Below are 55,718 nucleotides of genomic sequence, written 5' to 3'. Positions count from 1 at the left end.
GGCCGGCGTAGGGGTGCTGGCCGCTCGCGACCTTCGCCTGCTCGTCGCCTACCTGGTGCTGGTCTCGGTGGGCACCCTGCTGGCAGGCATCGGCATGCGCTCTCCCGAAGCCACCGCCGCCCTGCTCTACTACCTGGTGCACACCACCCTGGTCACCGGCGGGCTCTTCCTGCTCGCCGAGCTGATCGGCCTGCAGCGCGGCAAGGCCGGCACGCGCCTGGTCAGGGGCCGCCCGCTGCGGCAGGGCGGCTGGCTGGCCGGCCTGTTCTTCCTGGGCGCGGTGGCCGTGGCCGGCCTGCCGCCGCTCTCCGGGGCCATCGGCAAGGCACTCGTGCTCCAGGCCGCCGACGCCGGTCAGCGCCTCTGGCTGTGGCCGATCCTGCTGGCCACCGGCCTGTTCACGCTGATCGCCCTGTCACGGGCCGGCTCCACCCTGTTCTGGCGCAGCCGGGGAGAGCCCGGCGGTGAGCCACTGTCGCGGCGCCGCTGGTTCGGGGTCGCCTGGCTGCTGGGCGCCTCGCCGCTGCTGGTGGTCCTGGCCGGCCCGGTCAGCGACTATACCCGCGCCACCGCCGACCAGCTGGCCCGCCCGGCGATCCTCATCGACTCCCTTCTGTCCACTGCCGGAGACGCCCCATGATCCGCCCTCGTCGCTGGCTCCCGACCCCCCTGCTGTCGATCCTGCTGCTGGTCGTCTGGCTGCTGCTGGTGCGCAGCCTGGCCTTCGGCCATATCCTGCTGGGCACGGTGCTCGCGATCACCATCCCACTGGCCACCTCCCGCTTCTGGGACGCTCAGCCCCATGTCGCCAGGCCCTGGCTGCTGCTGCGCTTCGTGCTGCGGGTCCTGGGCGATATCATCATCGCCAACCTCGAGGTCGCCTGGCTGATCGTCAACCCCTGGCGACGCCTGCGCCCCCACTTCGTGGAGTACCCGCTGATGCTGGAAGACCGCTTCACGGTCACCCTGCTGGCCAACACCATCAGCCTGACCCCCGGCACGGTGTCGGCCAACCTGCGCATGGACGGCAAGACGCTGCTGATCCACGCCCTGAACGTGGAGGACGAGGAGGCACTCATCGCGCACATCCGCGAACGCTACGAGCGGCCGCTCAAGGAGATCTACGCATGCTAGACATCGCGCTGAAGATCAGCCTGGCCCTGGTGGTATTGGCCCTGCTGCTGAATGTCTATCGCCTCACCGTGGGACCGGACATGCCCGACCGCCTGCTGGCGCTGGACACCATGTACATCAACTCCATCGCGCTGATCGTGCTGATGGGGCTGTGGCTCAACACCAAGACCTACTTCGAGTCGGCGCTGCTGATCGCCATGCTCGGCTTCATCAGCACCGTAGCGGTCTGCAAGTACCTGCTGCGCGGCGACATCATCGAATAGTCGAGCCGGGGAGGAAGGAAAGATGACCCATTATGTGATTCTCGAGGGCGTGATCGCCTTCTTTCTGGTCGCCGGCGGAGCCTTCGCCTTCGTCGGTTCGCTGGGCATGGCCCACCTGCGCGACTTCTACATGCGCCTGCACGGCCCCACCAAGGCCACCACCCTGGGCATCGGCTGCATCCTGATCGCCTCGATGCTCTATTTCTGGGTCACCGAGGGCAAGCCCGACATCCAGGAGATGTTGATCACCCTGTTCCTGTTCATCACCGCCCCGGTCAGTGCCCACCTGCTGGCCAAGACCGGGCTGCACCTGCAACTCCGGCACATCGACATTACCGGCGGCCGCCCCCCGGAGCTGCGCCACGAGGAGATCGGCGAGAAACCGGTGCCCCACCCCGATCGGGGGCACGGCTGAGGCGCAGCGCCTGGCCGCCCCGCGCGTTCACGGCTCGACCCAGCCGGCCAGCTCGTTCCTGATGATCGCCTGCAGCGCGACGATATGGTCGTCGCGGTCGTTGAGGCAGGGAATGTAGGTGAAGCGTTCGCCGCCGGCCTCGAGGAAGCTCGCCTTGATCTCCTCGTTGATCTCCTCGAGGGTCTCCACGCAGTCGGCGGCGAAGGCCGGCGAGACCACTGCGATGTGCCGGCGGCCCTGGCGGGCCAGCTCGGCCACGTGCTCCACCGTGGCCGGCCCCACCCACTCCTCGGGTCCGAACTTCGACTGGAAGGTGGTGACGATGGCGTCATCGTCCCACCCCAGGCGCTCCTTGAGCAGCCGCGTGGTCTTCTGGCACTGGCAGTGATAGGGGTCGCCCTCCATCAGGTAGCGCTTGGGCACGCCATGGTAGGAGGCCACCAGCACCTCCGGGGGAGACACGGCCGCGTCATAGGCCTCGCGCACCGACGCCGCCAGGGCCTCGAGATAGGCCGGGTGGTCGAAGTAGGCCGGTACCGTGCGGAAGGCGGGCTGCCACTTGAGCCTCATCAACGTGCGGAAGGCCTGGTCGTTGGCCGTGGCGGTGGTCGGCGAGGCGTACTGGGGATAGAGCGGGAAGAAGAGGATCCTCTCGCAGCCCTGGGCCTGCATCCGGCGCAGCACGCTGTCGGTGGAGGGGTTGCCGTAGCGCATGCAGAAGTCGACCTTCACCCGGTCGCCGTACAGCCCGTGGAGTCCCTCGGCCACCTTGCGGGCCTGGTCACGGGTGATGGTCAACAGCGGGCTCTCGTCCTTCTCGCGGTTCCAGATCCCGCGATAGGCCTTGCCGGAACTGAAGGGACGGCGGGAGAGGATGATCAACTGCAGCAGTGGCTGCCACTTCCAGCCCGGGTAGTCGACGACCCGCTTGTCGGAGAGGAACTCGCTGAGGTAGCGGCGCATCGACCAGTAGTCGGTGGCATCCGGCGTGCCCAGGTTGGCCAGCAACACTCCGACCCTCTTCCCGGGCACCGGCGGGTGATCGGCCGGGGCCTGTGCCAGGCGTCCGCTGCCGGGCCTCTCCAGGCCGCACGGATCCTGCTCCAGTTGGCGAGTGGTCATGCGCTGCGCTCCTCCTGATCATTGGCTGACGGGCGTGACGACAGTCTATCAGGCGAGGCAACGGAAGGGCGGATGAAGCTGTACTATCGGCTCGATTTGTACAGCTTGAGGTGAGCTCTCGAAAGACCGCCGGGAGCCGGACACGGCGCGCCGCCGACACCGGGAATCCCGATGGGCGGCGATATCAGGCAGGATGGGAGTCAGAATACCAGGGGCATGCGCGAGGTAAGCGGGTCCCGGTAGTGGGCCTCGCGGCCGACCATCTCTTCATGGGGCACCTGCTGCACCAGGTAGGCACGGTGGATGCCGGCGCGCTTGAGCTCGAGATAGACATCCTCGAGGGTGCGAAACAGCACCGGCTTGCCGGTGCGAGTCAGCATGTGGCGAGCCCCCTCCACGTCCTCCAGCTCCACCTGATAGACGTGGCTGCCGGCATGACCGATCACGCGGATCTCGAAATTGTCGTGGCGATCCACGAAGGTCTTGAGGTCGTTGAATTCCATGGTTCCCTCCAACTTGTCTGACGACGTGCCCGGACGTCGTACTGCGGATGACGGATACAAATTGGGCACAGCATGGCTGCGCCCGATGACGGTGTCGTGTACCCGACGTTATCGTCTTGTGACACTGGCCGCGTCGACAGGTTCCAGGCTCACTGGTAATCGGAGGGATCGATGGCCTTGCCCAGGGAGTTGCGGTCGACCCACTTGCCGGCCTTGGTCTCCTTGTAGCGGAACACCACCCGGTCGCCGATCTGCACCGGCAGTTCGGCGTCCTCGGTCTGGTAGCTGTAGCTCTCGCCGTCCACCACGAGCTGGTAACGGTAGAGGTCGGGCATCCCCAGCCACTCCTTGAAGGGGCCTTCCCGCTCCAGCGACTGGAGCTCGCCGCGGGCCTCGAGTTTCGGGGTACGACGGCGATTGCCGCGTCGGAATCCGCCTGTCATGCTGCCTCCTTCGCTGTGATCAAGGGGTGGGGATTATACGGGGCCCGGGGCCGGACTCAAGGGCCCGCCTACTCGCCGAAGCCACCGCCGTAGCTGTCCGGCGCCAGGTCCTCGAAGCGCGTGTACTTGCCGATGAAGGCCATGTGCACGGTGCCGATGGGGCCGTTACGCTGCTTGCCGATGATCAGTTCGGCGAGCCCCTGGTTGTCCGGGTTATCTGGATTGTAGACCTCGTCACGGTAGACGAAGGCGATGATGTCGGCGTCCTGCTCGATGGCCCCCGACTCCCGCAGGTCCGACATCACCGGGCGCTTGTTGGGACGCTGCTCCAGCGAGCGGTTGAGCTGGGAGAGCGCGATCACCGGGCAGCCGAACTCCTTGGCCAGGCCCTTGAGCGAGCGGGAGATCTCGGAGATCTCGCCGGTACGGTTCTCGGAGAAGCCGGGAATCTGCATCAGCTGCAGGTAGTCGATCATGATCAGCGACATGTTGCCGTGCTCGCGGACCACCCGGCGGATCCGCGAACGCATCTCGTTGGGCGAGAGCGCCGCGGTGTCGTCGATGAACAGCTGCTTGTCCTTGAGCAGGTTCACCGCCGAGGTGAGCCGCGGCCAGTCCTCGTCCTCGAGCTGACCGGTCCGCACCCGCGTCTGGTCGATTCGCCCCAGCGACGAGAGCATCCGCAGCATCAGCGACTCGGCGGGCATCTCCATGGAGAACACCATCACCGGCTTCTCGCTGGCGATCACCGCATGCTCCACCAGGTTCATGGCGAAGGTGGTCTTGCCCATGGAGGGGCGCCCGGCAATGATCACCAGGTCCGAGGGCTGCAGCCCCGAGGTCATCTCGTCGAGGTCGCGGAAGCCGGTGGACAGCCCGGTCATCTCGCCCTGCATGTTGAACAGCTCGTCGATGCGGTCCACCGCCTTGGCCAGCAGCTCGCTCATGCCGATGGGGCCACCCGACTTGGGACGCTCCTCGCTGATCTGGAACACCAGGCGCTCGGCTTCGTCGACCAGTTCGTCGGCCGGCCGTCCCTGGGGGCTGAAGGCACCGTCGGCGATCTGGCTGGCGGCGCGGATCAGCTTGCGCAGGGTAGCCCGCTCGCGAACGATATCGGCGTAGGCGCGGATGTTGCTCGCCGAGGGCGTGTTGCGGGCCAGCTCGGCGAGATAGGCCAGCCCGCCCACGGTGTCGAGCTGATCACGCCCTTCCAGGGCCTCGGAGAGGGTCACCACGTCCATCGGCCGGGTGGCCTCGGCCAGCCCGACCATGACGTTGAAGATCAGGCGGTGCTCGTAGCGATGGAAGTCGTCCGCCACCAGCCGGTCGGCCACGCTGTCCCAGGCCTGGTTGTCGAGCATCAGGCCACCGAGCACCGACTGCTCGGCCTCCAGCGAGTGCGGCGGCACCTTCAGCGCAGCGGTTTCCTGATCGAACGCGACGGAGTCGTTCATGACGGCCAAGGTCCTCGGGGCAACACGGAAAGCGGGCTCATTCTACCCCAACAGCCAGCTGCACCCCATGCTCCGCGGCCACCCCGACATGAAAAACCCCGCGGGCGACGCCGCCCACGGGGAAAGATCGAAACAGTGAGCCGGCCGTCGCAACGCGCCCGGGTCGCCGTTACCTGCAAGTATGGTCGAATTTGGCCGATCGTCGCGAGAAATACGGATTTCGAGTCAAGCTCATCGATCCGATGAGGCGAATAGCGAGCTACTTGACGAATCAGACCGAATGAAAAGGGGCGCGGGGAAGATTTCCTCGCGCCCCTTCGGGTGCCTCCGGTGGCGGGACGAGCTTACTCGGCCACGACCACCACGCGCACGGTGGCGTCGACTTCGGCGTGCAGGTGCAGGTCGATGTCGTACTCGCCGGTCTGGCGGATCGGGCCTTCCGGCATGCGGACTTCGCTCTTGGCGACATCGATGCCGGCGGAGGCGATGGCCTCGGCCAGGTCACGCGGGCCGATGGAGCCGAACAGCTTGCCCTCGTCACCGGCCTTGGCCACCAGCGACAGCTCGATCTCGCTGAGCTGGGCGGCGCGAGCCTCGGCGACGGCCTTGCGCTCGGCGGCCTGGGCCTCGAGCTCGCTGCGCTGGACCTCGAAGGCCTGCACGTTGTCCTTGGTCGCCGGTACGGCCAAGCCGTAGGGCACCAGGTAGTTGCGGCCATAACCGGGCTTGACGGTGACCTTGTCACCCAGACCACCCAGCTTGCCAATCTTGTCGAGCAGAATGACTTCCATCTCGTTAACCTCTTGTCAGTCGCTTCTGGCCAGTCGCCCGCGAAAATCCGCGAACGTGTCGATGAAGGCCAGCAGCAGCACGATGAGAATCATGGGCCAGGTCGTGATCAGCAGCACATAGAAGGCTACCAGCCACAGCCCGTTCATTCCCTTCAATCCGATGAAACCGTGAACCAGCGCGATGCCTGTCACCAGCAGCGGCACCCAGGCCAGCAGGCCCAACGACGGGATCCCCAGCACCATGCCCACCACCCCGAGCACCACCAGCACGGCGAGCTCCCGGGGCACCAGACGCAGGGCGTGGAACTCCTCGCGAAAGCCGCCGGGATTGTAGAGCCCCGCCTGCCAGCCGCGTGCCAGCGCCAGGCAGGCCACGGCAGCCAGCAACACGATCAGGCCGGTGACCCCGCTGATCAGCAGCGACGCCAGTTGCTCGGTGTCGAGGCCCTGGGCGGCGAGCTCACGCAGCATGCCATCGATCTCGGCCGAGCCCTGGCGCAACTGCTCCAGCATGGGACCGGCACCGCCGGGCGGCAGGAAGACGCCCAACTGGATCATCGCCGCGCCGGCCAGAGCCCCGGTGATCAGCGCCTCGCTCCAGCGCATGCGCGAACGCAGCACCACCGCCATCAGCGTGACCAGCAGGATGCTGGCCAGCGGGATGGCGTCGCCCTGGGTCCACCACCAGCCGGCCGGGAGCGCCGCGGCAATGATCACCGGCAACGCCGGCGACAGGCCGCGACGCAGGGTCATTAGCGCGGCGATGGCGGCACCCAGCCAGAACAGCCAGGGGATGAGCGAAGCGAGGGCCGCCCCGCCAACGGCATGGGGCGTGCCCCGCATCATCCAGCGGGCGATCGGCAGCATCACGTCGGTTCTTACTGGTGGCTGTCGGTGTAGGGCAGCAGCGCCAGGTAGCGAGCCCGCTTGATGGCGGTGGACAGCTGGCGCTGGTAACGGGCCTTGGTCCCGGTGATACGGCTGGGAACGATCTTGCCGGTCTCGGTGATGTAGGCCTTGAGCGTGTCCAGGTCCTTGTAATCGATCTGCTTCACGCCTTCAGCGGTGAAACGGCAGAACTTGCGGCGACGGAAAAAGCGTGCCATGGAAAGACTCCTTCAAACGTGCGATGGGTGGGCTCAGGCGGTTTCGGCGCTGCGCGGCTTTTCGTCGCGACGGGCACGCTTCTCTTCCGCCGGCTTCATCATCGGCGAAGCCTCGGTGACAGCTTCCTTGCAACGCACCACCAGGCTGCGAATGATGGCATCGTTGAAGCGGAAGATGTTCTCGATCTCGTCGAGGGTCTCGCCGCGGCACTCGACGTTCATCAGCACGTAGTGAGCCTTGTGGATCTTGTTGATCGGGTAGGCCAGGTGGCGGCGCCCCCAATCCTCGAGGCGATGCACGGTACCGCCGTTCTCGGTGACGAGGCCGGTGTAGCGCTCGACCATCGCCGGTACCTGCTCGCTCTGGTCCGGGTGGACCATGAACACGATCTCGTAGTGACGCATGGGATCTCCTTGCGGTTTGACAGCTTCCTCATTGAGGACCTCGGTCGCTCAGGGGAAGCAAGGAGTGGTTGTCGAAGGTTCTCGACCACAGGGTGTCTGGCTCAAAAAGCCGACGCCCGCTCGGCAGACGAACGGGCGCAAACATTCTAAAGACTGGCGGCGAGGTTAGCAAGCGGGCAAGCGCAGTGCCAGAAGTCGCGGCTTTTCCGGCGACAGGCCTTCGAGGAGGCGCTGTGACCCCCTTCCCTATGGCGCTACCTCTGCCATCCGTGGCAGAGGACCTCCTCTACACGGCCTATCCCCAGCGCCGCTCACCAAGGCGGCGCCCCGAGCGTAGCCGTGGTGGGGTTTCTTCCAGCCGCGCAGCGGCATTCTTACAGCTTACGGCTCCTCGAAGGGGTCCGCTGACGCACCGCCTCGAACAGGCAGACCCCGGTGGCCACCGAGACATTGAGACTCGAGACGCTGCCGGCCATGGGCAGCTTGACCAGGGTGTCGCAGGCCTCGCGGGTCAGCCGGCGCATGCCCTTGCCCTCGGCGCCCATCACCAGGGCCACGGGGCCGGCGAAATCGGCCTCGTAAACACTCGACTCGGCCTCGCCGGCGGTACCGGTGACCCAGACGCCGAACTCCTTCATCCTCGCCAACGCCCGCGCCAGGTTGGTGACCTGGTAGACGGGCACGCTCTCGGCGGCGCCGCAGGCGACCTTGCGCACCGTGGCATTGAGCGGGGCGGCCCTGTCCTTCGGCACCACCACGCCATGGGCGCCGGCGGCATCGGCACTGCGCAGGCAGGCGCCGAAGTTGTGCACGTCGGTGATGCCGTCGAGGACCAGCAGCAGCGGCGGGGCCTCATGGGGCCAGGCCTCCAGCTTCAGCCACAGCGAGGCCTCACCCTCGGCGGCGAGCGGCGGGCAGAAGGCGGCGATGCCCTGATGGGCCGCGCCCTGGGCCAGGTGGTCGAGTTCGTCGCGGGGCTGCATCCGGACTCGGGCCCCGCAGGCACGGGCCTGGTCGACCAGCTCGGCCAGGCGCTGACCGGCCTCGCCCTCCTGAACCCAGAGCTCCCGCGGCGCTTCCCCCCGCTCGAACAGGGCGCGCACCGCGTGCACGCCGAACACGGCGTCGAGCCCCCCGGGCATCCCCGGGGGGCGACGTGAGGCCCCCTTCTTCATGTCGCGATGGCGCCCCTTGCGTGCCATTGCCATCAGCCGCGCGCACGGGGCTTGGGCTTGCGCGCCCCGCGACGACGCTTGCCGCCCTTGCCCCCCTGGTCGTCAGCCTTGCCACCCCCGGCGGTGGCCGCACCGGTAGTGCGGCGCTTGCGCGGCTGGCGCTTCGGACGCGGCTTGTCGTCGGCCAGCTCGAAGTCGATCTTGCGATCGTTCATGTCGACCCGCGCCACCTGGACGGTGACGCCATCGCCGAGCCGGTAGCTCATGCCGCTGCGTTCGCCCTTGAGGCGATGCTTCTCGGCCTCGTAGTGGTAGTAGTCGGAGGGCAGCGAGGTGACATGCACCAGCCCCTCGACATAGACCTCATCGAGGCGCACGAAGATGCCGAACTGGGTCACCGAGGCGATGGTGCCGTCATAGACCTCGCCCAGCTTGTCGGACATGAACTCACACTTGAGCCAGTCCTCGACGTCGCGGGTGGCGTCGTCGGCGCGCCGCTCGGTCATCGAGCAGTGCTCGCCGAGCTCGAGCATCTGCTCGAAGGTGTAGGGGCACCACTTGCTGGGCGGCTCCACCTTGGCCCCCTCGGCACGCAGCACGGTATTGGTCTGGCGCGGGCCGCGGATCACCGAGCGGATCGCCCGGTGCACCAGCAGGTCCGGGTAGCGACGGATCGGCGAAGTGAAGTGGGCATAGGCCGGGTAGGCCAGGCCGAAGTGCCCCTCGTTGTGGGGCGAGTAGACCGCCTGGCTCATGGAGCGCAGCATCACCGTCTGGATGATGTCGGCATCCGGACGTCCCTTGATGGCCTCGGCCAGGACCTGGTAGTCCTGGGGGGTCGGCTCGTCGCCCCCGCCTACCGACAGCCCCAGCTCGGCGAGGAACAGCCGCAGCTTGTCGAGGCGCTCCGGCGAGGGCCGCTCATGGATGCGATAGAGCGCCGGCAGGTCGTGCTTGTCGAGGAAGCGGGCGGTCGCCACGTTGGCCGCCAGCATGCACTCCTCGATGATCTTGTGGGCGTCGTTGCGCGAGCGCGGCACGATCTTCTCGATCTTGCGCTCGTCGTTGAAGACGATCGCCGTCTCGGTGGTCTCGAAGTCGATGGCGCCGCGGGCCACGCGCGCCTCGCGCAGCAGGGTATAGAGGGCATGCAGGTTGTGCAGCGAGGGCACCAGTTCGCGATGCTCCTCGCGCAGTGCCGCGCCCTCCTCGCCGTCATCATCGAGGATGGCGGCGACCTTGTTGTAGGTGAGGCGAGCGTGGGACTGGAACACCGCCTCGTAGAAGCGGTAGCGACTGATGGCGCCGGTCTGGGAGATGTTCATCTCGCAGACCAGGGCCAGGCGGTCGACAGCCGGGTTCAGCGAACAGAGCCCGTTGGAGAGCAGCTCGGGCAGCATCGGCACCACCTGCCCGGGGAAGTAGACGGAGTTGCCCCGGGTGATCGCCTCCTGATCGAGGGCACTGCCGGGCCGCACATAGTGGGAGACGTCGGCGATGGCCACCAGCAGCTTCCAGCTACCGGACTTGGTCTTCCAGGCGCAGACGGCATCGTCGAAGTCCTTGGCCGACTCGTCGTCGATGGTCACCAGCGGGACATCGCGCAGGTCGATGCGGTGCTGCTTGTCGCCCTCGGCGACCTCGGCGGACATGCCGGCGATCTGGTCGTGGACCTCCGGCGGGAACTCCGCGGGAATCTCGTAGCTGCGGATGGCGATGTCGATCTCCATCCCCGGGTCCATGCGCTCGCCGAGCACCTCGACCACCTCGCCCACCGGCTGCACCCGGGTCTCGGGCTGCCGGACGATCTTCGCCGAGATCACCTGGCCGTCCTTCGCGCCCCCGCAGGCGCTGTGGGGTATGATCACCTCCTGGGTGATGCGCGGATTCTCGGGAATCAGCACCCCGAACTCCGGGGTATTCTCGCGGTAGACCCCGACGATGGTCTGGGTGTTGTGCGAGAGCACCTCGGCGATGGTCGCCTCGTCGCGGCCGCGGCGATCACGACCGCTGATGCGCGCCAGCACGTAGTCGCCGTGGAAGACCCGACGCATCTGCCGCGGCGGCAACACCAGGTCGGGCTTCTTGCCATCCTCGCGCAGCAGGAAGCCGAAGCCGTCGCGGTGGCCCAGCACCTTGCCCTTGACCAGGTCGAGCTTGTCGATCAGCGCATAGGCGCCACGGCGGTTGCGCAGCACCTGGCCGTCGCGCTCCATGGCCGCCAGCCGCCGGCGTACCGCCTCCTGGAGGTCCTCGTCCTCGAGGCCCAGCAGGCGGCTCATGTTCTCGTGGGTGATCGGCTTGCCATACTCCTCCAGCCGCGCCAGCAGATATTCGCGGCTAGGGGCGGGGTTGTCGTACTTGTGGGCCTCGCGGCTGGCGTGGGGGTCGTCGCTGAGCGTCCAGTGGGTCATGCGTAAGGCATCCTTGACAGCATCGGGAGCAGCGTCCTCGAGAAGGCGCCGGAGAAGCGCCGCGGGCATAAGGTGTTGCGATTGAGGTCTATTGTCATGGCCGCAGTATAGCGCCGCCGGCGACACGACCCAACCTCGGCCGAGCATTCGGCCGCTGCCCGGCTCCCCATTATTTCATTCGTGGCGGGCCGGTCGCTATTGCATTGGCCGAGAAATTCGGTACCATACGCATCGCCTGCCCAGATGGCGGAATTGGTAGACGCGCTAGCTTCAGGTGCTAGTGTCCTTACGGACGTGGAGGTTCAAGTCCTCTTCTGGGCACCATCGATACCCTGCAGGGTATCCGGGAGTTCGCTCCCAGGCTCTTTGTCAGCTCGAGATCGCTCGTGTTCGCCCAGGTGGCGGAATTGGTAGACGCGCTAGCTTCAGGTGCTAGTGTCCTTATGGACGTGGAGGTTCAAGTCCTCTCCTGGGCACCATCACCCCGACCGCCGTGACGGCGAACGGTGATGGCCGCGAACACGACGAGATGCATGATGCGCCCAGGTGGCGGAATTGGTAGACGCGCTAGCTTCAGGTGCTAGTATCCTTACGGATGTGGAGGTTCAAGTCCTCTCCTGGGCACCACCCCTCAGTACCCGCGTCATGCAGAGCAACGAAGCCGCATCCCCAGCGGATGCAATGAGATGCAGCGAAGAGAACCGCGACTCGATCGCGGTTTTTTTGTGCCTGTCCGTCGGGCGGGATCGGCGCCTATTGAAACCTGCCCGGCAGCCTCGCCACCTCGTCGAGCCCCCACCCCTCGGTCACCACCTCGCCCTCCAGCACCTCTGCCACCCCCCCGGGCAAACGGGGAAAGAAGTCCAGGCCGGTGCGCGCCTCCACCTCGTCGATGCTCACCAGGTAATCGTCGAGCGGCTCGCCGCCGCTCACCTCCTGGGGCATGAGGAAGGCCAGTGCCCTGGGCTCCTCGGCCGGCACGACGATGATCTTGTAGAAGGCCTCGGGCACCTCCACCAGGCCCACCCGGTTGGTGACGTTGTCCAGCCAGCGCGGGGGAAACACCGGACCGGTGATCACCTGCACCACCCCGAAGCGCGGCACGAAGTGATCGATCACCACCTCCTCGAGACGCTGCCACAGGCGGCGGTTGAGGTCGGGACGCTGGGGCGACATGTTACTCATGGTGAAGGTGTCGCGCTGGGCCTCGCGACCATGCACCACCGCGATGGCATAGTTCGGCGCCAGGTGGCCACGATCATAGCCGCTGCCGAAGTAGCTGTCGGCGGCGATGGGCCAGAGGGTGCGCCAGTCGCGCCGGAAATCGGGGCGCGCCCCGGCCCGGGGCTCCTCCACCGCATGCAACAGATAGCTGACCCACAGCGGGCTGACCCGCACATCGGACCAGCCGACCAGAAAGCCCTGGTTGCGCAGGACGCGATGGAGGGTCAGCGGCGAGGGGGCCTCCCAGGTGGGCACCCCCATCCAGCTGAGCTGGTCGCGATAGTCACGCTCCTGGGCGTACCAGAGGCCGCTACCGACGACCACGAACAGCAGGCTGATGCCGAAACGCCGCGCCTGCCGGCGCCAGCGGGAACGAATGGGGATTCGGCGGCGAGTCATCCTTGAGCGCATCGCCTCCAGTCGGCGGGGGGCAGGCCCCAACCCCCGACATCGCCGCGGGGGTGGGGGCGCGGAACAACGACGCTACCAGCCCAGCGAGAACATGGTCTCGAGGTCGTGGCGCGAGTGCACCTGCATGGCATTGAGGGTCTCGGTGTCGCGGATGCCCTCGACGGCATTGAGGCGCTCGGTCACCAGTTCAGCAAGACTCTCGAAGTCACGGGTGCGGGCGATCGCCACCAGGTCGTAGCGTCCGCAGGTGGAATAGACCTCGCTGATTCCTTCGACATCGGCCAACCGCTCGGCCACCGCCTTGACCTGCCCCTTGTCGGTGTTGATCAGAATCACGGCATTCTGCATCGGGCACTCCCCTGCTCAAGAATGGCTTCCCGGCCGACCGAGACGTCACCGGAACTGGCGCGAGTATAGCAGGGCACCCGGTCGGGCGGCATCCGCCACCACTCATGCCACCCCCTCCAGGGTCAGCAACCGGCGCTTGAGGGCCGGGCCGCCACTGTAGCCACCGAGGCCATCGGCGGCCACCACCCGGTGACAGGGGATCAGCAGCGGCAGCGGATTGGCGCCACTAGCCGTCCCGATGGCGCGCGCCGCGCCCTCGCGACCGAGCCGGCGGGCCAGGTCGCCGTAGGTACGGGTCTCGCCATAGGGAATGCGCAGCAGCGCTGCCCACACCTGACGCTGAAACTCGCTACCGCCCGGCGCCAGGGTCAGGCTGAAGTGACGACGCCGGCCATCCAGATAGGCCAGCAGCTGTTTCCGGGCATCCAGGAGAGCGGCCTCGTCGCGGCGCGCCTCCGACGGATCGGGGGTTTCCTCGGCGGCCAGCACCAGGCGACGCAGGCCCTGGCCGTCGCCACACAGCAGGATCTCGCCGACGGAAGAGGCAAAGCGGGTGAAGATCATGGATGACTCCTCTGAGCGATCGGTCGGCGGCGCGACCGATTGCCGCACTGCCGGCGGTCGGGTTCGCGCCGGTTCGGGCACTCCACTACCATGAAGCAGCCGAACTCCACAGCGCAGCTTCTGTCGGAGTAAGGGTGATTCACGTAGAGGTGGGCTACCACCCGAAGAAGGACGAGGGCATCCCGACATGCCCCATCGTGACAAGACGCCACATACCGTGATGACAAGGAGATACCATGGCCAAGCAAAGCCGCCGTGATTTCATGCGCCACAGCCTGCTGGGCATCGCCGCCCTGCCGCTGGGCGCCGGGATCCTGTCCAAGTCCGCCTTCGCCCAGGACCTGCCACGCCTCGACCCGAGTTCCGACCAGGCCCAGGCCCTGAACTACGTCGAGGACGCCAGCGAAGCCAGCGACCACCCGGCCTACGAGGAGGGCGAGACCTGCAGTAACTGCATGTTCTTCCAGGCCGACAGCGAAGGTTGCCAGCTGTTCCCGCAGAACAGCGTCGAACCCGGCGGCTGGTGCCAGTCGTGGACCGCCCAGGGCTGAATCATCCCGGGGCTCCGCCCAGCCTGCCGACACGAGACCCGCGCCACGAGCGCGGGTCTCGTCGTTTCGGGCACCGATCCGGTGAGGCCTACTCCTGGCGCGCCTCGTCGGGCAAGGGCCACTGGTAGCGACGCACCACCTCGTCGCCCTCCACCGACTCCAGCTTCACCGGGAAGCCCCACAGCTGGTGCAGGTGGCGGATCACCGGGTAGACGCTGCGCGCCAGCGGCCGGCGACTGTCCTGGACATGGCGCAGGGTCAGCGAGCGGTCGCCACGGATGTCGGCCGAGTAGACCTGGATATTGGGCTCGCGCACCGAGAGCGCGTACTGGATGGCCAGGGACTCGCGAATGCGCCGATAGCCCCGCTCGTCATGGATCGCCGCCACTTCCAGCATCTCCTCCTGATCGTCATCCACCACCATGAACAGCTTGAGATCGCGGATCACCTTGGGCGAGAGGAACTGCTGGATGAAGGACTCGTCCTTGAAGTTGCGCATGGCGAAATCCAGGGTCTCACACCAGTCGCTGCCCGCGGTATCGGGAAACCACTCGCGGTCTTCGGCGGTCGGCGCCTCGCAGATACGCCTGAGGTCGGTGAAGATGGCAAAGCCCAGGGCATAGGGGTTGATGCCACTGAAATAGGGGCTGTCGAAGGCGGGCTGGCTGACCACCGCGGTGTGGGACTGCAGGAACTCCAGGATCAACCCCTCGTCCACCAGGCCCTCTTCATAGAGCCGGTTCATCAGGGTGTAATGCCAGAAGGTGGCCCAGCCCTCGTTCATCACCTGGGTCTGGCGCTGCGGGTAGAAGTACTGCGCCAGCTTGCGCACGATGCGCACCACCTCCCGCTGCCAGGGCGCCAGCAGCGGCGCATTCTTCTCGATGAAGTAGAGCAGATTTTCCTGGGGCTCGGCGGGATAGCGCCCCCCCTCGTGCAGCCCCAGGGGATCCTCCTCGTCGGCATCGCCGGGCAGCGACTCGAGCGATTCCCGCCCGGGAATGGTCCGCCACAAGGTGTTGACCTGGGCCTGCAGGTACTCCTCACGCTCCTTCTGGCGCTGCGCCTCCTCGGCGGGGGAGATCGGCGAAGGACGCTTGTAGCGATCGACCCCGTAGTTCTGCAGCGCATGGCAGGCGTCGAGCAGCTGCTCGACCGCGGTCACGCCATGACGCTCCTCGCACTCGGCGATGTACTTCCGTGCGAACACCAGGTAATCGATGATCGAGGAGGCATCGGTCCAGGTGCGGAACAGGTAGTTGCCCTTGAAGAAGGAGTTGTGGCCATAGCAGGCGTGGGCCATTACCAGCACCTGCATCATCAGGGTGTTCTCCTCCATCAGGTAGGCGATGCAGGGGTCGGAATTGATCACCAGCTCGTAGGCCAGCCCCATCTGGCCACGCCGGTAGGCCTGCTCCACCGCCAGGAACTGCTTGCCGAAGGACCAGTGGTGATAGCCCACCGGCATGCCCACGCTGGCATAGGCATCCATCATCTGCTCGGTGGTGATGATCTCGATCTGGTTCGGATAGGTGTCCAGGCGATACTCGTCGGCGAGACGCGCGATCTCGCGCTCGAAGTCGGTCAGGGTGTCGAAGCTCCAGTCGGAGCCGGTGGCGATCGGCTTGCGTCGGGTCATGGTGCCTCCTTGGCCGTCTCACTGCACGACACGGCGCCGAAACAGCTCGCGGAACACGGGGTAGATGTCGCCGGCCTCGACGATCTGTCGCATGGCGAAACGCTCGGGGAATTCGGCAGCCACGCTCTCGTACTCTTCCCACAGCGCCTGGTGGGCGTGGGGCGTGATCTCCACATAGGTAAAGTACTGCAGCCGCGGCATCAGGGTCTTCAGCAGCAGGTCACTGCAGGTGACCGAGTCGTCGTCCCAGTTGTCGCCATCCGAGGCCTGGGCCACATAGAGGTTCCACTGCCCCGGCGGGTAGCGCTTGGTGATGATCTCGTCGACCAGGGCCAGGGCACTGGAGACGATGGTGCCGCCGGTCTCGCGGGAGTAGAAGAACTCCTCCTCGTCCACCTCCTTGGCGGCGGTATGGTGGCGCACGAACACCAGTTCGACCTTCTCGTAGTTGCGCTCGAGGAACAGGTAGAGCAGCAGGAAGAAGCGCTTGGCGATGTCCTTGTGGGCCTGGGTCATCGAGCCCGAGACGTCCATCACGCAGAACATCACCGCCTTGCTCGAGGGCTGCGGCTGATTGATCAGGTTGTTGTAGCGCAGGTCATAGGTATCGATGAAGGGCACCGCTTCCAGGCGCTTCTCGAGGCGCTCGATCTCGGTCTTGAGCTCATTGATCCGTGCCGGGTTGCGCAGTACCGGATCCTTGGTCTCCTCCTCTTCCAGCGCCTCCCGGGCCTCGCGCAGGGCACGACGGATGGGCGCGCGCATGGCGATGCGCCGGGCATGCGCCTCGCGCATGGAGCGCACGATATTGATCCGTGCCGGCACCCCCTCCTTGGAGACCCCGGCACGCACCGGCCGCACCTCGTCGATATCCACCAGCGACTTGCGCTCCAGATGCGGCAACTCGAGGCCGTCGAAGACGAAGTCGAGAAACTCCTCGCGGGAGAGGGTGAAGGCGAACTCGTCCATGCCTTCGCCCTGGTTCGAAGCGCCCCCCTCGCCGGCGCCGCCACCCCCGCCGCCGCCACTGGGGCGCCGCAGCCGGTCACCCTCGACGAACTCCTTGTTCCCGGGCGCGACGATGGTGCGCTTGCCCCCCGGTCCGTGCTGGAACACCGGCTCGGAGATATCCCGGCTGGGAATCGACACCTTCTCGCCACGCTCCATGTCGGTGATCGAGCGGCGGTTCACCGCCTCCTCGACCGACCGCTTGATATGGGTGCGATAGCGATCGAGGAAGCGCTGGCGGTTGACCGCACTCTTGTTCTTGGCATTGGCACGGCGATCGATGAAATAGGTCATGTGACCTCCCGGCCTGTGGCCGTCACCCCGTCATTGCGACTTGCGCACCCGCAGGTACCACTCGGAGAGCAGGCGGACCTGCTTCTCGGTGTAACCGCGGTCGACCATGCGCGCCACGAAATCCTCGTGCTTCTTCTGATCCGCCGTCGATGCCTTGGCGTTGAAGGAGATCACCGGCAGCAGCTCCTCGGTGTTGGCGAACATCTTCTGCTCGATCACCCCCTTGAGCTTCTCGTAGGACTGCCAGCTGGGGTTCATGCCGTTGTTCTGGGCCCGCGCCCGCAGCACGAAGTTGACCACCTCGTGACGGAAGTCCTTGGGGTTGGAGATGCCGGCCGGCTTCTCGATCTTCTCCAGCTCCTCGTTGAGGGACTGGCGGTTGAGGAACTCGCCGGTCTCGGGATCGCGGTACTCCTGATCCTGGATCCAGAAGTCGGCATAGGTGACGTAGCGATCGAAGATGTTCTGGCCGTACTCGGAGTAGGACTCCAGGTAGGCGGTCTGGATCTCCTTGCCGATGAAGTCGACGTAGCGCGGCGCCAGGAACTCCTTGATGAAGCGCAGGTAGCGCTCGAAGGTCTCCTTGGGCAACTGCTCCTGCTCCAGGCGCTGCTCGAGCACATAGAGCAGGTGCACCGGGTTCGCGGCGATCTCGTGGTTGTCGAAGTTGAACACCTTGGACAGGATCTTGAAGGCGAAACGCGTCGACAGCCCGTCCATGCCCTCGTCGACCCCGGCGGCGTCGCGGTACTCCTGGATCGATTTGGCCTTGGGGTCGGTATCCTTGAGGTTCTCGCCGTCGTAGACCCGCATCTTCGAGTAGATGCTGGAGTTCTCCGGCTCCTTGAGCCGCGACAGCACCGAGAACTGCGCCAGCATGCGCAGGGTGTCCGGTGCACATGGCGCCTCGGCCAGCGAGGAGTGCTCGAGGAGCTTCTTGTAGATGTTGATCTCCTCGGTGACCCGCAGGCAGTAGGGCACCTTGACGATATAGACCCGGTCGAGGAAGGCCTCGTTGTTGCGGTTGTTACGGAAGGCCTGCCACTCGCTCTCGTTGGAGTGGGCCAGCACGATGCCCTCGAAGGGGATCGCCCCCATGCCCTCGGTGGGGTTGTAGTTGCCCTCCTGGGTGGCGGTGAGCAGCGGATGCAGCACCTTGATCGGCGCCTTGAACATCTCGATGAACTCCATCAGGCCCTGGTTGGCCTTGCACAGCCCACCGGAGAAGCTGTAGGCGTCCGGGTCGTCCTGGGAGTGCAGCTCGAGCTGGCGGATGTCCACCTTGCCCACCAGCGAGGAGATGTCCTGGTTGTTCTCGTCACCCGGCTCGGTCTTGGAAATGGCGATCTGGTTGAGCCGCGAGGGATAGAGGCGCGCCACCCGGAACCGGGAGATGTCACCACCGTACTCCTTGAGCCGCTTGGCCGCCCAGGGCGACATCACGCTCTTGAGATAGCGCGGCGGGATGCCGTACTCCTTCTCGAGGAGCTCACCGTCCTCCTCCGGCGAGAAGAGCCCCAACGGCGACTCGAAGACCGGCGAGCCCTTGATGGCATAGAAGGGCACCCTCTCCATCAGCAGCTTGAGGCGCTCGGCCAGCGACGACTTGCCCCCGCCCACCGGGCCCAGCAGGTAGAGGATCTGCTTGCGCTCCTCCAGCCCCTGGGCGGCGTGGCGGAAGTAGGCCACGATCTGCTCGATGGCCTCTTCCATGCCGTAGAACTCGGAAAACGCCGGATAGCGGCGGATCACCTTGTTGGAGAAGATTCTCGAGAGCCGCGAATCCTTGGCGGTGTCGATGACCTCGGGCTCGCCGATGGCTTCCAGCATGCGTTCCGCCGCGGTGGCATAGGCCACGGGCTCCTGGCGACAGAGTTCCAGGTACTCCTGCAGGGTCATCTCTTCCTGCTGGACACGCTCGAAGCGATTCTGCACATGATCGAAGATACTCATCGATGCCTCCTGTATGCCCGGTTCCCCGGCCGTCAGAGGTGAAGAGGCGACGCGGGGTGGGTACCCATCAGCGTAGACAGCATCAGCGGATAACGGTTTGCCGATCAAATCAACGCTCGGAGCCCTCTCCCCTATGAACCCGCGAGAGGGGGCCGGTTCGCGAAAGAATTGTGCAGTTTTAACGCTGGGTCCACCCTGCCCGCCGCAGCCGTCGGCGGGCAGCGCTCGGGCAGAGCGTCTCAGGCCCGGGGTCGGGGCGCAAGCCGCCCGGCGACGATCACAGCCGGGCCGCCAGCCGAGTCCCCTGATCGATGGCGCGCTTGGCATCCAGCTCGGCGGCCTCATCGGCACCCCCGATGACATGTACCTCCACCCCGGCGGCCAGGAGGGGGGCAAACAGCTCGCGCACGGATTCCTGGCCGGCACAGACCACGATGCTGTCCACCTCGAGACAACGTGGCTCGCCATCGATGCGGATATGCAGCCCCTCGTCGTCGATACCGACGTACTCGCAGCCGGCCAGGGCCTCGACGCCCCGGTGACGGAGCGACGCCCGATGCACCCAGCCGGTGGACTTGCCGAGACCCTCGCCGGGCTTGGAGGCCTTGCGCTGCAGCAGGGTGACCTGGCGCGGCGTCTCGGGACGATTCGGCGCCTTGAGACCGCCACGGCTGCCCACGGTCAGGTCCACGCCCCACTCGTCGCACCAGGTGTCGCGATCCAGCGCGGGATGGCCGACATGGGTCAGCAACTCCGCCACGTCGAAACCGATGCCCCCGGCGCCGATGATCGCCACCCGGCGGCCGACCCGCTCGGGGTGAGTGATTGCCACGGGGTAGCTCATCACCTTGGGGTGGTCGATGCCCGGCAGCTCGAGGCGCCGAGGACGCACGCCGGTGGCCAGCACCACGGCATCGAAGTCGCGCAGGGCGTGGAGGTCCGCCTTGCTGTTGAGACGCACCCGTACGCCGTGCTTGTCCAGCATCACGCGGTAGTAGCGCAGGGTCTCGTCGAACTCCTCCTTGCCGGGGATACGACGGGCATGATTGAACTGGCCGCCCAGCTCGGCGTCGCGCTCGAACAGCGTGACCCGGTGGCCACGACTCGCCGCGGTGACCGCGGTGGCCAGGCCCGCCGGGCCGCCGCCGACCACGGCGATCTCCCTCGGCGCCTCGGCTGGCACGATGACCAGTTCGGTCTCGTGGCAGGCTCGCGGGTTGACCAGGCAGGAGGAGATCCGGCCCTGGAAGGTGTGATCCAGGCACGCCTGATTGCAGGCGATGCAGGTATTGATCTCCTCGGCGCGCCCGGCGGCGGCCTTGGTCAACCAGGCCGGGTCGGCGAGGAAGGGCCGCGCCATGGAGACCATGTCGGCATGGCCCTCGGCCAGCACCCGCTCGGCCACCTCCGGCATGTTGATGCGGTTGGTGGTGATCAGCGGAATCGAGAGCTCCGTTTTCAGGCGCCGGGTTACCTCGGTGAAGGCGGCCCGGGGCACACTGGTGACGATGGTCGGTACCCGCGCCTCGTGCCAGCCGATGCCGGTATTGATCAGGTCGGCGCCGGCGGCCTCGACGGCGCGGCCCAGGGCGACGATCTCATCAAAGGTGCTGCCCTCCTCCACCAGGTCGATCATCGACAGGCGAAAGATGATCAGGAAGTCGTCGCCCACTGCCGCACGCAGGCGACGCACGATCTCGACGGGAAAGCGGATGCGGTTCTCGAAGCTGCCGCCCCAGTCGTCGTCGCGATGGTTGGTACGCGGGCAGACGAACTGGTTGATCAGATAGCCCTCCGAGCCCATGACCTCGACGCCGTCGTAACCGGCCTCGCGGGCCAGGGCGGCGCAGCGCACATAGTCGTCGATCTGGGTCTCGACCTCGTCGGCGGAGAGCTCACGGGGCGTGAAAGGATTGATCGGCGCCTGGATCGCCGAGGGGGCCACCAGTTCCGGGGTATAGGCGTAGCGACCGGCATGCAGGATCTGCAGGCAGAGCCGTCCGCCTTCGCGGTGCACGGCCTCCACCACCTGGCGATGCTCCGCCACTTGCTCGGGGCGCTGCAGGGTCGCCGCCCCCCGGAAGACGGCGCCCTCGGGATTGGGCGCGATGCCCCCGGTGACGATCAGGCCGACGCCTTCCCGGGCGCGCTCGGCATAGAAGGCCGCCAGCCGCGCGAAGCCACCGGGCGCCTCCTCGAGGTTGGTGTGCATGGAGCCCATCAGCACCCGATTGGGTAGCGTCAGGTGGCCCACCTCGAGGGGGCGAAAGAGATGCGGATAGCGCACGCCGAGTTCCTCCTGCTGGTCACGTCACGGCCAATATTCAAACAACTGTATGATGGATAGCCGCAAAGCGCAAAGCGCAAAGCGCTCACCGGCGTGGCAAAGGGGCAGATGGCGTAAGGCAAGATAGGCGAGGCGGCGGGCGGGCAGCAAGACGGGCGGAACCGGGGCATGGGTAACAGGCAGGCACGCAAGAACCCCGAGCCGTGGGACTCGGGGTTCGGGAATTCGTGATGGCGGACCGGACGGGACTCGAACCCGCGACCTCCGGCGTGACAGGCCGGCATTCTAACCGACTGAACTACCGGTCCGCATGGTGGGTGATACCGGACTCGAACCAGTGACCCCCAGCATGTGAGGCTGGTGCTCTAACCAACTGAGCTAATCACCCACGAACATCGAACTGCTTGCTGCGACTGCCTGGCCATCGTGGCGGACCGGACGGGACTCGAACCCGCGACCTCCGGCGTGACAGGCCGGCATTCTAACCGACTGAACTACCGGTCCACAAGATGACGTGCAGCCAGGAAGACGATGGCGGACCGGACGGGACTCGAACCCGCGACCTCCGGCGTGACAGGCCGGCATTCTAACCGACTGAACTACCGGTCCGCTGCGTGCTTCCTACTTACGTGACACTCCATCGCCGAGGCCATGGTGGGTGGTACAGGGTTCGAACCTGTGACCCCCAGCTTGTAAGGCTGGTGCTCTCCCGGCTGAGCTAACCACCCCGGTCACGTGGCGCTGCATTCTACAGGGGCACCGCCCGATGTCAACGCTTTTCGTATCGCCACGGCGCCCTGCCGCCCACCTCATAACCACCACCGTATCATCGACTTGCCCGTGTTGCCCGCGGCATGGAGGCGTCATGAGTGGGCGGCCATGAAGGCGGCGATCACCCCGGCCGCCTCGGCAATCAGCTGTCCCTGGTCCCGTCCCGATGCCCGCCTGGGCCGCCAGTCGTGATCGCCATCCTCGAGCCAGTGCACCCGCACCACCTCGGGCAGGGCATGACCGGCCAGCTCCTCCCGGGTTCCGAAGGGATCGCGACTGCCCTGCACCACCAGGGTCGGACAGGCCAGCAGTGGCCAGTGAGCCAGACGCCAGCTCCCCGGCCGACGGGGCGGGTGGAAGGGATAGCCGCAGAGCACCAGCCCGACCGCCTGGTCGCGCGCGGCGAACAGGCTGGCGGCCCGCCCGCCCATGGACTTGCCACCGAGCCACAGGGGGGCGAGCTCCGGATGCGACACGGTGTCGCACCAGCGGGCCAGCTCGTCGACCAGGTGGTCGATCCGGGGAGGGGGACGACGCCGCGCTTCGCGACGCATCTGCTGCATGTAACCGAACTCGATGGCCAGGGTCTGGACACCCACCTCGGCCAGCGCCTCGCGCAGCTTCACCATCAGGGACGAGTCCTGCCCGGCCCCCGCCCCGTGGGCGATCAGCAGGCGTCCGTGACGGGCCTGTCCACGGACCTCGAGGGGTCCGAGCCCCTCGACCAGCCAGCTGCCCCGCCCCCCCGACAGCAGGTGGTCGCGGAGCCGACGCGGGGAGATCACGGCTTCGACTTGACAGAAATATTCCGACACTCGGCGGCCTCTCGAGTTCATGAATTAGCACTTCGGCGTGTTCAGGTTGATGCGGGCCTGCGCTAGAATCCCGGCTGGATATTGACCTGCATCATCCTGCGGGAGGCCGACCCGGGGCAGAATGCCGCGGGGCAACCCAATACCGCATTCGATGGGAACCTGACATGAGCACAGCACTTGAACACCCGACCTACAACTACAAGGTAGTTCGGCAGTTCGCGATCATGACGGTGGTGTGGGGCATCGTGGGCATGACCCTCGGTGTCATCCTCGCCGCACAGCTAGTATGGCCGCAACTCAACCTGGGGCTGCCGTGGACGAGCTTCGGCCGCCTGCGCCCCCTCCACACCAACGCCGTGATCTTCGCCTTCGGCGGCTCGGCGCTGTTCGCCACCTCCTACTACGTGGTGCAGCGCACCTGCCAGACGCGATTGTTCTCGGACAAGCTGGCGGCCTTCACCTTCTGGGGTTGGCAGGCGGTGATCCTGGCGGCCGTGGTGACCCTGCCCATGGGCTACACCGAGGTCAAGGAGTACGCCGAGCTGGAGTGGCCGATCGACATCCTGATCGCGGTGGTGTGGATCAGCTATGCCATCGTCTTCCTCGGCACCATCAAGCTGCGCAGAACCTCCCACATCTACGTGGCCAACTGGTTCTTCGCCGCCTTCATCCTCACCGTGGCGGTGCTGCACATCGTCAACAGCGCGGCCATTCCCGTCTCCGCGATGTACTCCATCTCCCTCTACTCCGGGGCCATCGACGCCATGGTGCAGTGGTGGTACGGCCACAACGCGGTGGGCTTCTTCCTGACCGCCGGCTTCCTGGGGATGATGTACTACTTCGTGCCCAAGCAGGCCGAGCGTCCCGTCTACTCCTACCGCCTGTCCATCGTCCACTTCTGGGCGCTGATCATGGTCTACATGTGGGCCGGCCCGCACCACCTGCACTACACCGCCCTGCCCAACTGGGCCCAGTCCCTGGGCATGATCATGTCGATCATCCTGCTGGCCCCCTCCTGGGGCGGCATGATCAACGGCATGATGACCCTCTCCGGGGCCTGGCACAAACTGCGCACCGATCCGACCCTGCGCTTCCTGGTGGTCGCCCTCTCCTTCTACGGCATGTCCACCTTCGAGGGCCCGATGATGGCGGTCAAGACCGTCAACGCCCTCTCCCACTACACCGACTGGACCATCGGCCATGTCCACGCCGGGGCACTCGGCTGGGTGGCGATGATCACCATCGGCTCCCTGTACCACCTGATCCCGCGCCTGTTCGGCCGCACCGAGATGTACTCGGTGGGCATGATCGCCGTGCACTTCTGGCTGGCGACCATCGGCACCGTGCTCTACATCGCCGCCATGTGGGTCAACGGCATCCTGCAGGGCCTGATGTGGCGCGCCATCAACCCCGACGGCACCCTGATGTACACCTTCGTCGAGGCCGTCGAGGCCAGCGGCCCTGGCTACATCGTACGCCTGATCGGCGGCCTGTGCTGGGTACTCGGCATGCTGATCATGGCCTACAACGTCACCATGACCGTCAAGCGCAGTGATACCGTGCGCCAGCCGATTCCGCAGACTGCCTGAGACAACCGGGGAAACCGACACCAATGAGACACGAGATCGTCGAAAAGAACGTCGGCCTGCTCGCCGTACTGGTCCTGGTGGTGATCAGTTTCGGTGGCCTGGCCGAGGTCGTGCCGCTGTTCTTCCAGAAGCAGACGACCGAACCCGTCGAGGGGCTGCGCCCGCTCTCCGCCCTGGAACTGGAGGGGCGTGACATCTATCGCCGCGAGGGCTGCGTCGGCTGCCACTCGCAGATGATCCGCCCCTTCCGCGCCGAGACCGAGCGCTACGGCCACTACAGCGTGGCCGGCGAGTCGGTCTACGAGCACAACTTCCTGTGGGGCTCCAAGCGCACCGGGCCGGACCTGGCACGCGTCGGCGGCCGCTACAGCGACGACTGGCACCGCGCCCATATGTACAATCCGCGTGACGTCGTGCCGGAATCGATCATGCCGGCCTACCCCTGGCTGTTCGAGAACACCCTCGACGGGCGCGCCACGCCGCGCAAGATGGAGACCCTGCGCAGCCTCGGCGTTCCCTACACCGACGAGCAGATCGAGAACGCCACCAGCGAAGTGCGTGGCCAGCAGGAGATCACCGCCCTGGTCGCCTACCTGCAACAGTTGGGCACCGTGCTCGAGGGCACGCGCTGACATGGATACCGGGACCTTTCGCGGCATCATCACCGGGCTGCTGATCCTGGCCTTCATCGGCATCACCGCCTGGGCCTACTCCAGGCGCCGCAAGCCGGACTTCGACGAGGCGGCCAACCTGCCCTTCGCCGACGATGATGAGCAACCGACCCGTGACAAGCGCCTCTCGCCGGAAGAGCGGACGAACGAGGCCGATTCCCGAGAAGACAAGGGAGACAGGAACGCATGAACAATCTTTGGGATGACTCCCTTTCAGGCTTCTGGAGCGCCTGGATCATCGTCATCACGCTGGGCTCCATCGGGCTGGCCTTCTGGCTGCTCTACGCCAACCGCCGCACCGACAAGGCCCCCGACGCCGAGGGCAACATCGAGACCACCGGCCACGCCGCCGACGGCATCGAGGAGTACGACAACCCGCTGCCGCGCTGGTGGTTCCAGCTCTATGTCGGCACCGTGATCTTCGCGCTGGGCTACCTGCTGCTCTACCCGGGGCTGGGCAACTTCGCCGGCGTCCTGGGCTGGACCCAGGAAGGCCAGTGGGAAGAGGAGGTGGCGCGTGCCGAGGAGCGCTTCACGCCGATCTTCGCCCAGTACGAGGAGGTGCCGATTCCCGAACTGGCCGAAGACGCCGAGGCGATGCAGGTGGCCGAGCGCATCTTCCTGAACAACTGCGCGGTGTGTCACGGCTCCAATGCCCGGGGTGGCTACGGCTTCCCCAACCTGACCGACGACGACTGGCTCTACGGCGGGGAACCGGAGCAGATCGTGACGACCCTGACCAATGGCCGCAACGGCCTGATGCCGTCCTGGCAGCAACTGGGCGAGAACAACATCGAGAACCTCACCCAGCATGTGCTGTCACTCTCGGGACTGGAGCACGATGCCGAGCGCGCCGAGCAGGGCGCCGCGCTCTTCACCTCGGTCTGTGCCGCCTGCCACACGCCCGACGGCACCGGCAACCAGGCCCTGGGGGCGCCCAACCTGACCAACGACACCTGGCTCTACCGGGCCCCGGGGCAGAGCGTCGCCGATGCGGTGCGCCAGACCCTGCGCAACGGCCGCAACGGCCACATGCCGGCCCAGGCGGCCTATATCGGCGAGGAGCGGGTCCACCTGGTCGCCGCCTATGTCTACAGCCTGCGCCTCCAGGACTGAGGCGGCCCGCACTGGACGGACAGGGTGCGGCCTCGGGTCGCACCCTGTCTCGTTGGGTCGAGGGGCCGATACAATGAACCGCGCTCGTTCCTGCCCTCCTCCCGTCGAGCCCTCCGTGAGCCTGCCATGAGCGACAAGATACCGACGACAGACGTCACCCCGACCCCGGTCGGCCATCATGCGCCCGGGGAAACCGTCACCCAGGAGATGTACGCCAGCCGGCGCCACATCTACGTGCGCGAGATCAAGGGGCTCTTCCAGCGCCTCCGCCGCGGTGCCAACTGGGGGCTGATGCTGCTCTTCTTCGGCCTGCCCTGGCTGCAGTGGGGAGATCGCCCGGCGGTCTGGTTCGACCTGCCGGGGCGCGAATTCCATATCTTCGCCGCCACCTTCTACCCCCAGGAGTTCATGCTGCTCTCCTGGCTGCTGATCATCTGCGCCTTCGGCCTGTTCCTCATCACCGTCTTCGCCGGCCGCGTCTGGTGCGGTTACACCTGTCCCCAGAGCGTCTGGACCTTCCTGTACATCTGGTTCGAGCATCGCCTGGAGGGGCCGCGCAACCGGCGCATCAAGCTCGACAGGGCAGCGATGACCCTCGACAAGGCCTGGCGCAAGGGGACCAAGCACGCCGTCTGGCTGGCCATCGCCCTGGCCACCGGCGTCACCTTCGTCGGCTACTTCACGCCGATCCGCGACCTGGTGGTAGAACTGCCGACGCTGCAGGCCCATGGCTGGTCCTACTTCTGGGTCGGCTTCTTCCTGGTCTTCACCTATCTCAACGCCGGCTGGCTGCGCGAACAGGTGTGCATCTACATGTGCCCCTACGCCCGCTTCCAGTCGGTGATGTTCGACGCCGACACCCTGATCGTCTCCTACGACGAGGCCCGCGGCGAACCCCGCGGCCCCCGCAAACGGAGCCTCGGCCACCAGGAGGCGCGCGAGGCGGGGTACGGCGACTGCATCGACTGCGACCTCTGCGTGCAGGTCTGCCCCACCGGCATCGACATCCGTGAGGGCCTGCAGTACGAGTGCATCACCTGTGCGGCCTGCATCGATGCCTGCGACAGCGTGATGGACAAGATGGGCTACCCGCGGGGCCTGATCCGCTACACCACCGAGAACGCCCTGGAGGGCAGGCCGAGTCGCATCCTGCGCCCGCGCCTGCTCGGCTACCTGGCGGCGCTGCTGGTGATGGTCGGCGCCTTCGCCTGGGCACTGTCCGAGCGCATGCCGCTGGGCTTCGAGGTCGAGCGCGAGCGCAACCAGCTGTTCCAGATGACCCGCGAGGGGCGCGTCAGCAATGCCTACACGCTGACCATCCGCAACCTCGACCGCGAGGACCGAGTCTATCGCCTGGAGGTCAGCGGCCTGCCCGGCCTCGAACTGGATACCGACAGTATCCGGGTGCCCGCCGGCACATCACGCCAGGCCGTGGCGAGCATCACCGCCGCCCCGGACGTCATCGAGCTGCCGAGCCACGATATCCAGCTGCACCTCGCAGCCGAGGGCGACGACCGCATCCGCCTGACGCGCGACACACGCTTCATCGGACAGATCCGGAGATAACCGTGCAAGCCCATCCCGTGCCCCCCTGGTACAAGCAGTTCTGGCCCTGGTTCCTGATCGGCCTGCTGCTGTCGGCGATCACCGTCAGCACCACCTTCGCGGTACTGTCGGTGCGCTCCTTCGACGGCATGGTGCAGGAGGACTACTACGAGCACGGCCGCGCCATCAACATGGTGCTGGCCAAGCAGCAGCGCGCCGCCGACCTGGGCCTCGAGGCCCGACTGCGCATCGACCCCCTCACCAGCGACGTGGTGCTCGACCTGGGGGGCGACACCCGCCCCGAGCGGCTGGTGCTCAAGTTGATCTTCCCCACCGCGGCCGATCGCGACCAGGAGTTGGTGCTCGAGCATGTCCGCGAGGGTCGCTACCTGGCCCAGGCGCCGGACAACCTGCGCTATCGCTGGTACCTGCAGCTGCAGCCCGCCGGCGAGGGCCCGGAATGGCGGCTGGTCGGCGAGGCACGCTTCCCCGACGAGGGGAGCATCGCCCTGACCCCGGGTCGCCCGGCGGCCGAATGACCGCTTTCCGCCTCGTCGTCGTGCCCCCGACCCGCCCATGACCGTAGAAGCCACCGCCGCTACCGGCCACGACTGCTACCACTGCGGCAACCAGGTGCCCGAGGGAGCCCCCTGGTCGATCACCCTCGACGACCGGGCGCGGCCCCTCTGCTGCCCCGGCTGCGAGGCGGTGGCCCATGCCATCGTCGACGGCGGTCTCGCGAGCTACTACCGCTTCCGCACCGAGCTGCCCGAGCGCCCCGACGACCGCCAGGCGGTCAGGGCCGAGACCTGGGCGGTGTTCGACGACGCCGGCCTCCAGCGACAGTTCGTCCACCCCGAGGCCGATGGCGGAGGCGTCCATGCCACCCTCGCGGTGGACGGCATCACCTGTGCCGCCTGTGCCTGGCTGATCGAGCACCGGCTCAACGCCCTGGAGGGCATCGACTCCAGCGCCGTCAACCTGACCCACCACCGGGTGCGGGTGAGCTGGGACCCGCAGCGGGTCAAGCTGTCGCGGATCCTCGCCGAGATGGCGGCGATCGGCTACCAGGCCCAGCCCTACGAGCCCGACGAGGCCCAGAGCCGCCTGCAGCGGGAGGAGCGCATGAACGTGCGCCGACTGATCGTCGCCGCCGTGGGCATGGCCCAGGTAATGATGTTCTCCATCCCCATCTATGTGTCCGCGCCCGGTGAGATCAGCGACGACTTCCTCGCCCTCTTCCACTGGCTCTCCTTCGCCCTGGCCACCCCGGTGGTGTTCTTCTCGGCCCTGCCCTTCTTCCGCAATGCCGTGCGCGACCTGCGCACCCGGGTACTGGGCATGGACGTGCCGGTGTCGCTCGCCATCGGCGGCGCCTACCTCGCCAGCGGCTATGCGGTGCTCTCCGGCACCGGCGAGGTCTACTTCGACTCGGTAACCATGTTCACCTGCTTCCTGCTCTTCGGTCGCTACGTGGAGGCCCGCGCCCGGCGCCGCAGCGGTCACAGCGGCAATGCCATGACCGGCGTCCTGCCGCTCTCGGCGATCCGCCTCACCGACGAGGGCGAGGAGCGCATCCTGCCGGCCAGCGAACTCGCCCCCGGCGACCGGGTACTGGTCAAGCCCGGCCACGGCGTGCCCGCCGACGGGGTGATCGAGGATGGCGAGTCGAGCCTCGACGAATCGATGCTCACCGGCGAGTACCTGCCGGTGGCGCGCCGCCCGGGGGAGACCGTCACCGGCGGCAGCCAGAACGTCGAGAGCCCGCTGGTGGTGCGCGTCACCCACGCCGGGCGCGAGGCCCGGGTCGCCGGCATCGTCGACCTCACCGACCGCGCCTTCGCCAGCCGTCCGCGACTGGCCCGGATGGCTGCCCGCATGTCGCACCTCTTCGTGCTGCGTCTGCTGCTGGTGACCGCCTGTGTCTCCACTGCCTGGTGGTTCATCGACCCCTCGCGGATGCTCTGGGTCACCCTCTCGGTGCTGGTGGTGACCTGCCCCTGCGCCCTGGCGCTCGCCACCCCCACGGCGCTGACCGCCGGCCACGGCCAGCTGCGCCGCCGCGGCGTGCTGGTGACCCGCGCCAACGCCATCGAGGCGCTCTCCCGGCTCGACAGGGTGATCCTCGACAAGACCGGCACCCTGACCACAGGGCGCATGGCACTGGTGGAGACCCGCCCGCTCGGCGACCTCGACGAGGCACGCGCCCGGGTGCTGGCCGCGGCCCTCGAGGCGAGCTCGGAGCACCCCATCGCCCGCGCCTTCCATCCACACCGCGACGCCACGGTGCGCGCCCGGAACCCGGTCAGCCGCACCGGCCAGGGCCTGGAGGGCGAGATCGAGGGACGCCCCTGGCGCCTGGGCAAACCCGATTTCGCCGCGCCGGCACAGCCGCCGAGCCCGCCGGGCGAGGGGCAGTGGCTGCTGCTCGCCGAGGCGGGCGAGCCACGCGCCTGGTTCATGCTGCAGGATCATGTGCGCGAGGATGCGGCCGACACCATCACCGCCCTCCAGGCGCTGGGGCTGCAGGTGGAGTTGCTCTCCGGCGATACTCCCGAGGCGGTGGGCCGGCTCGCCGCGCGGCTCGGCATCGTCACCTGGCAGGCCTCGGCCAGCCCGGAGGACAAGCTCGCGCGCATCCGCTCCCTGCAGGCCGGGGGCGAGAAGGTGGCCATGGTCGGCGATGGCATCAACGACGTGCCGGTGCTGGCCGGGGCCGACGTGGCCATCGCCATGAACGGCGCCACCGACCTGGCCCGCACCAGTGCCGACGCCGTCTTGCTCAGCCCACGGCTGGCGCGTATCGTCGAAGCCATCGAGATCAGTCGGGCCACCCGCCGGGTCATGCGCCAGAACATGATCTGGTCGGTGTGCTACAACGTCTCGGCACTGCCGCTGGCGGCCATCGGCATCGTGCCGCCCTGGGTCGCCGCGTTGGGCATGTCGGCCAGTTCGCTGGTGGTGGTGGGCAATGCCCTGCGACTCAACCGCTTCCGCTCGGCCGCCGCGCCCTTCGTTCCGACCCCACGGCTGGTGAACGCATGAGCATCCTCTACCTGCTGATTCCGCTGTCGCTGATCCTGCTCGGCCTCGCCGTCTGGGCCTTCTTCTGGGCCGTGAAGCATGACCAGTTCGAGGATCTCGAGGGCCCCGCCCATCGCATCCTCTTCGACGAGGACGAGAACGACCTCCCCCCCGAGGAGCGCCAGCGCCGGCGACAGTCGCGTGGCGAGGTCGACGACGCCCCCGCTGACCGGGAGGAACCGCCGCGCTGATGGATCCCACCGGCCTGGGTCTACCGCCCCTGCTGGCGGCCTTCGTCTTCGGCCTGCTCGGCGGCGCCCACTGCATCGGCATGTGCGGCGGCATCATGAGTGTGCTGACCTTCGCCGTGCCCCCCAGCCTGCGCTCCCCGACACGGCTCTCCGGATTGCTGCTCGGCTACAACCTGGGGCGCATCACCAGCTACATGACCGCCGGTGCGCTGGTGGCCGGGCTCGGCACCCTGGTCGCCATCACCCCCACGGCCCGCCTGGTGCTGCAGGGGCTGGCCGCGGTGATGCTGATCCTGATGGCGCTCTATATCGCCGACTGGTGGAAGGGGCTGCTCAGGGTGGAGGCCGTCGGCAAGCGGCTGTGGCGCCACCTGGAGCCGCTGGGCCGGCGGCTGATGCCTGTGGTGAAGGTTCCCCAGGCGGTGGCGCTGGGGGCAGTCTGGGGCTGGTTGCCGTGCGGGCTGGTCTACTCCATGCTCGCCTGGAGCCTGGCCACCGCCGCCCCGCACCAGGGCGCCCTGCTGATGGGCGCCTTCGGCCTGGGTACCCTGCCGGCCCTGCTGGTCACCGGCCTGGCGACACGCCAGCTCGGCAGCCTGATCCGCCACCGCGCCACCCGCACCCTGGCCGCGGCGTCGATCATCGCCTTCGCCCTGTGGCAGCTCTGGATGCTGCTGCCCGCCGGCGGCCACGCCTGACCCCCCGACGATCTCGTTCCCGCTTGACGCAGCTCAACACGGCCGGGGGTCGCCCTCGCTACCATCGAGGCATGTCCATCATCCGGAGTGCCGTCATGTCCGCTCACGCGACGCGCGAAGGCCCAGGGGGTTCCGCCCAGTTCGCCTGGGACCCGGTACTGCTGCGCCGCTACGACGCCTGCGGCCCGCGCCCCACCTCACATCCCACGGCCCTCGGCTTCCGGGAGGACTTCGGGCCCGACGACTTCACCGCGGCCCTCGCCCGCAGCAACGACGCGGGCCGTGCCTTGTCGCTCTATGTCCATGTGCCCTTCTGCCGCCAGGCCTGCTTCTACTGTGCCTGCAACAAGATCGCCACCGGGGACACGCGGCTGGCCGAGCCGTACCTGTCGCGCCTCGACCGGGAGATGGTGCTCACCTCCCGCCATCTCGACGCCGCCCGGGAGGTCCAGCAGCTGCACTGGGGCGGCGGCACCCCGACCTTCCTCACCCTCGACCAGATGAGCGACCTGATCGATCGCCTCGATGCCCGTTTCGGGCTCTCGGGCTCGAGGGAGCGTGACTACGCCATCGAGATCGACCCCCGGGAGGCCAATGTCCTCACCCTGCGCCATCTGCAGGCACTCGGCTTCAACCGCCTGAGCCTCGGCGTCCAGGACCTGGACCTCAGGGTGCAGCAGGCGATCAACCGGGTCCAGCCCCGGGTACTCACCGAGTCGCTGATCGACGAAGCCGACCGCCTCGGCTTCCGCTCGCTCAACCTCGACCTGATCTATGGCCTGCCGCTGCAGACCCGCGACAGTTTCGCCGAGACCCTGGCGCAGGTGATCGCCATGGCCCCGGCCCGGCTGTCGGTGTTCCACTATGCTCACCTGCCCGAACGCTTCACGCCCCAGCGCCGCATCCACGCCGAGGACCTGCCCGGGCCCGAGGAGACGCTGGCGATGCTGCATACCACCCTCGAGATGCTGACCGCGGCGGGCTATGTGCACATCGGCATGGACCACTTCGCCCGCCCCGACGACAGCCTGGCAAAGGCCCAGCGCCAGGGTAGCCTCACGCACGACGTCCGGGGCTACTCCAGCCACGCCCGGTGCGACCTGGTGGGGCTCGGCGTCTCGGCGATCAGCCGGGTCGATGACGCCTACGCCCGGAACCCCGTGGGGCTCGCCGCCTATGAGGCGGCGCTGGATGCCGGCCGCCTGGCCACCGACCGCGGACGGCGCCTGACATTCGACGACTGCCTGCGGCGGCACGCCAGCGAGCGCCTGATATGCGACCTGTCCCTCGATCTCGAGGCGCTGGGCCAGGCCTTCGGGGTCGATGCCGAGGCCCGGCTGGCCGATGTCCTGGCCCGGCTGGAAGGAGCCGAGCGCGATGGCCTGGTGGAGCGTGCCGGCCCCCGGCTCGTCGTCACGCCGATCGGCCGGCTGCTGCTCCGGCACCTCGCCATGGCCTTCGACCCCCAGCTCCCGGACCAGCCGGCCTCGCCCCGCTCACGCCTCCGGTGAGGGACTACCTCCGATGGCCGGAGGCTACCTCCAAAGGGATGCTATGCCGGCCCGGACGAATCCCCCATAATGGTGGCAGAGTCACCATCATGGAGGAGAGCATGCCTGATACCGCGACCGGCAGGCGGCGTTCCCTGCTGCACGAGACCCGCTGCCAGACCTGCAGCCTCAGCTCGCTCTGCCTGCCGCTGGCACTCGAGCTCCAGGACATGGACCAGTTCGACGCCATCATCCGGCGCCGCGCTCCCCTGAAGAAGGGCGAGGCGCTGTTCCGCCAGGACAGCGCCTTCACCAGCATCTACGCCGTGCGCTCGGGCAGCCTCAAGCAGGTCACCACCGAGGGCTGCGGCGAGGACCAGTTGACCAACTTCTACCTGCCCAGCGAGCTGGTGGGCCTCGATGGCATCGACGAGGCGCGCTATCCCGGCACGGTGGTGGCGCTCGAGACCACCACCGTCTGCGAGATTCCCTTCGACCGCCTCGACGCCCTCTCCGAGGAGCTGCCGGAGCTGCGCACCCAGCTCTACCGCAGCATGAGCAAGGAGATGCGCGACGACCGCCGCATGATGCGGCTGCTGTCCCGCAAGACCGCCGACCAGCGCCTGGCGACCTTCTTCGCCGGCCTCTCCGACCGCTTCCGCCGCCGCGGCTACTCGCCCTACAGCTTCCGCCTCTCCATGTCCCGGGCCGATATCGGCAACTACCTGGGGCTGGCGGTGGAGACGGTGAGTCGCATCCTCGGCCGCTTCCAGACGCAGGGGCTGGTGGCCGTCTCCGGCCGCGAGGTCAACATCCTCGACCTGGCGGCCCTGGCACAGGTCGCCGAGGAGGAAGGCGCGCGCTGAGGCGCTGCGCGCCAGCTGGAAGCTGGAAGCTGGAAGCTGGAAGCTGGAAGCTGGAAGCTGGAAGCTGGAAGCTGGAAGCTGGAAGCTGGAAGCTGGAAGCTGGAAGCTGGAAGCTGGAAGCTGGAAGCTGGAAGCTGGAAATCAGCATGTTGCCACCAGCCCTGGCGTCAAGGTTTTTTCTTTAAGCTTCCAGGCGCGAAGCGCCGCTCTTCCAGCTTATGACTCTTGGCGGATATCGATGCGGTCGGCCTGCCGCCGGGCCTGCTTCTCCTCCAGGCCGGCGAAGTCGAAAAGCTTGCGGTCGGCCAACTGCGAGGGCGCCACGTTGGTCACCGCCTTGAACATGCTCTCGAGCCGGCCGGGGTGCCTGGCCTCCCATTCGGCGAGCATCTCCTTGACCACCTGGCGCTGCAGGTTGGGCTGGGAACCGCAGAGATTGCAGGGGATGATCGGGAAGTCCATCAGCCGCGCGAACTCGGCGATGTCCGCCTCCCGGCAATAGGCCAGCGGACGGATGACGATGTTCCGGCCGTCGTCGGAGAGCAGCTTGGGCGGCATCGCCTTGAGGCTGCCGCCGAAGAAGAGGTTGAGGAACAGCGTCTCGAGGATGTCCTCGCGATGGTGGCCCAGGGCGATCTTGGTGGCACCGATCTCCTCGGCGAAGCCGTAGAGCGAGCCGCGACGCAGCCGCGAACAGAGCGCACAGGTGGTCTTGCCCTCGGGGGTCTTCTCCTTGACCACCGAGTAGGTGTCGCGCTCGAGGATGTGGTACTCCACCCCGATGCCATCCAGGTACTCGGGCAACACCTGCTCGGGGAAACCGGGCTGCTTCTGGTCGAGGTTGACCGCCACCAGCGAGAAGCGCACCGGAGCATTGCGCTGCAGGCTGCGCAGGATCTCGAGCATGGTGTAGCTGTCCTTGCCGCCGCTCAGGCAGACCATCACCCGGTCGCCCTCGCCGATCATCTCGTAGTCGATGATGGCATTGCCCACCTGGCGTCGCAGGCGCTTCTGCAGCTTGTTGAACTCGCGCTTGCCCCTGGCATCGAGGGTGGTGGCGTCGCCTGCTGTGGCGGGAGCATCGGCAGGGTTGGGGTCGAAGATCACGGCGTCTTGCATGGTCGGGGCGCTGCCAGAGCGGCTGGAAATCACGGGTGCCTATCCTACCACCACCGCCGCCGCCTGGCGACGGTACGGCGTCGACGGCCCGGAGGATGCCCATGCCGTGGCTGCCCCTCGAGACGAGGGGCTCACGAGCTCCGCTTCGCCAGCATGGCGCCTCGCTCCAGGCGCAGATACATCAGCGCCGTGGTCACGGCATCGCCCAGGGCGGTGTGGCGTCCCATCACCGGCACTCCCAGGGCGCCGGCCACCTGCTCGAAGCGCAGGCCCGGCTCGACCTCGGGATGGCTGCGGCGTAGCTGACGGACATAGGCATGCGCCACGTCGATGCCGGCATTGGGCAGGTCGAAGCCGAAGCGCGGCCGCAACTCCCGGTTGATGATCGACAGATCGAAATCCAGGCACCAGCCCACCAGCGGCCGGTTGCCGATGAAGTCAAGGAAGCGGCCCAGTGCCGCCCCGATGCTTTCGCCACCCTCCAGGTCGATGCCACGCAGGCCGTGGATGCGTATCGAGTCGCCACTCAGCGACGCGGGCCGCTGCAGGCGCAGGTCCAGTGATTCGCTGGCCAGCACCCGATCGCCGCGAATCTTCACCGCCGCCAGCGACACCAGTTCGGCACTGCGGGTATCGAGCCCGGTGGTCTCGCTATCGATGGCGACCAGCTCGTCGCCGGTGTAGGGCTGGAACAACCAGGCATAATAGCCGTCGGCCTGGCGACGCCGGTCGGCGGCCCGGCGCAGTACCTTGAGCATGGAGTGACCTCCTGTTGTTGTTGTCGATCCCTGAAAGAGCGCCGCGCGTCATGAGTATTCCAGATGGAAGCGATGCGACAGGCGCTGCTTGAAATCCTTGACGATGTGCAGCGCCTCGCGGAGCAGGTCGCGCTCCAGCGACGAGAGTTCCTGCACCACCACCCGATCGGGCTTCCCGCCCTTGCTGCCATCGCCGTCCAGGCGCGCCAGCTGCTGCTCGAGGCGCAGTTGGGTGAACAGTGACAGCGCCTCGCCCAGGTCCTCGGCGAAACGAGCCTCCAGGCGACCGTCCTCGGCCAGGGCGTCGAGGCGCTCCAGCGTCGAGGTCAGGCGGATGCCGCGCTCCAGAGCCATGGCACGCACCCCGTGGACGATGGGGAAGATGCCGCCCTTCTTGATGTCGATGCCGTGCTGGGGCTTCTTCAACGAGCCGAACAGGGTCAGCGGCGTGGAGAAGCGCAATGCCGGGCGGGCAAAGTAGGAGAGCAGGATCTCGTCCCGGGAGCAGCGCTCGAACAGCTCCTCGCGGACCTGCTCGAGCAGGGTCGGGTTGCCTGCCACCGCGTGGGAGTCGAGCAGGATGGCGAGCTTCATCAGGCTGTCGCCGTCGCGGCCCGCCGCCCAGCGGGCAATGCGGCCGCGCCACTGGGTCACGCTGCCCACCCACTCCGGGTTGGAAACCATGATATTGCCCGGGCAGGGCGGATAGCCGAGCTCGATCAGGGTGTCGGTGAGTCGCTGCATCTGCTCGGCGCAGTCGGGCCAGTCGAGGTCATCGGCCAGGATCAGGCCATTGTCCTGATCGGTCTTGAGAATCTGTTCCCCGCGCCCCTCGCTGCCCATCACCATCAGGCAGCTGTCGCCGTGGTAGCGCTCGTCGATCAGAAAGCCCCAGGCCTTGTTCATGATGCGGCCGTTCAGCGCCGCCAGCAGCCCCATGGCGAAGCGCAGCTTGACTCCCTGGGCCATCAGCGCCCTCACCAGCTCCGGGGTACGCCGGCTGGCCGCGGCCAGCGCCTCGAGGCTGTCCGCCTGCGCCACCTGCAGGCTGACCACGTAGCTGCGGCTGGAGAAGTAGCTGAGCACGTCGGTCAGCTCGACCACGCCGCAGGGCGCGTCCTGCTCCATGACCACCACCCGCTCCACCTTGTGGCGAGTCATCACCACCAGCACCTCGAACAGGTACTGGTCCGGCGTCACCGTCACCAGCTCGAAGTGGGCCACCGCCTGCACCGGGCTGTCCTGCTCACGCCCCTCCAGCACCAGGGCGTTGAGCAGGTCGGTCTTGGTGACCATGCCCGCCCCCTGCTCGCCGTTGACCAGCAGACTATCGGCGTGACTGTCATGCAGGGTGGCCACCGCCTCGGCGATGGTCGACGCCGGCCCCACGCAGAGCGGCTGGCGCATGCACTCGCTGACCCTGGCCAGCATGAAGCCGGCCATGGTCACCCCCCCCTCGGCGCGCTGCTCGGTCAACAGGCGGGCCTTGTGGGCCAGGGTCTGGCGGAAGAACTCGGCGAAGGCCGGATAGTCGTCGCACAACTGCAGGAACAGGGCCTTCGGCAGCAGATAGCAGAGACTCTCCTGCTCGGCGCGGAAGCGATAGCGGCTCTTGCCGTTGAGGATGCTGATGGCACCGAACAGGTCGCCATGGGTGTAGTGGCCGATGCGCTCGCGCGCACCGGGAAGGGTCGTGTCCAGTTCCGCGACCTCGCCCTTATGGATGATGAAGACGAACTCACCGGGCTGGCCGGCCTCGAGAATGATCTCGTCACGATCGAAATAGGCCAGGTCGATACCACTGCGAACGCGCGCGCGTCCTTCATCATCCAGGAAGGTGAAGGGCGGTTGAGAGAGATCGACATCGACCATGGGGCTGTCCTCGTTAGGCGGCTGTCTCACCCCGCAGGTTCATAGGCCCGTCACGGCCACGGTGACTTCAAGATAGCAAAGTGATGATCCAGGAAAGAACCTAGACAATCGTCCTATCCTTTCCGAATTAGACCAACGTCATAGCGCCCTGCGTGATTAGACCATCGTCCCATACCTGGCCGGCTAGACCATCGTCCTATGCCCCCTCTGGATGACTCGCAACCTACGGCCACAACAGCTAATAAAGTGCTGATATGTAAAGAAAACTACAAACGACATTCCATCGCTATTTATTCATGATACCAAAGTCTGGGATTTATTTTTCCCGTTCATTGCCCAGTATCCACCATGAGTCATGCGGGGCAATCGCACGTCGACAATCCTTGTCACCGACAGGCTGGCAATATCCTCGTACAGGAGGACCGTTCGAGGGGGAGTCGTTGTATACGTGCGATTGCCCCGATGGGGCTTGTGGAATGATCGGCGCACCTTCTCACCCTCTCAATAACAAGTGGAGAGCAACACCATGGCAGATGAGAAATCCAATGCCGCTGCTTACTGGAAGGCGAACATCCGTCTGATTGCCGGCTGCCTGATCGTCTGGGCGCTGGTGTCCTACGGATTCGCCATCCTGCTACGTCCCCTGCTGTCAGCCATTCCCATCGGCGGTACGGACCTGGGCTTCTGGTTCGCCCAGCAGGGTTCGATCCTGACCTTCATCGGCATCATCTTCTTCTACGCGTGGAAGATGAACCGACTCGATAAACAGTTCGGACTCGGGGAGTAAGCCAGCATGAGTCAGTTTGCCATCAACCTGCTGTTCGTAGGGGCCTCCTTCGCCCTCTACATCGGCATCGCGATCTGGGCCCGTGCCGGATCGACCAAGGACTTCTACGTGGCCGGTGGCGGCGTGCACCCGATCACCAACGGCATGGCGACCGCCGCCGACTGGATGTCCGCGGCCTCCTTCATCTCCATGGCGGGCCTGCTGGCCTCCGGGGGCTACGCCAACTCCACCTTCCTGATGGGCTGGACCGGTGGCTACGTCATCCTGGCCATGCTGCTGGCGCCCTACCTGCGCAAGTTCGGCAAGTTCACGGTGCCCGACTTCATCGGTGACCGCTTCTACAGCAACACCGCCCGCCTGGTCGCCGTGATCTGCCTGGTCGTCGCCTCGATCACCTACGTCATCGGCCAGATGACCGGTGCTGGCGTGGCCTTCTCCCGCTTCCTGGAAGTCTCCAATACCTGGGGCATCTGGATCGCGGCCTTCATCGTCTTCCTCTACGCGGTCTTCGGCGGCATGAAGGGCATCACCTACACCCAGGTGGCCCAGTACATCGTGCTGATCATCGCCTACACTATCCCGGCCGTGTTCATCTCGCTGGAGCTGACCGGCAACCCCATTCCCGGCCTGGGCCTGTTCAGCACCCACTCCGAGTCCGGTGTGCCGCTGCTGGCGAAGCTGGATGACGTGATCAATGCGCTGGGCTTCCGCGACTACACGGCCGATGTCGACAACAAGCTCAACATGGTGCTGTTCACCCTGTCGCTGATGGTCGGTACCGCGGGCCTGCCTCACGTCATCATCCGCTTCTTCACCGTGCCGAAGGTGGCCGATGCGCGCTGGTCTGCCGGCTGGGCCCTGGTGTTCATCGCCCTGCTCTACCTGACCGCTCCCGCGGTGGGGTCCATGGCACGCCTGAACCTGATGACCACCGTCTATCCGGATATGGCCGGCCAGGTCGAGAACTACGATGAAGCCGCCACCAACCCCATCCTCTACGAGGAGCGTCCCGAGTGGGTCCGGACCTGGGAAGAGACCGGCCTGATCACCTTCGAGGACAAGAACGGCGACGGCCGCATCCAGGTCTACAACGACGGCAACGAAGCCTTCGCTTCAACCGCCGCAGAACGTGGCTGGGAAGGCAGCGAACTTACCGTCAACAACGACATCCTGGTCCTCGCCAACCCGGAGATCGCCAACCTGCCGAGCTGGGTCATCGGCCTGATCGCCGCCGGTGGTATCGCTGCGGCACTGTCCACGGCCGCCGGCCTGCTGCTGGCCATCTCCTCGGCCATCAGCCATGACCTGATCAAGACCATGATCAACCCGAAGATCACCGAGAAGGGCGAGATGCTGGCGGCGCGGATCTCCATGGCCGGCGCCATCCTGCTGGCGACCTACCTGGGCCTGAATCCCCCGGGCTTCGCGGCACAGACGGTGGCGCTAGCCTTCGGTATCGCCGGTGCCTCGCTGTTCCCGGCGCTGATGATGGGCATCTTCTCCAAGCGGGTGAACAACAAGGGCGCCGTTGCCGGCATGCTGACCGGCCTGGGCACTACCCTGCTCTACATCTTCACCTACCTGGGCTGGTTCTTCATTCCGGAGACCAACATGCTGCCCAACACGCCGGACAACTGGATCCTGGGCATCTCGCCGCTCTCCTTCGGTGCGGTCGGCGCGATCTTCAACTTCGCCGTGGCCTTCGCCGTCTCCAGCGCCACCGAGGAGCCGCCGCAGGAAATCCAGGACCTGGTGGAAAGCGTCCGCTATCCGAAGGGTGCTGGTATCGCGACCGGCCACTAAGCCATAATGGCTGCCCGACCCGGGCTCCGGGTCGGGGACCCAAACCGGATCGGGCTTCCATGGGGAAGCCCGATCTCTTTCAGGAAGGTCGATTTATGTTATGGCATTTGATCGGGGCGATTTTTGCCGGCCTGGGCGCCGCGGGGATCGGCCTGCTGCTGCGTCTCGTCAGCGGCAAGCGGCTGCCACGCTGGATCATCCCCGTCTGTGCCGGCCTCGGCATGCTGGGCTACCAGATACACTACGAGTACTCCTGGTTCAGCCAGAAACAGCTCCAACTGCCCGAGTCGGCTCGGGTCGTCTCCATCGAGAAGGGCGGTGCCTTCTGGCGTCCCTGGACCTACATCTTCCCCATGACCACGGCCTTCAGCGTCGTGGACCGGGACAACCTGGTCCCGACGCAGGTGGAGCACCACCGACTGGTCGAGTTCATTCTCTATCGCTTCGAACGACAGTACGTGGACCAGGTGTCACACCAGGCCTGGCTGATGAACTGCACCACGCAATCCAAGCTGCCCCTCGTGGGTGAGGAGCGCCGGCCACGCTTCGCCGAGCTGAGCAGTATCGACGCCGAAGCCCCCCTGTTCCAGGCGGTATGCACCGAGGAGTGACCTGCCTTCCCTGGCAACTGACGGCCAGCGGTCGACCGAGCGACGCCCGGCTGCCCTCTCGGGCGGCATTGCCCTAGAATGGGCGCACACAGGGGGGAGTGCGCATGTTCGCTGGCTGGCTGCTGATCGCCGTTTCGTTGCTCTACATCGCCGTGCTGTTCGCCATCGCCTGGCGGGGCGACCGCCGTGCCCGCGAGCACGGCGCCAGCCGGCGCCGCCCGGTGATCTACAGCCTGGCGCTGGCCATCTACTGCACCTCCTGGACCTTCTATGGCGCCGTGGGCCAGGCGGCCACCGCCGGCTGGTCCTTCGCCAGCATCTATGCCGGGCCGATCCTGACGTTCCTGCTGTTCTGGCCGGTGCTGGCCAAGATGATCCGCGTCGCCAAGCACCAGAACGTTACCTCGATCGCCGATTTCATCGCCTCGCGCTACGGCAAGACCCAGTCGCTGGCGGCCTTCGCCAGCCTGGTGGCGCTGATCGGCACCCTGCCCTACATCGCCCTGCAGCTGAAGGCGGTGGCCACCTCCTTCGCCGTGCTCACCGATGCCACCGACATCACCCGCACCCCGCTGTTCGGCGACACCGCCTTCTACGTGGCGCTGGTGATGGCGGCCTTCGCCATCCTCTTCGGCACTCGCCACACCGACGCCACCGAGCACCACGAGGGGCTGATCCACGCCGTGGCCTTCGAGTCGCTGGTCAAGCTGCTCGCCTTCCTGATACTCGGCGCCTACGTCACCTGGGGCATGTTCGACGGCCTCGGCGATCTGCTGGGGCGGGCCGAGACCCAGCTGGAACTGCAGCGTCAGCTCGCCCAGCAGGACTTCGGCCAGAGCTTCTGGGCCCAGACCCTGCTCGCCATGCTGGCCATCCTCTGCCTGCCCCGCCAGTTCCACGTGGCGGTGGTGGAGAATACCCACCGCGACGACGCCACCAAGGCACGCTGGCTCTTTCCGCTCTACCTGGTGGCCTTCGCCTTCTTCGTGCTGCCGCTGGCCGCCGCCGGCCTGACGATGTTCGCCGACAGCGGCATCGAGCCGGACACCTATGTGCTGGCGCTGCCGATGGCGGCGAACAACGAGTGGCTGACCCTGCTGACCTTCATCGGCGGCTTCTCGGCGGCCACCGGCATGGTGATCGTCGCCGCCGTGGCGGTATCGATCATGATCTCCAACGAGATCGTGATCCCGGCGCTGTTCCGCCTGCGCTGGTTCGACACCAAGGCACGCGACTACGGCCGCCTGGTGCTGCGCGCGCGGCGCATCACCATCGCCGTGATCCTGGGGCTGGCCTACGGCTTCTACCAGCTGATCGGCGAATTCACCTCGCTGGCCTCCATCGGCATGCTGTCGTTCGCCGCCGCCGCCCAGTTCGCCCCGGCCCTGATCGGCGGCCTCTACTGGAAGCGCGGCAACCGCCTCGGGGTGATCGTCGGCATGAACGCGGGCTTCGCCATCTGGGCCTACAGCCTGCTGATGCCGGCGATGATCTCCGCCGGGGTGCTGCCGGGACACTGGCTCGCCGGCGGGCCGCTCGGCATTGCCTGGCTCACCCCCACCTCGCTGTTCGGCCTCAATGTTGGCGACAGCTTCACCCACGGCGTGATGCTCTCGCTGGGCATCAATCTCTTCTGCTACATCTTCATCTCGCAGATGACCCCCCAGCGGGTGGTCGAGCGCATCCAGGCCTCGCTATTCGTCGACAGCGTCGAGACCCGCCAGACCTCGGTGAACCGCCCCTGGACCGGTGCCACCACCGTCGGCGACCTCAAGGTGCTGTGCGAGCGCTTCCTTGGCGCCGGCCAGGTGAGCCGCGCCTTCGACGACTATGCCCGGCGCACCGGCAAGACGCTGGACGACAGCACCCGCGCCTCGATCGACGTGATCCAGTTCACCGAGCGCTTCCTGGCCTCGGTGCTGGGTGCCTCCTCGGCGCGCATCGTGGTCAACTCGGCCCTGCAGGGGCGCGGCATCGGCATCTCGGACGTCATCTCCATCGTCGACGAGGCCTCCCAGGTGCTGGAGTTCAACCGTGCCCTGCTGCAGGCCACCATCGAGAACATCAACCAGGGCATCAGCGTGGTCGACCAGAACCTGCGGCTGGTGGTGTGGAACCAGCGTTACCTGGAGCTGTTCCGCTTTCCCGACCACCTGATCCGGGTCGGCGCCCCGATGGACAAGATCTTCCGCTACAACGCCCACAACGGCGAGTACGGCCCCGGCGATCCCGAGGAGCACGTGCGACTGCTGATCGACAATATCCGCGAGGGTCACCCTCATCGCTACGTGCGCTACCGCCAGGACGGCAGTGTGCTGGAGGTGCAGGGCAATCCCATGCCCGGTGGCGGTTTCGTCTACACCTACCAGGACATCACCCAGCAGAAGCGCATCGAGGAAGCGCTGATCCGCTCGGAAAACAACATCCGCATCTACACCGACAACGTGCCGGCGCTGATCGCCTACTTCGACAAGGAGTGCCGCTACCTCTTCACCAACCGCGCCTACGAGCAGGCCTTCGGCATCGACCGCAACGCGGTGATCGGCAAGCATATCGAGCAGGTGATCTCGCCGGAGATGGCCCGCAACCGGGCCCCCTGGATCGAGCGGGCCCTGAGCGGCGAGCGGGTCAGTTTCGAGGTCTCGCTGCCCCTCTCCGAGGGGACCCGCTACATGCTGGTCACCTACACGCCGCATTTCGGCGACAGCGGCGCCATCCTCGGCTTCTTCGCCCTCTACCAGGACATCACCGAGCGGCGCCTGGCGGAGATCGCCCTCAAGGAGACCAACGAGACCCTGGAGGAGCGGGTCCGCGAGCGGACCCAGGCGCTCTCCGAGGCCAACGCCGCCCTGCGTCAGGAGAACCGGGTACGCGCCGAGGCAGAATTGGCCCTGCGCCAGGCCAAGCAGGTGGCAGAAGACGCCAACGCCTCCAAGACCCGCTTCCTGGCCGCGGCCAGCCACGACCTGCTGCAGCCGCTCAATGCCGCGCGGCTGTTCACCTCGGCGCTCTCCCAGGAGATGGATGCCGCCGACATGAAACGCACCATCGGCCATATCGACAACTCGCTGCAGGCCGCCGAGGAGCTGCTCGGCACCCTGCTCGATATCTCCAAGCTCGATGCCGGCGCCCTGACCCCGCGGCGCAGCCACTTCGCCCTGGCCGACGTCTTCCGCCCACTGCGTGCCGAGTTCGAGGTGATGGCCGAAGACCGCGGCCTCGACCTGGTGGTGGTGCCGACCCGTTCCTGGGTCGACAGCGACTCCCAGATGCTGCGCCGGATCATCCAGAACTTCCTGTCGAACGCCATCCGCTATACCCAGGAGGGGCGCGTGTTGCTGGGGTGCCGTCGCCACGGCGAACGACTCGCCATCGAGGTGTGGGACAGTGGCCCGGGGATCCCCGACTCCAAGCAAGCCGAGATATTCCAGGAGTTCCGCCGCCTCGACCAGGCCTCACGGCACAAGGAGAGCGAGAAGGGGCTCGGCCTGGGCCTCTCCATCGCCGATCGCATGTGTCGGGTGCTCGACCACCCCATCAGGGTGCACTCTCGGGAGGGCGTCGGCACCATGTTCTCGGTCAGTGTGCCGGTGGTGGCCGCGCGCACCGAGGCCCAGCAGGCCGAGGATGCCACCCCCAGGCGGGCCGGCAACAAGCTGGCCGGCACCCGGGTGCTGTGCATCGACAACGAGTCGCTGATCCTCGAGGGCATGAAGGCAATGCTCTCTGGCTGGGGCTGCGAAGTATTCACCGCCACCACCATCGGCGGCGCCAAGTCGGTACTGCGCCATCTGGACGGCGACCCGGACGCCATTCTCGCCGACTACCACCTGGACAACGAGGTCACCGGCCTGATGGCCCTGGAGGCCCTCGGCGAGCGGCTGGAGGGAGCGACACCGGGCATCGTCATCACCGCGGACCGCACCGAGGAGGTGGCCGAGGAGATCAAGCGCAGCGGCTACCAGCTGCTGCTCAAGCCGGTGCGCCCCGCGGCCCTGCGCGCCCTCCTTACCCGCACCCTGCAGGCGAGCCGGGCGGCCAGGCAGGAGGGGTAACGCCCAGCCCCACGGAACAAGACGGCACTGCAGTGAAGCGAGATATACCCGGGAACGCTGGCATTGAGCGAAGTGGCGCGTGGGAATCGGCAGGGATGCCGATTCAGGGCCGGCAAGAGGGACCTTGTTCCGGCCCGACGCGCAGGCCGCAAGCGAAGTGCCAGGGTTTCGTTCCCGGGATCGCGAGCGCAGTGGCCGTCGTATCCGGCAGCAGGCTGGTGGGGAGAGAAGTCGCGGCTTACCCGGCGACAGGCCTTCGCGGAGGCGCTGTGAACCCATCCCTGGGCGCTACCTTTTCCATCCCTGGAAAAGGACCTCCGCGCCGGCCTGGCCCCGGCGCCGCTCGCGTAGGCGGCTATCTTCCAGCTCGGGCTTACGACTCGACCTTGGGCGGCTCGACCTCGAGCTTCTGGGCGGCGATCACCGCCTGGGTGCGGGAGTGCACCCCGAGCTTGCGCAGGATGGCGGTGACATGGGCCTTGATGGTCGCCTCGGAGACGTTGAGTTCATAGGCGATCTGCTTGTTGAGCAGGCCTTCGGTGAGCATGTTGAGCACCCGGAATTGCTGGGGGGTCAGCGAGGCGATCGCCTCGGCGAAGCGGGTCTCCTCCTCGTCGGATTCGCCCATCGCCTCGGCGAGCTCGGCCGGCAACCACACCTCACCGTCGAGGATCTCGCCCACCGCCTCGGCGATCAGCGCAAGCGACGACGACTTGGGAATGAAGCCCGAGGCGCCATAGTCGATGGCGCGACGCACCACATGGGGCTCGTCGCTGCCCGAGACCACCGCCACCGGGATGTCCGGGGTCTGGCCTCTCAACTGAATGAGACCAGAAAACCCATGCGCTCCCGGCATATGCAGGTCGAGCAGGATCAGGTCGGCATCGGGATGGCGGGTCACCACCTCGGTGGTGGCCTCCATGGTGTCCGATTCGACGATCTCGGCCTGGGGCGCCAGTTGGCGTAGTGCCTGGGTCAGGGCTGCACGGAACAGCGGATGGTCATCGGCGACGATGAATTTCTGGGCAAAGGCCATGGATTCTCCTCCGGTTCCTCGAGCAGCGGGCCGACGGCCGCCACGCTGGGCTCTTCTATCGATGACGGCATGTTACCCCATGCGGGAAGGCTTTCCCAAGCGCTCGACGAGCGCTGTCGACAAAGGGCGTCAACGAATACGCAAAAGCCGGCCACGAGGGCCGGCAGGGAAAGGGGAAGGCGGGGCGCTGGCGTGCTCTCCCGGCGCGAGCCGGCATGCACGGGAGCGCCCCTGCCGACGGTCTCTGCCGTCAGCGATTGGCGCGGTGCTCGATCAGTTCATCGACCACCGACGGGTCGGCCAGGGTGCTGGTGTCGCCCAGGCCGTCGCACTCGTTGGCGGCGATCTTGCGCAGGATACGACGCATGATCTTGCCCGAGCGGGTCTTGGGCAGGCCCGGGGCCCACTGGATGACATCCGGTGAGGCGATCGGCCCGATATCCTTGCGCACCCACTGGGTCAGCTCCTTCTTCAGGGCGTCGCTGGGCTCCACGCCATCGGTCAGGGTGACGTAGATATAGATGCCCTGGCCCTTGATGTCATGGGGGAAGCCGACCACGGCGGCCTCGGCCACGGCATCATGCGCAACCAGCGAGGACTCGATCTCGGCGGTGCCCATGCGGTGGCCGGAAACGTTGAGCACGTCGTCGACCCGGCCGGTGATCCAGTAGTAACCGTCCTCGTCGCGACGGCAGCCGTCGCCGGTGAAGTACATGCCCTGGTAGGTGGAGAAGTAGGTCTGGACGAAACGGTCGTGGTCGCCCCAGATCGAGCGGGCCTGGCCGGGCCAGGAGTCCAGGATCACCAGGTTGCCCTCGGTGGCCCCCTCGAGCAGGTTGCCCTCGTTGTCGACCAGCGCCGGCACCACGCCGAAGAACGGCAGGGTCGCCGAACCGGGCTTGAGGTCCATGGCGCCCGGCAGCGGGGCGATCATGATGCCGCCGGTCTCGGTCTGCCACCAGGTGTCGACGATCGGGCACTTGGAGTTGCCGATCACCCGGTAGAACCACTCCCAGGCCTCGGGGTTGATCGGCTCGCCCACCGAGCCGAGCAGGCGCAGGCTGTCGCGCCGGCTCGAGGCCATGACGTCATCGCCATGGGCCATCAGCGCGCGGATGGCGGTCGGCGCGGTGTAGAGGACGCTGACCTTGTGCTTGTCGACGATCTCGCCCATGCGGCCGTGGCTCGGATAGCTCGGCACCCCCTCGAACATCAGGGTGATCGCGCCGTTGGCCAGCGGCCCGTAGACGATGTAGCTGTGGCCGGTGACCCAGCCCACGTCGGCGGTGCACCAGTAGACCTCGCCGTCCTGATAGTCGAAGACGTAGTGGTGGGTCAGGCTGGCGTAGGCGAGGTAGCCACCGGTGGTATGCTTGAGCCCCTTGGGCGCGCCGGTGGAACCGGAGGTGTAGAGGATGAACAGCGGATCCTCGGCGTTCATCTCCTCGGCCGGGCAGTCGGTGGACTGGCGATCGACCAGGTCCTGATACCAGACGTCGCGGCCGTCCTGCCAGTCGATCTCGCCGCCGGTGCGCTTGACCACCAGCACCTTCTCGCAGACCTCGGTGCCCGGGCGGGTCAGGGCCGCATCGACGTTGTCCTTCAGCGGCACCTGCTTGCCGCCGCGCACCGACTCGTCGGCGGTGATCACCAGCTTGGAATCGGCGCCGACGACACGTTGCGCCAGGGCATCCGGCGAGAAACCGCCGAACACCACCGAGTGGACGGCGCCGATGCGCGCGCAGGCCAACATGGCCACGGCCGCCTCGGGGATCATCGGCATGTAGAGCGTGACCACGTCGCCCTTGCTGACACCCAGCTCCTTGAGGCCATTGGCCAGCTGACAGGTGTGCTCGTAGAGCTCGCGGTAGGTGACGTGCCGGGAATCGGCGGGGTCGTCGCCTTCCCAGATGATGGCGGTCTGGTCGCCACGGGTCGCCAGGTGGCGGTCGAGACAGTTGGCACTGGCGTTGAGGGTGCCGTCCTCGAACCAGCGGATGTCGACGTTGTGCGAATCGAAGCTCGTATGCTTGATCTTCGTCGGCACCTTGATCCAGTCGAGACGCTTCGCCTGCTCGGCCCAGAACCCTTCCGGATCGTCCAGCGACTGCTGGTACATGGCCTGGTACTTGGCCCAGTCGGCGTGGGCATTGGCGGCGAAATCGTCGCGTACCGGATGGACTTTCTGCTGTTCGGTCATGGTTTGCCTCTTCCGGGAGATGCACCCTGGTTAACGTCGCCGGCCGCGTCGTCGTCGGGCGCGCCGGCACCATATAAGGTGACACCAGCATATACCGCCGGCCACGGCCTTCCCTTTAGACATTGGTAGCAACATTTTTCCTTTTCAGCACAATAACTTACGCACTAGTTTTCGAGCGCGGCACGGCCGAGATAGACCAAGGTCTGAGCACAGTGACGGCAGCGGTAGCGATGTCCCCGGCGGGCCATGGCGTGACGACGGGCGGTGAAGCCGTGCTCGCGGCAACCGCAGCGGTAGCGGTGCGGCGCGGGGCTCGCCCGGCGGGTGTCGAAGCGGTGGGTGGTGCGTGGCTCGAGACCGAAGAGCCGGCGCATCACCGTCTGCCACTCGCGGCCATGGGGCCGGGCCAGGTGGCCATCGTCGAGATGCTGAACCAGCCAGTGGGCCATCTCGTGGGGCACCACCTCGACCAGGAAGGTCTCGCGGTTCTCGGCCAACAGCACCGGATTGAAACGCAGCCCACCGCGCCCGAAATGGGCCTGGCCGGCGGACTTGCCGCGCAGGTCGCACCACACCCGTGGCCGCGGCAGCCCGGGGTGCACCTCGTGGCACAGCCGCCAGGCGGCCTCGACCCGCTCGTGCAGGGCCGCCAGCAGCGCCTCGTGGTCGAGGGCGGCCAGCCGGTCGGGATCGGGATGGGGCAGCACGGGAGTGTTCATGGGATGCTAGAATGGCCGTTCGCCCGCCGGGCGTAAAGTCTCTCCCCCCGTCCGTCAGGGCTATTGCAGTTGGCCATTGACGAGGGGCGCCGGGATACCCCCGCCCCACCAAGGTGGGCAAAGAAACGTTAATAGTCATTGTCCTGTCTCTTCCGTGAGAGTACCGATGTCCGATACCCCGCAGCCCGCTCCCCTCCTCGACGACGATGCCCTCGACCTGCTCGACGACTTCCTCGATTCCGAGCGGGTCGACGCCGATGCCCTGGACCTGATCGGCGCCCACGGCTTCCTGGTGGCGCTGGCCGTGGCGCCCAGCGACGTGCCCCCCGCCAGCTGGGTCGCCGAGCTCTTCCACGGGGAGCCGGCCTTCGCCGACGACAATGAGCGCGAGACCATCCTCGGGCTGCTGGAGCAGCTCAGGCGCAACGCCATCGCCGCCCTGGAACAGGGCCTACTGCCGGAACTGCCCTTCGAACTCACCCTCGACGGCCTGGCACCGGAGGAGACGCCGATCGGCGACTGGTGTGCCGGTTTCATGGAGGGGGTCTTCCTCGACGAGGCGGCCTGGTTCGAGGACGACGAGGAGGCCGCCGCCACCCTGCTGCTGCCCTTCATGGCACTCTCGGGGCTGTTCGACGAGGAGCCGGACATGGCCGAGTTCACCGCCGACACCGCGCGACTCGAGGCCCTGGTCAGCCAACTGCCGGAACTGGTGCTGGACCTCTACCTGCACTACCGCGTCCCGCCGGAAACCCCCAAGCCTACCCCACGCAAGAAGAAGCCCGCCGGTCGCGGCGGCAAGGGCAAGCGGTAAGCGCTTCGGGCTTCGGGCTTCGGTGAACTATCGAGAGCGGCTTCGGGCTTCGGTGAACTATCGAGAGCGGCTTCGGGCTTCGGGCTTCGGGCAGCAGTTTAGCTCGTGGCTCGTGGCTCGTGGCTCGTGGCTCGTGGCTCGTGGCTCGTGGCTCGTGGCTCGTGGCTCGTGGCTCGTGGCTCGTGGCTCGTGGCTCGTGGCTCGTGGCTCGTGGCTAGCGTAGCCGCGTCAGCAGCCCGTCCAGGCTGCCGAACAGCCACTCCTTGAGGCGCTGCCAGCGGGGGCGCCGGGACCACTCCTCCCGCCGGATCTCGCGGCTGGTAGCGAAGTTGCGCTCGAACAGCTCGGCCACCTCCTCGGCGAAGCGGTGGTCATCCACCTCCTGGTTGGCCTCCAGGTTCCAGTGCAGGCTCCAGTGGTCGAAGTTGCACGAGCCGATGCTCGCCCAGTGATCGGCCAGCGAGAACTTGGCGTGGATGAAGGTGGGCTGGAACTCGAAGATGCGCACCCCGGCCTTGAGCAGGCGACCGTAGAAGCGCTGGCCGGCGTAGCGGATGCCGGGATGATCGTGCAGCTCGCCCGGCAGCAGCAGGCGCACGTCGACCCCGCGGCGGGCCGCCCGCGCCAACCGCAGGCGCAGGCTGAAGGTGGGCACGAAATAGGGCGTGCAGATCCAGATCCGGCCTCGCGCCGACGACACCTGGCGCTGCAGCGAATGGCGGATTGCCTGGTAGCGATAGCCCTGGCCCCAGACCACCCGCCCGCGCATGCCCCGGTAGTCCTCGTGGGGCGACACATCCAGGCGCAGGTTGTGCACCAGGTCGGGCTGGCCGCTGCCCCGGGTCAGCGGCGAATCCCACAGGCGGCAGAACAGCCGCACCCAGTCGGCCACTACCGGCCCCTCGATACGCACCGCCACCTCGTACCAGGCGTCGAGGAACTCGTCGACCGCGCCGAAGCCGCCGGTATAGGCCACCCGGCCATCCACCACCAGCAGCTTGCGGTGGTCGCGAGTCAGGTTGCGGGTCAGCGAATGGAAGCCCAGGGGGTTGAAGAAGCGCAGCGCCACCCCGCCCGCCTCGAGGCGCGCCCGGTCGTCACTGGAGAGCCCCATGGCGCCATAGCCGTCGAGCATCAGCATCACCGCCACGCCGCGTTCGGCGGCCTTGAGCAGTGCATCGGCAAGCGCCGAGGCCAGGCGGCCGGATTCCATCAGGTAGAGTTCGATCAGTATCGACTCGCGCGCCGCCTGGACCGCCTCGAACATGGCCGGCAGGAAGCGTGCCGACTCCGGCAGCAGCTGGAAGTGATTGCCGTCTCTCCACATGCCGTGCATGGCGGCGTCCCTGTGCGATTTTCCACCGCATTGACGCACGTTTGCCGGGCCAGGAAAAGCCGCGCCCCTGACCGGCCGGTCCGCGATGGCTATACTGGCCACCTCGTCTCCTCAGCCAAGGCAATCGGATGGCCTTCATACGCACGCTGATGACCCCCTTGCGCGCGCCGCTGCGACGGCTGATCGCCTCCTGGGTGGAGTTCCGGCTGATCGAACCCGCCACCGACGAGCTCGACCTCGACCCGACGCTGCCGGTGCTCTATGTCCTGCCCCACCCGTCCCTCTCCGACACCCTGCTGCTCGAGTCGCTCTGCCGCGCCCGCGGCCTGCCCCCGGCCGCCGGCCTGCGCCGCGTCGGCGAGATCGCCCTGCCGGCCTGCCTCGCCCTGCCCTCACCCCGCCGCCACCTGTGGCGACGCGCCTCGCGGCGGGAAGAAGCGCCCTTCCTGGCGCTGCTCGAGCAGCGCCGGAGGCATCCCGACCACGAGGTACAGCTGGTACCGGTCAGCGTCTTCTGGGGCCGGGCGCCGGGCAAGCGCTTCGGTTTCTGGAAGATGCTGGCCGCCGACAGCTGGCAGTTCACCGGCCGCCTGCGCCGGGCGCTCTCGGTGCTGGTCAACGGCAAGAACGTGGAGCTGCACTTCGGGGCCCCGCTCCGGCTCGGCGACCTGCTCGACGAGCGCGGGGCGGCGCTCGCCAACCGCAAGACGGCCAGGCTGCTGCGCGTGCACTTCCGCCGCCTGCGCACCCGGGTACTGGGGCCGGACCTCTCCCACCGGCGCACCCTGATCGAAGGCGTGGTGCGCAGCCCCGAGGTGCGCCAGGTGATCGAGACCCTGGCCGAGGAGGAGCGAACCTCCCGGGCCCGCCTGCAGCAGCGCGCCCTGCGCTACGGGCGCGAGATCGCCTCCAACATGGCCTACCCGGTGCTGCGCTTCATGGACGGCCTGCTCAGGCGTCTCTGGAACCGGCTCTACGATGGCGTGGAAGTCCGTGGCCTGGAGCGGGTCAAGGGCCTGGCCGGTGACCATACCCTGGTCTACGTGCCCTGCCACCGCAGCCACATCGACTATCTGCTGCTCTCCTACGTGCTCTACCGGGATGGCCTGATGCCGCCGCACATCGCCGCCGGCCGCAACCTCGACATGCCCCTGATCGGCCCGCTGCTGCGCCGTGGTGGCGCCTTCTTCCTGCGCCGCAGCTTCCGCGACAACCGGCTCTATGCGGCGGTGTTCAACGAGTACCTGCACCGGCTGCTCTCCCGCGGTCACCCGCTGGAGTACTTCATCGAGGGCGGACGGTCGCGCAGCGGGCGCCTGCTCGCCGCCCGTCCCGGCATGCTGCTCATGACCCTGCGTTCCTACCTGCGCCGCGCCGCCGGCAGCGGCCAGCAACGGCTGGCCTTCGTGCCGATCTACATCGGCTACGAACGAATCATCGAGAATGCCAGCTACCAGCGCGAGCTGCGCGGCGGCAGGAAGCGCAAGGAGAGCCCGCTGGCGCTGCTGCGGGTGCTCGGCCAGTTGCGCCAGCCCTTCGGCCGGGTGGCGGTGAACGTCGGCGAGCCCCTCACCCTGGCCGACTACCTGGACCGGGAGGTGGGCGACTGGCGCCAGACCCTGGGCGAGGAACGCCCCGCCTGGCTCACTCCCCTGGTGCCGCGGCTCGGCGAGGAGCTGTGTCGACGCATCAACGCCGCGGCGGCCCTCAATCCGGTCAACCTGGTGGCCCTGGTCCTGCTGGCCACGCCTCACCATGCCATAGAGGTCAGCCTGCTCGAGCGCCAGCTCGCCCTGCTCGTCGACCTGCAGCGGCACCATCCCGGCGGCGCCCACACCAGCCTCCCGGAGGGCACTCCTGTCGAGTGGATCGACCAGGTGGTGGCCCTGGGCATGGTCGAGCGGCGAGGCCATCCGCTGGGCGACATCCTGGTCGCCGATGCCGGCCAGGCCGGCCTGCTGGCCTGGTATCGCAACAACGTGATGCATCTCTTCGCCCTGGCCGGCCTGGTCGCCTTCGCCTTCCGCCGCCAGCCGACCCACCGCCTGGATACCCTGGAGGCGCTGCTCTCGCCCAGCTGGCCGATACTCGCCCGGGAGCTGGTCATCGAACCCCCGGCCTCACTGCGCGCGGCGCTGGCCGAGATGCTCGACCTGCTGGTCGACCAGGGGCTGCTCGAGCGCGCCGGCGAGGAGTGGCGTCGCCCCGAGGAACCCCTCGAGGCCGGCGAACGGCTGCGCCTGCTCGGCCAACTGATGCAGCCTTCGCTGGAACGCGGCTACCTGCTGCTGGCGGTACTGCTCGACGCCGGTCCGGGCGAGCTGGTCGCCGAAGAGCTGGCCGAGCGCAGCCGCCAGCTGGCCGAGCGACTGGCCCTGCTCTCGGGACTCGATGCCCCCGAGTTCTTCGATACCCGGCTGTTCGCCAACCTGGTGGAGAGCCTGGAGCGAGAAGGCTGGCTGTGGCGCGAGGGAGAGCGACTCATGTTCGACGAGCGACTGCGCCGGGCCGCCCAGCGCTCGCGCGAGCTGTTCGACCCGGCGCTGCGCCACCGGCTGCAGCTGCTCACCCGCCGCCGGGAGGCCTGAGTCGCGCGCCCTTCAGCCGCTGGTCAGCGAACGGTGCACGTAGAGGTCGTAGCGACTGGTCTTGCCCGCGATGACGTGCCGGGGCGCGGGCCCCGCAATGGGCGGCGCCTTGCGTGGTCGCTTGACCACCACCCGGTGCGTGGCCACGTCCAGCGCCGCCTCCAGCAGCCGTGGGGCGTCGTTGTCGTCACCGGCCAGCAGCCGGAAGAGCCGCATCTCCTTCTTGACCAGGGACGACTTGTCGCGATGGGGAAACATCGGGTCGAGATGGACCACCTGGGGGGCCACGCCGCTGGCCGCCACCAGGGCATCGAGCTCCCGCGTGGCATCGCCGTGGACCAGGTGCATCCGGGCGGCGACCTCGGCGGTCTCGGGGTCCGCCAGGGCCCGGGCCACGCCATCCTCGAGCAGGGCGAAGATCGCCGCCACCCGCTCCACCAGCAGCACCTCGGCACCGAGGCTCGCCAGCACGAAGGCGTCGCGCCCCAGTCCCGCGGTGGCGTCCACCACCGACGGCGTCACGCCCTTGCCCAGGCCGCACGCTCGGGCCATCAGCTGGCCACGCCCGCCGCCGAAGCGGCGCCGATGGGCCGCCCGGCCGGCGACGAAGTCCACCGCCAGGGGGTGGCCGTAGCGCCGGGGATCGCCGGCCAGCACCAGTCGGTCCTCGCGGCGCTCCAGGGTCAGCTCGGCCTCCTCCGGCTCGCCGAGGGGCATCCCGAGCCGGGCGGCCAGTTCCGCCAGGGCCGCCCCGTGAACCACCAGGGGCGGACGCTCGCTCATCGCGCCTTCTTCCAGGCCACCCGGTCGCGCAGATAGACCGGCTGGGCCTCGTGGGGGGCTCGCCCCTCGCCCGCCTCGAAGGCCCGGGCCGCCAGCAGCACCATGTCGGCGGCGTCGGCCTCCATCTCGGGCAGGTGCTGGCCGATGCCGACCTGTACCTCGGCGGGCATGGCATCCCATAGCCCCCAGCCGGAACCGACCCCCACCCAGTCATGATCCTCGTGGCCCGACGGCAGGCGCAGCCGTGCCGGCGGCATCACCGCCTCCTCGGCGAGCGGCTCGGGGACGCCGTCACGGCACTGCCAGGCGGCCACGTAGATCTCGCCCATGCGGGCGTCCAGGGCGGTGACCAGGTAGCGGAAGTGGTGGCGACGATGCCCCCCCAGGGCCAGGGCGGCGAGCGTCGAGACACCGATCAGCGGCCGGTCGAGGCCATAGGCCAGCCCCTGGGCGGCCCCGGCGGCGATGCGCAGCCCGGTGAAGGAGCCGGGGCCATGACCGTAGGCCACGGCGTCGAGGGCCGTCGCCTCGAGGCCGGCCTCGGCGAGCACCTCGTCGACCAGGGGCAGCAGCCGCCGGGTGTGCTCCCGGGGGGCCAGTTCGAAGCGGGAGAGGAGTTCGTCATCGGCCCCCGCGCGGCGCCGCAGCAGGGCGACGGAACAGGCGCTCGAGGAGGCATCCAGGGCCAGCAGGATCGACATGGGGCTCGGCCATCACAGCGAAATGGGGGGTCATTATACGTGGCCTGGCCAGAAACGACGATGGCCCGTATATGGAGTCCTCCCCGTTTGCCAGCATGAAATTCGATGGTCGGTAGGTACGACTGCACACGTATATCCGGTCTCACTAATGATGCCCATGGCATCGGACCCTGATGGGCTATCCGCACGTCAG

General features: G+C 67.3%; 49 protein-coding genes and 8 tRNA genes (1 of these 57 running past the window's edge). 25 read left to right on the top strand and 32 right to left on the bottom strand.

Translation table 11 applies throughout. The annotated features are described in order from the left end of the window. The 4 genes in view from MKP05_RS13310 to MKP05_RS13295 are tightly spaced (at most 22 nt apart) and all read left to right on the top strand, a layout consistent with a single transcriptional unit that may run on beyond the window. Nucleotides 1-640, top strand: the final stretch of a protein-coding gene (locus MKP05_RS13310; protein WP_240568698.1) for a monovalent cation/H+ antiporter subunit D. The gene continues 869 nt to the left of window position 1, outside the view; 640 of the gene's 1,509 nt are visible here — the last part of the coding sequence; the start codon falls outside the window, past its left edge; it ends in the stop codon at nucleotides 638-640. Then, nucleotides 637-1,134, top strand: coding sequence for a Na+/H+ antiporter subunit E (locus MKP05_RS13305; RefSeq protein ID WP_240568696.1), 498 nt, complete (start codon nucleotides 637-639; stop codon nucleotides 1,132-1,134). The genes MKP05_RS13310 and MKP05_RS13305 overlap by 4 nt, the downstream gene beginning before the upstream one ends. Then, nucleotides 1,128-1,397, top strand: a complete 270-nt coding sequence (locus MKP05_RS13300; RefSeq protein ID WP_110283272.1) for a K+/H+ antiporter subunit F — start codon at nucleotides 1,128-1,130, stop codon at nucleotides 1,395-1,397. The genes MKP05_RS13305 and MKP05_RS13300 overlap by 7 nt, the downstream gene beginning before the upstream one ends. A gap of 22 nt (nucleotides 1,398-1,419) precedes the next feature. Then, a complete protein-coding gene (locus MKP05_RS13295) occupies nucleotides 1,420-1,812 on the top strand; it encodes a Na+/H+ antiporter subunit G (protein ID WP_240568694.1) in 393 nt (130 codons plus the stop codon). 27 nt (nucleotides 1,813-1,839) lie between these two features. On the opposite strand, the gene hemH is transcribed toward MKP05_RS13295, so the two are convergent. From hemH to rnr, 10 genes are all read right to left on the bottom strand, one after another. Beyond that, nucleotides 1,840-2,934 carry a ferrochelatase gene (gene hemH, locus MKP05_RS13290; protein WP_110283270.1) on the bottom strand — a complete coding sequence of 365 codons (1,095 nt, stop codon included), beginning with the start codon at nucleotides 2,932-2,934 and terminating at the stop codon, nucleotides 1,840-1,842. Between the two features lie 200 nt (nucleotides 2,935-3,134). Continuing rightward, nucleotides 3,135-3,437 carry a DUF6482 family protein gene (locus MKP05_RS13285; protein ID WP_110283269.1) on the bottom strand — a complete coding sequence of 101 codons (303 nt, stop codon included), beginning with the start codon at nucleotides 3,435-3,437 and terminating at the stop codon, nucleotides 3,135-3,137. Between the two features lie 149 nt (nucleotides 3,438-3,586). Continuing rightward, nucleotides 3,587-3,880 (bottom strand): hypothetical protein, encoded by a 294-nt coding sequence (locus MKP05_RS13280; protein ID WP_240568691.1) that lies wholly within the window; start codon nucleotides 3,878-3,880, stop codon nucleotides 3,587-3,589. Nucleotides 3,881-3,948: 68 nt separating this feature from the next. Next, nucleotides 3,949-5,337, bottom strand: coding sequence for a replicative DNA helicase (dnaB, locus tag MKP05_RS13275; protein ID WP_240568689.1), 1,389 nt, complete (start codon nucleotides 5,335-5,337; stop codon nucleotides 3,949-3,951). 344 nt (nucleotides 5,338-5,681) lie between these two features. Next, entirely contained in the window at nucleotides 5,682-6,128 is a 447-nt protein-coding gene (gene rplI / locus MKP05_RS13270) for a 50S ribosomal protein L9 (RefSeq protein WP_240568688.1), read from the bottom strand. Nucleotides 6,129-6,143: 15 nt separating this feature from the next. Continuing rightward, on the bottom strand, nucleotides 6,144-6,995 hold the full coding sequence (locus MKP05_RS13265) for a YybS family protein (RefSeq protein WP_110283265.1): 852 nt from the start codon (nucleotides 6,993-6,995) through the stop codon (nucleotides 6,144-6,146). Nucleotides 6,996-7,006: 11 nt separating this feature from the next. Then, nucleotides 7,007-7,234, bottom strand: a complete 228-nt coding sequence (gene rpsR, locus MKP05_RS13260; protein WP_016853668.1) for a 30S ribosomal protein S18 — start codon at nucleotides 7,232-7,234, stop codon at nucleotides 7,007-7,009. A gap of 33 nt (nucleotides 7,235-7,267) precedes the next feature. Continuing rightward, complete coding sequence (rpsF, locus tag MKP05_RS13255; RefSeq protein ID WP_110283264.1) at nucleotides 7,268-7,639, bottom strand: 30S ribosomal protein S6; 372 nt, start codon at nucleotides 7,637-7,639, stop codon at nucleotides 7,268-7,270. 374 nt (nucleotides 7,640-8,013) lie between these two features. Next, on the bottom strand, nucleotides 8,014-8,814 hold the full coding sequence (rlmB, locus tag MKP05_RS13250; protein WP_240568756.1) for a 23S rRNA (guanosine(2251)-2'-O)-methyltransferase RlmB: 801 nt from the start codon (nucleotides 8,812-8,814) through the stop codon (nucleotides 8,014-8,016). Between the two features lie 32 nt (nucleotides 8,815-8,846). Next, on the bottom strand, nucleotides 8,847-11,228 hold the full coding sequence (gene rnr, locus MKP05_RS13245) for a ribonuclease R (RefSeq protein ID WP_240568687.1): 2,382 nt from the start codon (nucleotides 11,226-11,228) through the stop codon (nucleotides 8,847-8,849). 237 nt (nucleotides 11,229-11,465) lie between these two features. On the opposite strand from rnr, the gene MKP05_RS13240 reads away from it, so the two are divergent. The 3 genes from MKP05_RS13240 to MKP05_RS13230 all read left to right on the top strand — a co-directional run bounded on the left by MKP05_RS13240 (nucleotide 11,466) and on the right by MKP05_RS13230 (nucleotide 11,855). Then, nucleotides 11,466-11,552 (top strand) — tRNA-Leu (locus MKP05_RS13240). A gap of 68 nt (nucleotides 11,553-11,620) precedes the next feature. Continuing rightward, a tRNA-Leu gene (locus MKP05_RS13235) sits at nucleotides 11,621-11,707 on the top strand. Nucleotides 11,708-11,768: 61 nt separating this feature from the next. Continuing rightward, nucleotides 11,769-11,855: transfer RNA gene (locus tag MKP05_RS13230), tRNA-Leu, on the top strand. Nucleotides 11,856-11,981: 126 nt separating this feature from the next. On the opposite strand, the gene MKP05_RS13225 is transcribed toward MKP05_RS13230, so the two are convergent. The 3 genes from MKP05_RS13225 to MKP05_RS13215 all read right to left on the bottom strand — a co-directional run bounded on the left by MKP05_RS13225 (nucleotide 11,982) and on the right by MKP05_RS13215 (nucleotide 13,775). Continuing rightward, a complete protein-coding gene (locus tag MKP05_RS13225) occupies nucleotides 11,982-12,851 on the bottom strand; it encodes a DNA/RNA non-specific endonuclease (protein WP_240568686.1) in 870 nt (289 codons plus the stop codon). A gap of 84 nt (nucleotides 12,852-12,935) precedes the next feature. After that, complete coding sequence (locus MKP05_RS13220; RefSeq protein WP_043510462.1) at nucleotides 12,936-13,211, bottom strand: Lrp/AsnC family transcriptional regulator; 276 nt, start codon at nucleotides 13,209-13,211, stop codon at nucleotides 12,936-12,938. 102 nt (nucleotides 13,212-13,313) lie between these two features. Then, nucleotides 13,314-13,775, bottom strand: coding sequence for a methylated-DNA--[protein]-cysteine S-methyltransferase (locus MKP05_RS13215; protein WP_240568685.1), 462 nt, complete (start codon nucleotides 13,773-13,775; stop codon nucleotides 13,314-13,316). Between the two features lie 236 nt (nucleotides 13,776-14,011). Between MKP05_RS13215 and MKP05_RS13210 the strand changes: the two genes are divergently transcribed. Next, the gene (locus tag MKP05_RS13210; RefSeq protein WP_240568684.1) at nucleotides 14,012-14,326 is read left to right on the top strand and encodes a high-potential iron-sulfur protein; all 315 of its coding nucleotides are present in this window, start codon (nucleotides 14,012-14,014) and stop codon (nucleotides 14,324-14,326) included. A gap of 88 nt (nucleotides 14,327-14,414) precedes the next feature. On the opposite strand, the gene MKP05_RS13205 is transcribed toward MKP05_RS13210, so the two are convergent. The 10 genes from MKP05_RS13205 to MKP05_RS13160 all read right to left on the bottom strand — a co-directional run bounded on the left by MKP05_RS13205 (nucleotide 14,415) and on the right by MKP05_RS13160 (nucleotide 23,063). Then, nucleotides 14,415-15,965 (bottom strand): SpoVR family protein, encoded by a 1,551-nt coding sequence (locus MKP05_RS13205; RefSeq protein WP_240568683.1) that lies wholly within the window; start codon nucleotides 15,963-15,965, stop codon nucleotides 14,415-14,417. Nucleotides 15,966-15,983: 18 nt separating this feature from the next. Then, nucleotides 15,984-17,267, bottom strand: a complete 1,284-nt coding sequence (locus MKP05_RS13200) for a YeaH/YhbH family protein (protein WP_240568682.1) — start codon at nucleotides 17,265-17,267, stop codon at nucleotides 15,984-15,986. A 30-nt stretch (nucleotides 17,268-17,297) separates the two neighbouring features. Then, nucleotides 17,298-19,220 carry a PrkA family serine protein kinase gene (locus MKP05_RS13195; RefSeq protein ID WP_110283257.1) on the bottom strand — a complete coding sequence of 641 codons (1,923 nt, stop codon included), beginning with the start codon at nucleotides 19,218-19,220 and terminating at the stop codon, nucleotides 17,298-17,300. A gap of 277 nt (nucleotides 19,221-19,497) precedes the next feature. Next, complete coding sequence (locus MKP05_RS13190) at nucleotides 19,498-21,507, bottom strand: FAD-dependent oxidoreductase (RefSeq protein ID WP_240568681.1); 2,010 nt, start codon at nucleotides 21,505-21,507, stop codon at nucleotides 19,498-19,500. Nucleotides 21,508-21,738: 231 nt separating this feature from the next. Continuing rightward, a tRNA-Asp gene (locus MKP05_RS13185) sits at nucleotides 21,739-21,815 on the bottom strand. Between the two features lie 3 nt (nucleotides 21,816-21,818). Beyond that, nucleotides 21,819-21,895, bottom strand: a tRNA-Val gene (locus MKP05_RS13180). A 39-nt stretch (nucleotides 21,896-21,934) separates the two neighbouring features. Beyond that, nucleotides 21,935-22,011 (bottom strand) — tRNA-Asp (locus MKP05_RS13175). A 28-nt stretch (nucleotides 22,012-22,039) separates the two neighbouring features. Continuing rightward, nucleotides 22,040-22,116 (bottom strand) — tRNA-Asp (locus tag MKP05_RS13170). Between the two features lie 43 nt (nucleotides 22,117-22,159). Further along, nucleotides 22,160-22,235 (bottom strand) — tRNA-Val (locus tag MKP05_RS13165). A gap of 135 nt (nucleotides 22,236-22,370) precedes the next feature. Beyond that, the gene (locus MKP05_RS13160) at nucleotides 22,371-23,063 is read right to left on the bottom strand and encodes an alpha/beta family hydrolase (RefSeq protein WP_240568680.1); all 693 of its coding nucleotides are present in this window, start codon (nucleotides 23,061-23,063) and stop codon (nucleotides 22,371-22,373) included. Nucleotides 23,064-23,257: 194 nt separating this feature from the next. On the opposite strand from MKP05_RS13160, the gene ccoN reads away from it, so the two are divergent. The 11 genes from ccoN (at nucleotide 23,258) to fnr (ending at nucleotide 34,343) form a co-directional block, all read left to right on the top strand. Beyond that, nucleotides 23,258-24,682, top strand: coding sequence for a cytochrome-c oxidase, cbb3-type subunit I (ccoN, locus tag MKP05_RS13155; RefSeq protein WP_240568678.1), 1,425 nt, complete (start codon nucleotides 23,258-23,260; stop codon nucleotides 24,680-24,682). Between the two features lie 23 nt (nucleotides 24,683-24,705). Beyond that, on the top strand, nucleotides 24,706-25,314 hold the full coding sequence (gene ccoO / locus MKP05_RS13150; protein ID WP_240568677.1) for a cytochrome-c oxidase, cbb3-type subunit II: 609 nt from the start codon (nucleotides 24,706-24,708) through the stop codon (nucleotides 25,312-25,314). A gap of 1 nt (nucleotide 25,315) precedes the next feature. Then, nucleotides 25,316-25,543 (top strand): cbb3-type cytochrome oxidase subunit 3, encoded by a 228-nt coding sequence (locus tag MKP05_RS13145; RefSeq protein ID WP_240568676.1) that lies wholly within the window; start codon nucleotides 25,316-25,318, stop codon nucleotides 25,541-25,543. Then, complete coding sequence (gene ccoP / locus MKP05_RS13140; RefSeq protein ID WP_240568675.1) at nucleotides 25,540-26,469, top strand: cytochrome-c oxidase, cbb3-type subunit III; 930 nt, start codon at nucleotides 25,540-25,542, stop codon at nucleotides 26,467-26,469. The genes MKP05_RS13145 and ccoP overlap by 4 nt, the downstream gene beginning before the upstream one ends. A gap of 126 nt (nucleotides 26,470-26,595) precedes the next feature. Then, nucleotides 26,596-28,035, top strand: coding sequence for a cytochrome c oxidase accessory protein CcoG (ccoG, locus tag MKP05_RS13135; RefSeq protein WP_240568674.1), 1,440 nt, complete (start codon nucleotides 26,596-26,598; stop codon nucleotides 28,033-28,035). Next, nucleotides 28,032-28,553, top strand: a complete 522-nt coding sequence (locus MKP05_RS13130) for a FixH family protein (RefSeq protein ID WP_439108992.1) — start codon at nucleotides 28,032-28,034, stop codon at nucleotides 28,551-28,553. Before ccoG ends, MKP05_RS13130 begins: the two co-directional genes overlap by 4 nt. A gap of 37 nt (nucleotides 28,554-28,590) precedes the next feature. Further along, on the top strand, nucleotides 28,591-31,059 hold the full coding sequence (locus tag MKP05_RS13125; RefSeq protein ID WP_240568672.1) for a heavy metal translocating P-type ATPase: 2,469 nt from the start codon (nucleotides 28,591-28,593) through the stop codon (nucleotides 31,057-31,059). Continuing rightward, the gene (gene ccoS / locus MKP05_RS13120; RefSeq protein ID WP_110283247.1) at nucleotides 31,056-31,289 is read left to right on the top strand and encodes a cbb3-type cytochrome oxidase assembly protein CcoS; all 234 of its coding nucleotides are present in this window, start codon (nucleotides 31,056-31,058) and stop codon (nucleotides 31,287-31,289) included. Before MKP05_RS13125 ends, ccoS begins: the two co-directional genes overlap by 4 nt. Next, nucleotides 31,289-31,987 (top strand): sulfite exporter TauE/SafE family protein, encoded by a 699-nt coding sequence (locus MKP05_RS13115; RefSeq protein ID WP_240568671.1) that lies wholly within the window; start codon nucleotides 31,289-31,291, stop codon nucleotides 31,985-31,987. The genes ccoS and MKP05_RS13115 overlap by 1 nt, the downstream gene beginning before the upstream one ends. A 95-nt stretch (nucleotides 31,988-32,082) precedes the next feature. Next, a complete protein-coding gene (hemN, locus tag MKP05_RS13110) occupies nucleotides 32,083-33,498 on the top strand; it encodes an oxygen-independent coproporphyrinogen III oxidase (RefSeq protein WP_240568670.1) in 1,416 nt (471 codons plus the stop codon). Between the two features lie 101 nt (nucleotides 33,499-33,599). Further along, nucleotides 33,600-34,343: a fumarate/nitrate reduction transcriptional regulator Fnr gene (gene fnr / locus MKP05_RS13105; protein WP_240568669.1), complete on the top strand. Its 744-nt coding sequence runs from the start codon at nucleotides 33,600-33,602 to the stop codon at nucleotides 34,341-34,343. Nucleotides 34,344-34,559: 216 nt separating this feature from the next. On the opposite strand, the gene ttcA is transcribed toward fnr, so the two are convergent. From ttcA to MKP05_RS13090, 3 genes are all read right to left on the bottom strand, one after another. Beyond that, nucleotides 34,560-35,462: a tRNA 2-thiocytidine(32) synthetase TtcA gene (gene ttcA / locus MKP05_RS13100; RefSeq protein ID WP_240568754.1), complete on the bottom strand. Its 903-nt coding sequence runs from the start codon at nucleotides 35,460-35,462 to the stop codon at nucleotides 34,560-34,562. Nucleotides 35,463-35,593: 131 nt separating this feature from the next. Further along, nucleotides 35,594-36,220, bottom strand: coding sequence for a 3'-5' exonuclease (locus tag MKP05_RS13095; RefSeq protein WP_110283243.1), 627 nt, complete (start codon nucleotides 36,218-36,220; stop codon nucleotides 35,594-35,596). A gap of 48 nt (nucleotides 36,221-36,268) precedes the next feature. Beyond that, the gene (locus tag MKP05_RS13090) at nucleotides 36,269-38,092 is read right to left on the bottom strand and encodes a DUF294 nucleotidyltransferase-like domain-containing protein (RefSeq protein ID WP_240568668.1); all 1,824 of its coding nucleotides are present in this window, start codon (nucleotides 38,090-38,092) and stop codon (nucleotides 36,269-36,271) included. A 526-nt stretch (nucleotides 38,093-38,618) separates the two neighbouring features. Between MKP05_RS13090 and MKP05_RS13085 the strand changes: the two genes are divergently transcribed. From MKP05_RS13085 to MKP05_RS13070, 4 genes are all read left to right on the top strand, one after another. After that, nucleotides 38,619-38,879: a DUF4212 domain-containing protein gene (locus MKP05_RS13085; protein ID WP_110283241.1), complete on the top strand. Its 261-nt coding sequence runs from the start codon at nucleotides 38,619-38,621 to the stop codon at nucleotides 38,877-38,879. A gap of 6 nt (nucleotides 38,880-38,885) precedes the next feature. Further along, nucleotides 38,886-40,682, top strand: coding sequence for a sodium:solute symporter family protein (locus tag MKP05_RS13080; protein WP_110283240.1), 1,797 nt, complete (start codon nucleotides 38,886-38,888; stop codon nucleotides 40,680-40,682). A 95-nt stretch (nucleotides 40,683-40,777) separates the two neighbouring features. Next, entirely contained in the window at nucleotides 40,778-41,293 is a 516-nt protein-coding gene (locus MKP05_RS13075; RefSeq protein WP_240568667.1) for a hypothetical protein, read from the top strand. A gap of 104 nt (nucleotides 41,294-41,397) precedes the next feature. Then, on the top strand, nucleotides 41,398-45,348 hold the full coding sequence (locus tag MKP05_RS13070; protein ID WP_240568666.1) for a hybrid sensor histidine kinase/response regulator: 3,951 nt from the start codon (nucleotides 41,398-41,400) through the stop codon (nucleotides 45,346-45,348). Between the two features lie 373 nt (nucleotides 45,349-45,721). Here the strand turns inward: MKP05_RS13070 and MKP05_RS13065 are convergent, their stop codons facing one another. The 3 genes from MKP05_RS13065 to MKP05_RS13055 all read right to left on the bottom strand — a co-directional run bounded on the left by MKP05_RS13065 (nucleotide 45,722) and on the right by MKP05_RS13055 (nucleotide 49,303). Then, nucleotides 45,722-46,384 carry a LuxR C-terminal-related transcriptional regulator gene (locus tag MKP05_RS13065; RefSeq protein WP_110283237.1) on the bottom strand — a complete coding sequence of 221 codons (663 nt, stop codon included), beginning with the start codon at nucleotides 46,382-46,384 and terminating at the stop codon, nucleotides 45,722-45,724. 250 nt (nucleotides 46,385-46,634) lie between these two features. Continuing rightward, complete coding sequence (acs, locus tag MKP05_RS13060) at nucleotides 46,635-48,584, bottom strand: acetate--CoA ligase (RefSeq protein ID WP_240568664.1); 1,950 nt, start codon at nucleotides 48,582-48,584, stop codon at nucleotides 46,635-46,637. Nucleotides 48,585-48,748: 164 nt separating this feature from the next. Then, entirely contained in the window at nucleotides 48,749-49,303 is a 555-nt protein-coding gene (locus MKP05_RS13055) for a SprT family zinc-dependent metalloprotease (protein ID WP_240568663.1), read from the bottom strand. Between the two features lie 166 nt (nucleotides 49,304-49,469). Between MKP05_RS13055 and MKP05_RS13050 the strand changes: the two genes are divergently transcribed. Next, nucleotides 49,470-50,117 carry a YecA/YgfB family protein gene (locus MKP05_RS13050; protein WP_240568661.1) on the top strand — a complete coding sequence of 216 codons (648 nt, stop codon included), beginning with the start codon at nucleotides 49,470-49,472 and terminating at the stop codon, nucleotides 50,115-50,117. A gap of 214 nt (nucleotides 50,118-50,331) precedes the next feature. Here the strand turns inward: MKP05_RS13050 and MKP05_RS13045 are convergent, their stop codons facing one another. Continuing rightward, nucleotides 50,332-51,453: a phospholipase D-like domain-containing protein gene (locus tag MKP05_RS13045; protein WP_110283233.1), complete on the bottom strand. Its 1,122-nt coding sequence runs from the start codon at nucleotides 51,451-51,453 to the stop codon at nucleotides 50,332-50,334. A gap of 128 nt (nucleotides 51,454-51,581) precedes the next feature. On the opposite strand from MKP05_RS13045, the gene plsB reads away from it, so the two are divergent. After that, nucleotides 51,582-54,041 carry a glycerol-3-phosphate 1-O-acyltransferase PlsB gene (gene plsB / locus MKP05_RS13040; protein ID WP_240568659.1) on the top strand — a complete coding sequence of 820 codons (2,460 nt, stop codon included), beginning with the start codon at nucleotides 51,582-51,584 and terminating at the stop codon, nucleotides 54,039-54,041. 12 nt (nucleotides 54,042-54,053) lie between these two features. On the opposite strand, the gene MKP05_RS13035 is transcribed toward plsB, so the two are convergent. Then, a complete protein-coding gene (locus MKP05_RS13035) occupies nucleotides 54,054-54,758 on the bottom strand; it encodes a class I SAM-dependent methyltransferase (protein WP_240568753.1) in 705 nt (234 codons plus the stop codon). A 62-nt stretch (nucleotides 54,759-54,820) separates the two neighbouring features. Then, nucleotides 54,821-55,525, bottom strand: a complete 705-nt coding sequence (tsaB, locus tag MKP05_RS13030; RefSeq protein WP_110283231.1) for a tRNA (adenosine(37)-N6)-threonylcarbamoyltransferase complex dimerization subunit type 1 TsaB — start codon at nucleotides 55,523-55,525, stop codon at nucleotides 54,821-54,823. Nucleotides 55,526-55,718: the final 193 nt, after the last annotated feature.

It is taken from the genome of Halomonas flagellata (assembly GCF_022487945.1).
GTDB lineage: Bacteria > Pseudomonadota > Gammaproteobacteria > Pseudomonadales > Halomonadaceae > Halomonas > Halomonas flagellata.
The sequence above is the reverse complement of the archived record's forward strand: the minus strand, read 5'-3'. Positions and strand labels throughout refer to the sequence as shown.

Excerpts from the sequence above, each read along its gene's own strand:
- MKP05_RS13305 (WP_240568696.1), top strand. The coding sequence starts at position 637 with ATGATCCGCCCTCGTCGCTGGCTCCCGACCCCCCTGCTGTCGATCCTG.
- MKP05_RS13300 (WP_110283272.1), top strand. The coding sequence starts at position 1,128 with ATGCTAGACATCGCGCTGAAGATCAGCCTGGCCCTGGTGGTATTGGCC.
- MKP05_RS13295 (WP_240568694.1), top strand. The coding sequence starts at position 1,420 with ATGACCCATTATGTGATTCTCGAGGGCGTGATCGCCTTCTTTCTGGTC.
- hemH (WP_110283270.1), bottom strand. The coding sequence starts at position 2,934 with ATGACCACTCGCCAACTGGAGCAGGATCCGTGCGGCCTGGAGAGGCCC.
- MKP05_RS13285 (WP_110283269.1), bottom strand. The coding sequence starts at position 3,437 with ATGGAATTCAACGACCTCAAGACCTTCGTGGATCGCCACGACAATTTC.
- MKP05_RS13280 (WP_240568691.1), bottom strand. The coding sequence starts at position 3,880 with ATGACAGGCGGATTCCGACGCGGCAATCGCCGTCGTACCCCGAAACTC.
- dnaB (WP_240568689.1), bottom strand. The coding sequence starts at position 5,337 with ATGAACGACTCCGTCGCGTTCGATCAGGAAACCGCTGCGCTGAAGGTG.
- rplI (WP_240568688.1), bottom strand. The coding sequence starts at position 6,128 with ATGGAAGTCATTCTGCTCGACAAGATTGGCAAGCTGGGTGGTCTGGGT.
- MKP05_RS13265 (WP_110283265.1), bottom strand. The coding sequence starts at position 6,995 with ATGCTGCCGATCGCCCGCTGGATGATGCGGGGCACGCCCCATGCCGTT.
- rpsR (WP_016853668.1), bottom strand. The coding sequence starts at position 7,234 with ATGGCACGCTTTTTCCGTCGCCGCAAGTTCTGCCGTTTCACCGCTGAA.
- rpsF (WP_110283264.1), bottom strand. The coding sequence starts at position 7,639 with ATGCGTCACTACGAGATCGTGTTCATGGTCCACCCGGACCAGAGCGAG.
- rlmB (WP_240568756.1), bottom strand. The coding sequence starts at position 8,814 with ATGAAGAAGGGGGCCTCACGTCGCCCCCCGGGGATGCCCGGGGGGCTC.
- rnr (WP_240568687.1), bottom strand. The coding sequence starts at position 11,228 with ATGACCCACTGGACGCTCAGCGACGACCCCCACGCCAGCCGCGAGGCC.
- MKP05_RS13225 (WP_240568686.1), bottom strand. The coding sequence starts at position 12,851 with ATGACTCGCCGCCGAATCCCCATTCGTTCCCGCTGGCGCCGGCAGGCG.
- MKP05_RS13220 (WP_043510462.1), bottom strand. The coding sequence starts at position 13,211 with ATGCAGAATGCCGTGATTCTGATCAACACCGACAAGGGGCAGGTCAAG.
- MKP05_RS13215 (WP_240568685.1), bottom strand. The coding sequence starts at position 13,775 with ATGATCTTCACCCGCTTTGCCTCTTCCGTCGGCGAGATCCTGCTGTGT.
- MKP05_RS13210 (WP_240568684.1), top strand. The coding sequence starts at position 14,012 with ATGGCCAAGCAAAGCCGCCGTGATTTCATGCGCCACAGCCTGCTGGGC.
- MKP05_RS13205 (WP_240568683.1), bottom strand. The coding sequence starts at position 15,965 with ATGACCCGACGCAAGCCGATCGCCACCGGCTCCGACTGGAGCTTCGAC.
- MKP05_RS13200 (WP_240568682.1), bottom strand. The coding sequence starts at position 17,267 with ATGACCTATTTCATCGATCGCCGTGCCAATGCCAAGAACAAGAGTGCG.
- MKP05_RS13195 (WP_110283257.1), bottom strand. The coding sequence starts at position 19,220 with ATGAGTATCTTCGATCATGTGCAGAATCGCTTCGAGCGTGTCCAGCAG.
- ccoN (WP_240568678.1), top strand. The coding sequence starts at position 23,258 with ATGAGCACAGCACTTGAACACCCGACCTACAACTACAAGGTAGTTCGG.
- ccoO (WP_240568677.1), top strand. The coding sequence starts at position 24,706 with ATGAGACACGAGATCGTCGAAAAGAACGTCGGCCTGCTCGCCGTACTG.
- MKP05_RS13145 (WP_240568676.1), top strand. The coding sequence starts at position 25,316 with ATGGATACCGGGACCTTTCGCGGCATCATCACCGGGCTGCTGATCCTG.
- ccoP (WP_240568675.1), top strand. The coding sequence starts at position 25,540 with ATGAACAATCTTTGGGATGACTCCCTTTCAGGCTTCTGGAGCGCCTGG.
- ccoG (WP_240568674.1), top strand. The coding sequence starts at position 26,596 with ATGAGCGACAAGATACCGACGACAGACGTCACCCCGACCCCGGTCGGC.
- MKP05_RS13125 (WP_240568672.1), top strand. The coding sequence starts at position 28,591 with ATGACCGTAGAAGCCACCGCCGCTACCGGCCACGACTGCTACCACTGC.
- ccoS (WP_110283247.1), top strand. The coding sequence starts at position 31,056 with ATGAGCATCCTCTACCTGCTGATTCCGCTGTCGCTGATCCTGCTCGGC.
- MKP05_RS13115 (WP_240568671.1), top strand. The coding sequence starts at position 31,289 with ATGGATCCCACCGGCCTGGGTCTACCGCCCCTGCTGGCGGCCTTCGTC.
- hemN (WP_240568670.1), top strand. The coding sequence starts at position 32,083 with ATGTCCGCTCACGCGACGCGCGAAGGCCCAGGGGGTTCCGCCCAGTTC.
- fnr (WP_240568669.1), top strand. The coding sequence starts at position 33,600 with ATGCCTGATACCGCGACCGGCAGGCGGCGTTCCCTGCTGCACGAGACC.
- ttcA (WP_240568754.1), bottom strand. The coding sequence starts at position 35,462 with ATGCAAGACGCCGTGATCTTCGACCCCAACCCTGCCGATGCTCCCGCC.
- MKP05_RS13095 (WP_110283243.1), bottom strand. The coding sequence starts at position 36,220 with ATGCTCAAGGTACTGCGCCGGGCCGCCGACCGGCGTCGCCAGGCCGAC.
- MKP05_RS13090 (WP_240568668.1), bottom strand. The coding sequence starts at position 38,092 with ATGGTCGATGTCGATCTCTCTCAACCGCCCTTCACCTTCCTGGATGAT.
- MKP05_RS13085 (WP_110283241.1), top strand. The coding sequence starts at position 38,619 with ATGGCAGATGAGAAATCCAATGCCGCTGCTTACTGGAAGGCGAACATC.
- MKP05_RS13080 (WP_110283240.1), top strand. The coding sequence starts at position 38,886 with ATGAGTCAGTTTGCCATCAACCTGCTGTTCGTAGGGGCCTCCTTCGCC.
- MKP05_RS13075 (WP_240568667.1), top strand. The coding sequence starts at position 40,778 with ATGTTATGGCATTTGATCGGGGCGATTTTTGCCGGCCTGGGCGCCGCG.
- MKP05_RS13070 (WP_240568666.1), top strand. The coding sequence starts at position 41,398 with ATGTTCGCTGGCTGGCTGCTGATCGCCGTTTCGTTGCTCTACATCGCC.
- MKP05_RS13065 (WP_110283237.1), bottom strand. The coding sequence starts at position 46,384 with ATGGCCTTTGCCCAGAAATTCATCGTCGCCGATGACCATCCGCTGTTC.
- acs (WP_240568664.1), bottom strand. The coding sequence starts at position 48,584 with ATGACCGAACAGCAGAAAGTCCATCCGGTACGCGACGATTTCGCCGCC.
- MKP05_RS13055 (WP_240568663.1), bottom strand. The coding sequence starts at position 49,303 with ATGAACACTCCCGTGCTGCCCCATCCCGATCCCGACCGGCTGGCCGCC.
- MKP05_RS13050 (WP_240568661.1), top strand. The coding sequence starts at position 49,470 with ATGTCCGATACCCCGCAGCCCGCTCCCCTCCTCGACGACGATGCCCTC.
- MKP05_RS13045 (WP_110283233.1), bottom strand. The coding sequence starts at position 51,453 with ATGCACGGCATGTGGAGAGACGGCAATCACTTCCAGCTGCTGCCGGAG.
- plsB (WP_240568659.1), top strand. The coding sequence starts at position 51,582 with ATGGCCTTCATACGCACGCTGATGACCCCCTTGCGCGCGCCGCTGCGA.
- MKP05_RS13035 (WP_240568753.1), bottom strand. The coding sequence starts at position 54,758 with ATGCCCCTCGGCGAGCCGGAGGAGGCCGAGCTGACCCTGGAGCGCCGC.
- tsaB (WP_110283231.1), bottom strand. The coding sequence starts at position 55,525 with ATGTCGATCCTGCTGGCCCTGGATGCCTCCTCGAGCGCCTGTTCCGTC.